Raw genomic sequence first — 57,671 nt, 5'->3', positions numbered from 1 at the left:
AACGTTACGGCGCCTTCATTCACATCATAAAAGCGATTCATTAAATTCATAATCGTTGTTTTTCCTGAGCCTGTCGGTCCGACTAAAGCGACCATTTCACCTTTGTCCACATGAATAGAAACATCTTTCAACACAGGCGTTTCTGGATTATAGCCAAAAACAACATGATTTAAAGCCACAGCTTTGTTAATCTCTTCTAATTTTTCGCCATTTTCGGGACGAATTTCATCTGGTTCATCAAACATCTCATTTAAACGACGAGCGCCTGTAACAGCTAATTGAATCATGCTATAACCTGAAGAAATTTGCATCAATGGTTGATAATATTGTTGGGAATATTGGACAAACATAACGACCAAACCTAGCGCAGCGGCACGATCAACAGAACCATTGATTGCTAACCAACCACCAAAGAAAATAACAATTGCCGTATTGACTAATGACATTCCTTGCATCATTGGGAAAAGTAATCCTGAATACACTTGACCTTTATACGTAGCTGCACGAACTTTTTCATTTTGCTCTAAAAAGCCGTCAATGGTTTCTTCTTGTAAGCCATTAGTAATAATCACACGTTGCCCACTAATTTTTTCATCCATATAGCCATTTAATTTACCCACTTCATCTTGCTGTAAATCGACATATTTGCGCGCCTTGCTAATCACAAAGACCGCAATTAAAATCGCAATCGGCGTAGAAGCAATTGTAGCCCATGCCAGTTCCACATTTTGACGGAACATCATGATTAAGACACCAACCAATAAGGCAATATTGGTTAATACTTGTAGCAACGCTTGGTTTAAACTGTTTTGGATGTTGTCTAAATCACTAGTAAAACGACTTAAAATTTCACCATCTTGATGAGAATCAAAGAAACGAATCGTCAATTTTTCTAATTTATTAAACAAACCAATCCGCATGCGGTTTGTTGATTTCCCCACGACTTGTGTAAAGAGAATACTATAAATGAAACTAGCGGCACTAGTTAAGACATAAAAAATGAGTAGTTTCCAAATGACAGAAACGAACGCACTTTTATCGTCTTTTCCTTGCATCACATTAACCGCATATTTCGCTAATTCCTGAATAGCTTCCCCAACGAATTGCGGCGCTTTGACTTGTAAATAAGTCGCTGCGAAAATTGCTAAGAAAATAAAGAGGAAAGAAACTTTGTAACGTTTTAAATAATGATAGAAAAATTTACTAGCTTTTATTAAATCAGTCATTAAGCTTCCTCCTTTCCTTTTTGAGTTTCGTAAATTTCTTGATACACGGGGTTCGTAGCTGCTAATTCTTCATGCGTGCCTTCCCCGACTAAACGTCCATTATCCAATACTAAAATACGATCTGCATGGACAACAGAAGAAATTTTTTGGGCAATAACGATCGTGGTAGTCTCTTTTAACTCTTTATCCAACGCTTCTCGGACTAACCGCTCCGAACGAGCATCCAACGCGCTGGTGCTATCATCTAAAATCAAAATTTTAGGCTCACCAATCACACCTCTAGTAATTGATAACCGTTGTTTTTGTCCACCAGAAAAGTTATTACTTCGTTCTTCGACGGGTGCATCATAACCTTCTGCCAATTTTTCAATAAATTCCTTGGCTTGGGCGATGCCTGAAGCCCGTTCCATGTCCGCTTCAGAAGCGTCACGTTTACCATGGCGTAGATTTTGCGCAATCGTTCCAGAGAACAGGATTGCTTTTTGCAACACAAAGGAAACTGTTTTTCGTAAACTGTGTTCGTTCACTTCTCGTAAATCGACACCACCAACTTCAATCTTTCCTTCTGTCGGATCAAACAAACGTGGAATTAATTGTGCCAACGTAGATTTACCAGCACCAGTTGCGCCCACAATCCCAATCATTTCACCTGGCTGAATAGAGAAAGAGATGTCTTTCAAGGTATCTTCTTCATCCCCAGGATAACGGAAAGATACGTGGTCAAACTCAACACTACCAATTAACTCTTGTTCTGGGACTTTTTTGTAGGTAACATCTGGTTCTGTTTCCATCACTTCTTTAATCCGCTTAATGGAAACAGCGGCACGAGAAGTCATCATCATCATCATTCCGCCGATAATAATCGCCATCATGATTTGCATTAAATAGTTCATAAAGGAAGCGACACCACCGATTAAAGTTGGATCGTCCTTGACTAAGTTACTCACAAAGAAAATTGAGCCTACAACGGCTAAGTTCGCCACCAACATAAACGCTGGAATCATCACAGCAAATAAGCTACCTACGATTAAGTTATGGGTGGTTAATTCTTCACTCACTTTTGTAAAACGTGACAATTGATTTTTTTCTTGAACAAATGATTTGACGACACGAATGCCTAACAAATTTTCTTTTGCGATACCATTAATCTTATCAATCAAGTTTTGAATAATCATGAAATGCTTGCCCATTTGCGAAAAGGACAGCATAGAAATCAAAATAACTGCGATGACAAGTGCAACAATCACCCACCATAGTTGTGGCAAGGTTAGCATCGCTAAAATAAAACTCCCGATAAATAAAAAAGGAATTCTAAAAAGTGTCTGCAACGCAATCATAATGACATTTTGAATTTGAGTAACGTCATTTGTTAAACGAACAACTAAGTTACCTGCTGAAAATTTTTCGATATTGCCAAATGAAAAGGTTTGGATTTTGCGGAAAGTTGCTTCACGAATGTCAGCACTGACACCTTGGGCAACTTTGGCAGAAAAAATTGTATTAATAACCCCAGCAACGAGTCCTAATCCTGCAATGGCAATTAATTGAATCCCTAAGTTTTTCATTTTGTCGCTATCGTCATTCATAATTGCTTCCAACACTTGTTGTAACAATTTTGGTTGCCAAAGTGCTGAGACAACCATTACGATCACCGCCAACAAGGCAATAACTACCGAGCCTTTGTATTTTTTGGCGTGTTGAATAATAAGGTCCATCTTATCCCTACTTTCTTAAAATAGTTCCCTGCTTCTTCAGTGTTGGTCTGCGAATTCTTCCCCATTACAAAAAAATCAATTTGCTCATTGACTTCACCAATTTAACACTGTAAAATAAGGCCGATTCATAATTTACCATTTTTAGTGGTAAAATACAAGCGAACAAGTTAATTTTTCACAAGTTTTTCCTATCATAAAGTGTACCTTCTTTTTGATAAACTTACGAAGATAACGTTTAATAGGAGCTAAAATCATGGAACCGAAATTATCAAAAGACACGATTATTGCAGCCGCATTTTCTTTGTTAGAAAAAAGTCCCACTTTAGAACAACTTTCTATGCGTAAAGTCGCCAAACAGCTTGGTGTACAGGCGCCCGCAATTTATTGGTATTTTAAAAATAAGCAAGCCTTACTTCAAAGTATGGCTGAAGCGATTGAAGAGCACTTTCAAGAACCTGTATTATGTGGTGAATGGTATTCTGACTTACTGGCCTTCATGGAAAACTATTATGATCTCTATCAACAATTTCCCTGTGCCGTAGCCATCGAAATCCAAACCGTCCCTGCCTATCCCCAACGATTACGCCATTTGAATCAAATGATGGGCATTTTAAGAGAAGCAGGTTTTTCACTAGAAATGACTCATTTAGCAGTAACGTCTTTACAACATCTTTTGTTTGGGATGATTATGGACGCAACGGAGGAAAAACAGCTCGTTTCGCAAGTGTTGAACGGAGATGACTATTTAAAAGAACAAGTGCTGCACATGAAACAATATGTCTCCGACAATGGGTTAACATACATGGAGGAAAGCATTCAATTTCGGCGCTCCATTCACCAAAAATCCGCCTTTATTCAAGCTGTTAAAACCTACTTAGATGGGTTGCAAGCAGACAACGCATCTTCATCTAAATAAAAAAAGCCCTTGGTCCGTCAGTCATTTCGACTGACGGACCAAGGGTTAACTTTTAAAATAAATATTGAAAACTACTTTCTCTATTTTGGTATTGGTAGCCAAGCCAAGGCTTTTTGAATCCATTCATCCCAGAACACCCAGTCATGTTCTCCTGGTCCAGTTTCAAAAGTGTAACTTGCCTGTGCCTGTTCCAACGCTTGAGCCATCTGTTGATTAGCAGAAAGTAACATATCTTGCTCCCCACAACAAAGGTAAAATTGGGGCATTTCTGTTTGGCTTTCTACTAATTGTTGTAATAAATACAGCGGATCGTGAATGGAACCTTCAATTTGATCTAACGGGCCAAAAATACCTTCCCAATAGCTTCGCTTACGGACTTTTAATAATTCCCCAAAACTAGTGGATGATAAACTGACTGCCCCAGACAAAGAAGCAACGGCTGCAAAAGATTCTGGTTTCGCTAATCCTAATTTCAAGGCGCCATAACCACCCATTGACAAACCAGCGGCAAAGGTTTTTTCTCGTTTTGTACTTAACTGCGGAAAGAGTTGATGACAAATTCTCGGTAATTCTTCTGAAATAAACGTCCAATAGTTCATATCGTATTGCGTGTCCGTATACCAAGCTAAATCCGTGGACGGCATAATGACAGCAATCCCCAAATCAGCGACATACCGCTCAATAGAGGTTCTGCGAGCCCAGACACTGTGATTCCCTCCCATCCCATGTAATAAATACAACACGGGAATATCTGTTAATGCTGCTTGGGTACTTGTGCCCACTTTTTTTACCGTTTCTTGTGGTAAAATTACGTTCACATTTACTTCCATTTCCAATACATTTGAATAAATATTTGCTTGTAAAAAGGCCATCTACTTTTCCCTCCAATACTCTTTCTATTAGTGTACCACTAAACCTTCGCTCGTTGCGCTTTTGCGAAAATATTTAACAAAAGAGCGACAACAACTAAGCCCGCACCGACTAAGTAAACATTATGCAGACCTGCATAGAGGATACCGCGTAATGGTTTTAACAACGCAGCTGGAATTAAATTTGCAGTATGTGGATTCACTAATTGATTCATGACATCTGCATCGACGTTTAACGCGCTCGCTTCCAATTTCGCAAACATTCCTGCATTTAAAATCACACCAAAAATTGACACCATCACAGTCTGCCCAATTGTACGCACCAACGTATTAAACGATGTTGCAACCCCCATTTTTTCAGGCTCCACTGTACTTTGTGCTGTCACCGTAGTCGTTGTGATAGTAATCCCAAAACCAACTCCTAAGACAGAAGACACTACAAAGAAAAGCCAAAACGGAACGGCCATTGGCATTACCACTAAAAAGATGGCCCCGACTAATAGAATCGATAACCCAATCGTTAAGACTTTTTTCATAGCATATTTTTCCATAAAGCTACTTGCTATAAATGATCCAGCCATCCAAAGTAACGACATAGGCGCTAAAACTAAGCCACCAATTCCTGCACTTTTTCCTAAGACACCTTGCATCCACATCGGAATGTAGACATCAATCCCCATTAAGAAACCGCTAATAAGCGCTGCAATAAGATTTACTAAAACAAACGTTGGTTGATTAAATAAATGCAAATCAATCACTGGGTCTTGCGCGCGTTTTTCTATCATCACAAACGCTACAAAAAAGAGCACACTCAAACTCAAACAACCAAATGTTACTAATGTAAAACCATTATCGCTAATCATTTGAAAACCTAGCAATAACGTTAGCAGCACTGCCATCAAAGTAACGCTGCCCAAAATATCCATTGGCATCTTGGTCCGTTCCCGCTTTGGTTCAACTAAGAAAATACTAATCAAGCCCAATAAAACAAGTCCAATAGGAACATTAATGAAGAAAATCCAATGCCAACCGACTGTATCTACAATAAAACCACCTGCTAACGGACCAAAAATACTAGCAATTCCCCAAGCGGCACTGTTTAAACCTAAAATTTTCGCTCGCTTGTCCAATGTATACATATCGGCAATAATCGTTAATGCAACTGGTAAAATTGCGCCTGCCCCCACACCTTGAATTGCGCGGGCAATAATTAAGGTCAACATATCTTGAGCAAAGCCACACAACGAGGAGCCCAAAATAAAAATGATAATGCCAATCATGAAGACAGGTTTACGACCAATTTTATCCGCAAGTTTCCCATAAATCGGTGTTAACATCGCATTCGTTAATAAATAAATTGAAAATACCCAGTTCATAATTTCCATGCCATGTAACGAGCCGACAATCGTTGGCATCGCAGTAGACACAATGGTCCCTTCAATGGCTGTCATAAATGTTGCCACAAAAACACTCACCGTGACTAACTTCACATTTGTTTCTTTTGCCATTTATTCACATCCTTTTCTATTCAATTGTCAATTTTCTAAATTGCTCCATAGCTATTCTATACAAAAAAGAACAAAATGTCTTAAAAAAATGCTTTTTCATAAAAAAATTATTGCAAAAAAAAACAAGAAGTCAGCCAAGTATTGGCTGACTTCTTGTTTTTTTTATTTAATTATTCAGCTAAACTAGCTTTTAACGCTTCAACTTTATCTGTTTGTTCCCAAGGTAAATCAATATCTGTTCGACCAAAATGACCATAAGCCGCAGTTTGTTTATAAATTGGGCGACGTAAATCTAGCATTTCAATAATACCTGCTGGACGTAAATCAAAGTTTTTACGAACTGCTTCGATTAATTTACTTTCTGGAAGATCACTCGTACCAAACGTATTAATAGAAATAGACACTGGTTGCGCCACACCAATTGCATAAGCTAATTGGACTTCTACTTTTTTCGCCAAACCAGCAGCAACAATGTTTTTCGCAATATAACGCGCAGCATAACTAGCAGAGCGGTCAACTTTGGTTGCATCTTTTCCAGAAAAAGCACCGCCGCCATGACGAGCATAACCGCCATAAGTATCAACGATAATTTTACGACCAGTTAAGCCGGCATCTCCTTGAGGGCCACCGATTACAAAGCGACCAGTTGGGTTGATAAAGTATTTTGTTTCATCATCTAAAAGTTCATGAGGAATCACCTCATTGATTACTTGTTCTTTAATATCTTTTTCGATTTGTTCTAAGGTTGTTTCATCATCATGTTGTGTACTGATGACGATCGTATCCACACGTTGTGGTTGACCTTGATCATCATATTCCACTGTTACTTGAGATTTTGCATCAGGACGTAAGTAAGGTAAGACTTTTTCCTTCCGCAATTCTGCTAAACGGCGAACCAAACGATGACTTAACGCGATCGGTAATGGCATTAATTCTGGTGTTTCGTCAACGGCAAAACCAAACATTAAGCCTTGGTCACCAGCGCCAATATCGTCTTTTTCATCTTGATCACGCACTTCTAAGGCTGCGTCAACCCCTTGAGCGATATCAGGTGATTGCTCATCGATTGCTACAAGAACTGCGACAGTCTCTCCATCAAATCCATATTTTGCTCGTGTATAACCAATATCTTTCACAGTTTGACGAACAATTTTTTGGATATCTACATAAGCTGTTGTAGAAATTTCTCCAAATACTAGGACTAAACCAGTTGTTACGGATGTTTCACATGCCACGCGGGCCATCGGATCTTTCTCCAAAATCGCATCTAAAATTGCATCACTGACTTGGTCAGCTACCTTATCTGGATGTCCTTCTGAAACGGATTCTGATGTAAATAAATGTCTTTCTGTCATAATGTTATTCCCCCTAAATAGTTTCGGTTACAAGGCATCTTTAGTAAGTAACGACAATTACTTGCTAAATCCTTTCGGGAACTTGTAACAAAAACAGTATACCAGATATCTAAAAAAAAAGCTTAGGTTTTCAAGAAAATCATTAAATTACCTATATTTGCTTTTCCTATAACAAAAAACTTCCAGCCCCTTTCATCTGAGCTGGAAGTTTCTTGCTACTGTAAAATTTTCTCCGCGATAAAGTGTGTATATTGCTCGCCACCTGCCACATTTGGATGAACTCGGTCATCATAAAACCAATCATCATGGGCGTTACTATAATTAAACCAGTCAATGACCGTTAAGTTATCGTATTTTTTGTCCATTTGACTAAGTAAACTATTCACTTGATTTTGCCATCTTCTAGTTGGAACGCGAACATTAATCCAATAAACTTTTCGATTACCTAACGCTTTCATAAATTCATCAAATTGTGCCTCTGTAAAAGGACCATTCGTACCTAAACTCACTAAAACAGTATCTTTGAGCATTTTCTTTTTGTCTAGTTCACCAATTAGTGAAATGCTACTATACAATTGACGGCCCACTTCCCCATCGATAATCATTTTAGGAAAAATATCTTGTAACCCGCTAGCACCATCTAGAATAACAGAATCACCAATAGTTGTGATTTCTAAATTCTGCGCTTTTTTTACTTGCTCTGGTGTGAGTTGTGCGGGTAGAACGTCTTGGCTTTCACTCGGTTTTGTACTACTTTCTGTGGACGTGCTACTATTTTTAGTGCCACTTTCTTGGACTTCTTTTTTACGTTCTTCAATTTTTTGCTGATTTTTCGCTATATTTTTTTCTAGTTGCTCTTGTTGCGCACTTTTAGCGTTTGCTGGGGCCACAATTAAACCGAATACTGCAATCACGCTAATCACTGTCATAAAGGCCATTGTCCCTTTTTCACGAAGGTCCCACGGTTTCCGTAAGAACTCAGTGAATTGAGTCCAGACATCCTTATAAGACAATCGTGTCAGTGGATGTTCGATAAAACGATAAGACAATTCGCTCACTACTAAAATTAATGCTATTTCAACCAATGAATGTAGAAAAACATGGTCCGATAAGGTCTTAATTTTGGCCTCATAAAAAATCATGATTGGGAATTGATACAAGTAAATGCCATAACTCCGTTTACCTATCCACGTAAAGACTGGATTCGTTAACCAACGATTCATATCTGCCCCTGGATGTGCAGTGACGGCCACTAAGACAGTGGCTGCCAAACTGATTAAAAACATGCCGCCATAATAAACAAAATTTGTATGATCTGATAATGTTAAAAAGGCTAATACTAAAAGAACTAAGGCACTTAAACCAGCGCCATTTAAGATTTTTTTAGAGGCTTCTGGAATTTCTTCTTTCAAACGTGTGCTTGGCCAAACATACGCCAATGCACTACCTAGTAAAATAGAAAAAACACGTGTGTCTGTTCCATAATAGACACGTGTAGGATCTGCGCCAGGAACATATAAAACGGCCATCAGCGTCACCGAAATTAAGGCGCCGATTAAAACTAAACTGAAAATTCGACCGCGCTTACGAACAAAGCGTTCCAGAAGAATAAAAAGTAATGGCCAAATTAAATAATTTTGCGCTTCAACTGCCAATGACCAAATATGTACAAATGGCGATTGTGTCGCAAATCCATCAAAATAAGAAAACCCTTTAAAAATTTGCCACCAGTTGTTGTAATAAAAAATACTACTAGCGACAACGCTGCGAATATTGTTTAATAAATCCTGCTGAAAGAGTGTAATATAACTAACTGCACTTAAAAGCATCACAATTAATGCTGGATACAGCCGTTTCATCCTTCGCACATAAAATCCTTTTAAATCAATGGTCTGATTTTCTGCCCATTCTTGCCGCAACAAGTCGTTAATAAGATAACCTGAAACAACAAAGAAAATCGGAACACCTAAGTAGCCACCTCGCATGACTTGGGGAAAAAGGTGATACAAAATCACGCCAATTACAGCGATCGTCCGAATGCCATCAAAACCTGTAATATAGCGTTTTTTCTTGCTATTTGCTGTCTGATTCATTTGTGCTTTCCAACTTTTCTATAAAATTATTCTTTTCCTTTATTTAAAGAAGCAAGTAACTTTAATATACGTTTTTTCCTAGGAAATGGCAAGCAAACTTTGTCTCCTTTAGGCTTTTTTTACAATTCAAAAAACCAACATTTTTTAAATTGTAAAAAAACAACCAAAGCTTATGAAAATCACTCATAAGCTTTGGTTGTTTACTCATATCGTTTTCGTTTAGATGAAGATGGAATCCCTAGGGCTTCACGATACTTTGCCACCGTTCGCCGGGATATTTCCATGCCTGAATCTTTTAATCGCTCGACTAATTTTTGATCAGATAACGGTTTACTTTTTACTTCTTCATCAATTAATTTTTGTAGTTGCTTTTTAACCATCGTTGTTGAGACATCCTCGCCATCTTCTTCTGATGAAAGAATACTTGTGGAGAAGAATGAGCGCAATTCAAAGACGCCAAACGTGGTTTCTAGATATTTTCCATTAACCGCACGACTAACTGTCGATTCATGAATAGACAAAGCATCCGCAATTTCTTTTAAAGTCATTGGTTTTAATGGCCGATCTGCTTCTAAAAAGAAGGCTTCTTGACGACGCACAATTTCTTGCCCTACACGTAAAATTGTATCCCCCCGCTGATTCACTGCGCGCTCTAACCATTCAAATTCGTTTTTCTTATCCTTAATATATTCTTGGACTTCTTTGTCGTCAGTCTCTTGCATTCGTTTGAAATAATTTTCTTGAAAATTTAATGTCGGTCGACCAGCTTTGTTGGAAATCACCACTATTCGATCTTCCTTGATTCGGACAGTTAAATCTGGTCGAATATACAATTCCTCGGTCGCATCAAAAATATTCCCTGGCGCTGGCGATAACGTTTGTATATAATCAAAAATCAATTGAATTTCTGCTAATTCAATCCCAAATTTTTTAGCTAACGGGCCCCATTTACGACTCACTAAGGCATCAAACTCTTCCTCCAATAAAATATACGCTAAATTAGGCGCGGTATCGTCTCGTTCTGTTTGTAGCATCAAACATTCTTGTAAATTGCGTGCCCCCACACCTGCTGGATCTAGCTGTTGTAACAAAGTTAATGCATCTAGCATTTGAATGGCGCTTGCTTCGGTTTTCTCTGCCGCTTCTTCTAACGAAATCGTTAAATAACCATTCACGTCTATATATTCTACTAAAAACAATACCAATGTTCGCAAGTATGTATCGCGGTAATTCAAATGAATTTGATCAATTAAAGACTCAAATAATGATAAATGATAGTCTGGAATTTGATTCATATAATTATTTTCTTCGTCTTGGTTGGTGTAAGAACGACTAGTTATCGGAAAATCTGTGGTGTACTGCGTGTCTACTTGTAAATCAATTAATGGATTCTCTAGTGCTTTCGCTTCAACAAAGGCAGCGAGTTCTTCCGTATTAAATTGTAAAATTTGAATGGATTGTTGAAGCTGTTGAGTCATGGCCAACTTCTGGACTTGTTTTTGTTGTTGGGACATTCGTTGCTCAAATTTCATTATTTTCGTCCTCCCTCTTGTAATTTTTGTCAATATCAGCTAAACTAGTATTCGTGCCGCGCCCTTAGTGTAGTGGATATCACGTAAGATTCCGGTTCTTGAGACGGGGGTTCGATTCCCTCAGGGCGCGTTATTTAAATATGTTGATTTATCAACGTTTCTGGACACTCTTTATTCATCTAAAGAGTGTTTTTTTCATGTTTAGGAATGATTTTTCTATCCGTATTTTTTTCAAATGTTGCTTGTGGCAAGCTCAATCGCACTTAACGCAACAATATTTGTTCTACTTCAGCTACAAATCCAATAAGGTTAAAATTCCTCCGTTCCTATTGTAACGCATAACGTTTCCTTTTTCTATCTGCTAAACAAAGTATTACGACAAGCAAACACCTGCTTCTCTCTTAAAGATCCCTTTCTGATTATATAGTAAATTGCTTTTAATTTGTTAATTATTTTACCTAAAACTTGATACCCTAATTAAATAAAGAACCTGGGGCAAAAATCACTTTGGATTTTTGTCCCAGGCTTAAAACCTGATAATTGGCGGGAACAGAACCGTTCAGCTCCGACCTCTAAAATACTTAATTAGAAATATGCTACCCGCAATCACACCGATTATGATTACTAGCCAAAATAATCCACTTACAAGTAACAGCTCAGTTAAGGTCGTCTTCATATTCTCCTCCTTTAAATGGCATCTGCTTTGTTTTGCTATGTAATTAATGGCGAGATCAGACAACAGCTATCAAAAAAACGGACCAACACGTGGTCCGTTTTCATTCATTATTAAGCTTTTACGATGTTCGTTGCTTGTAAGCCGCGTGGACCTTCTTCAGTATCAAAAGTTACTGCTTGGCCTTCGTCTAAAGTTTTAAATCCATCTGATTGAATAGCTGAAAAATGTGCAAATACATCATTGCCATCTTCACCTGTAATAAATCCAAAACCTTTGTCTGCGTTAAACCATTTTACTGTACCGTTGTTCATATATATTTCCTCCTAGTGCATAAAAATATGCAAGTTATTGCAAAAAATGTTGAGTGGCAAAAGGAGAAGTATAGTTTTTAAATATATAACTCAAATTACTTATCAAAATTGATTACTTAATTACTATAACATATTTATTAGGAATAAACAATGCCCACGACTTTTCCTTGGACTTTCTAAAATAATCAAAGATGCGCTTGACAAAGCCCTAGCAAAAGACACTCCTACTCTTTCTATTTCCAGTTAGTTTTGTTTAACTTTAAATAATCGCTACGCGCCAAATAATCAAATAGCGGAGCTAATCCTGGTGAAAAATTTACTTCCTCAAACCGCTTAATAAATTGTACGCCTTTAATTTTATTTGGTTCGTTCAGGGTAACTTTTCCTTGGGCTTGTTTAGCAAAATAAAAATGTCCTTGCCAAACGATTGAATCAAAAACGAGTGGTCCAGTAAAAATTTCTTCAAGTTCAGTAATTTCCACTGCTAACTCTTCTTTAATTTCACGAATCGCACATTCCAGCGCTGATTCACCAAGTTCTTGTTTTCCGCCAGGGAAATTCCAAGTGTCTGGCCGATCTTTTAAAATAAGAATTTCATCTGATTGATTTTTAAGAAGTACTCGCGAAAATTCTTTTTTCATTTCGTTTAACCCTCTTCTTCATTTTTTATTGAGAAGCCACACTTGGCAGCATAAAAATATAATGCAAAATACGATGGATTTTTTTCAAAGTCATTGACTTCTTCATTGACTAACTCCAAATCATCGGTAATCACTCCAGCGACATCCATAAAGAGCATTTTACTTAATACCTCTGAGTCATTAACTGTCCAAGCATAAACTGCTTTTTTCTGTTGGTCAGCTTTTAAAATGAAGGTATCGTTCAACGTGGTAGCTTCCATTGTATACAAATCAGCTTGTGTTTCTGGAAAAGTGAAATTATAGGGCAAAATAAAACTTACTTTTACTTTTGATTTGGCTTTTTTAAACGCTTTGATCACATTGTAGTCGAGAGATTGAACCTGATGGTTATTCTTTATCAAAGGACGTTCATATTTTTCAATAAAGTTAGATAGCGCACCTTGACTATCTTGTTTAGACGTTTTAATTTCTACTAGTAATTTTTGTTTGGCTTGGTTTGCTTTCGCTAAATAATCATCAAAACTGGCAATTGGTGCTTCTTGGCCATTTTCTTTAACGGTCATTTTTGTTAATTCAGCCAACGTAAATTCTTGTGGCGTGCCATCAACGCCGGCGAGTTCTTGAAGGTTTGCATCATGCATCACAACAAATTGATGGTCTTTGGTTTCTTGAACATCAATTTCAATATAATCTGGTTTAAATTTAATGGTTCTTTCCATAGCAGGAATGGTATTTTGTACGCCATTACTATTGGTGACCCCTCGATGCGAAATAATCAAAGGTTTTGATTCTAATAGCCCTGTTAAGTAAACAGCGTTGAAAATTATATAGCCTCCAAAAATGGTGAATAGTCCTAGGCCCATTCCGATAGTCACTAATTTATTACGTTTCGTTTCTTTGTCAAAGGCAACTTTTGTCGTCGTTTCTGCTTGAACATTTAATTGTGTATATAAGAAATTAATCAGTAATACTGAAAGCCAAGCATTAGAGACAAACTGTAAAAATTGGACAACGGTTAAATTTAAAATACCACCTAGTAAGCTAATGGTATCGCTCAAGGTATCTAACTTCAACTGTAGAAGATAAAGTAACACATAAATAACATACGTTGAAACAAATACCGCGATCGTCACAAATGCAATATTACGAATAATGAACCATAATCGTTTGTTTGTCATTGACCAACTAGCCTTAACTGCCTCGCCCGCTTTTTTTCTCTCCAGAATCATTAATGGAAGCGTGTAAATGAAACGAATAGCTAAATACCAGACTAATAACCCAAAGGCCAGTAACCCAATCAAGTAAGGAATTCGTTGGGACAAAAATTCAACAATAAAATCTGGAATCACAAATTTCGTCAATAGATTACTTTGGAAAATCAGGTTACCAAAAGGGACAATGACAACAAAATAACCGAAAAAGAATAACCACGAACGGGCACCTTGCTTTTTAAGAACCTTAAAAGATGCCTTGGTAACTCCTTTAAAATGAAAACGATGGTCTTGCCGTATTTGAAAAATCCCTAATAATAAAAAGGTAAACTGATAAAAAACTGCACCTAAAAAAAGTAACAACAAGAGAATTAATAACACCAGAGCAAGCGGCTTTTCTAACAATAAATTCAGGTTATTAAACGAAAGATAAGGAATACCTTGAGTTTTTAGTGCGTTGGAAGTAGCCCAACTAAAAGCCCCACCCACCAATAATAATAAAACATTTAAAGTAAAAAATAACCATAAGTACTGCAAGATGTCTTTAAAAAATTGCCTTGTTCCATTTTTAAATGTTTGCCAAGCAGACATACAAACTCCTCCATTCTAAAAGTATCTGATTAAAGTTCTTCCATACGAAGCCTAAATAAAACAACGGCAATCCAAATTGAAATAAATGATGGCAAAATAACAATAATGATTGCGACTGGCTCATCAATAGTCCCTTGTAACGTATTTTTTACTTCTGAAGAAACAATAAACTGATCAAAAATCACTTGATAAATAGTAACATAAATCAATACCCATTGAATATAATATTCAATTATTTTCATTAAAGCGATGGGTAAAACAATTTTTTTCGTCGTTAAATTCAATAAAAAATATAACAAAAGACTCGTACTGATGATAACGACTATCCCTAAAAGAAATAACGACTCTAACCGCTGCCCTATTACGTTTGCAACGCCCATTGTTAATAATAAATACATAGCTACCGAAATTAAGATGCTCACACTTAGCATAACAGAAAACAAAAGTAATGCCTTAAGAAAAAGCCACTTATCAACTCTTTTATTTCCAATCAATAAACCTAAAAGAATCACCGACAAAAGTAAAATCAATTCAATCATTCGTTCCTCCTTTCAAAACAAATGAAAATAAATTCATATGTTCGCGTTTATTTTATCAAACTAAAATGTATTTGTAAAACATTTCACATGTTATTTAATAAACGACTATTACTAGAAAAAAGACAAGCCAAGTTTCCTTTATTTAGGAAACTTGGCTTGTCTTTTTATTCTTTTTACTTCGTTATTTTTTGATAGTTTGCGAATAATTGATTCGCATCTCCTTCTCCATCAATTTTCTTGAGATGGCCGTTATCTATTTTAAACATAGATGGCACATGTAAAACTTTATTTTCTCGGATAAATGTTGACCATTCCTTCATGGTCTCTTTGTTGGTTAATTCTACATAGTAAACCTGTTTAGGTGCTTGTAATAGTTTCTCGAAATCCTGACAATCTGAACAGTTTTTCTTTTTTAAAACAACATAAAATGTTTCGCCCGAGTGTTTTTTTTCTTGATACTCATTGAAACTTAATTCCTTTTTATGCGGAATAAATGTAAAACCTACCAACAAACTAAGTAACAAAATTAACAGACTGAACGAAATTTTTTTATTCATGTTTTTTCTTCCTTTTTAGTTTGTCTAATTTTTTCTTTTTTTATTTTTTGTTATGCCAAAGCTAATAACCACTATAAGGACAATTAAACCTGCAATCATGTAAAGTGGATTTACTGTTGTATTAGTCATTGGTAAATGAATTCCTTTACTTGCTGATTTTCCAAAATTGACTGGGTTCGTTGGTGCTTGATGATTTGTAGGCGTCAACGGTTTTTTCGGTTTTAGCGGTTGTTTAGGTTCAGGTTTTTTTGGATCTTCTGGCGTTGGTGCAGGCGGTGTTACAGTTGGCTTGTTGGAATGCAACACGTCCCCTTCGTTGCCAAAGTTTAAGTCCGCTTGGTTGGGAATCCCGCCTTGTTCAATATAAGGTGCTAATTCTTCATCGGTTGCGCCGTCTTTAATTTTAGTGGTAATAGTCATTGTGTACGTATGTCCAGCTAAGTATGAGTAGCTGTCTGCTTGTTTGTTCATTTCAAAAGTTACTTTGTTATTTTCTTGTGTTACTGTGCCGTTAGCTGTAACATCTTTACCATTTTCATCAGTAACTTTCACGTCTGTGATGTCTAACACTTTATTAATGTCATCCACCATGCTGGCTTGGGTCCATGTGCTTGTTTCGTTACCGAAAGCTGTTTTGACGTTCCATTTAAATTCTTGGTCACGGTTGGTTAAATCTAAATGTTCTTGACCTTCGATATCTTTTGTAATCGTTGGATCTTCTGGCGTTGGTGCAGGCGGTGTTACGGTTGGCTTGTTGGAATGCAACACGTCCCCTTCGTTGCCAAAGTTCAAGTCCGCTTGGTTGGGAATCCCGCCTTGTTCAATATAAGGCACTAATTCTTCGTCCGTTACGTCAGTTTTAATTTTAGTTGTAATAGTCATTGTGTATGTATGACCACTCAAATAGTCATAGCTGTCTGCTTGTTTGTTCATTTCAAAAGTTACTTTGTTATTTTCTTGTGTTACTTTGCCATTAGCTGTAACATCTTTACCATTTTCATCAGTGACAACGACTTTTTGGATATCTAATAATTGGTTAATATCATCCACTAAACTGGCTTGTTGCCAAGTACTTGTTTCGTTACCAAAGGCTGTTTTGACATGCCAATCGAAACTATCTTCACGATTAGTTAAGTCTAAATGTTCTTGATTTTCGATATCTTTTGTAATCGTTGGATCTTCTGGCGTCACGTCACACGCATGCGCATTGTCATTTTTAGGAATCGTCGCTTCTGGAAATTCCTTAGCAATTGTTCCTTGATTCATTGTCCCACTACTTACAAGGGTTGCTGCATCGATCGCTGTATTTTCTTTGACTTCGTAGTGAATCGTGATGTTTCCTACGTAACCTTCTGTACTAGTTGCTGAAATGGTTTGTCCGTTAATTTGAACAGGCACATCATTTCCAGCATCGTCCGTAGCGGTCGCCGATTGAATATCAAATTGATTGGCAATCGTTAATGAAGCTGTTGCTGGTGTCGATTGCGCCAGACGATCTTTGACAATTTGTTTTAATTGGGTTGTAAAATCATCAATAGATTGGCTTGTAATAAAATCTTCTGGTGTGCTAGACCCTTGTTGCAACTCTTGTTTTACAAAAGGACCCACTTCTGTTTTATATTTATCAAAGTATGAATTCACTGAACTTAAAGATTCAACACTTTCCCAATACGCATTAATCATTTCATAGCCTTGGTTAGTAATTTCTTGGTTTAACGCTAAAACTTCTGCTGCTGCACCTTGATAGTCATTACTATACTCAACCGAAACTTGAAAAGGATGTCTTGGATCTGGATATTCATTGATTGAATCATTGGTGTTGGTTTTATGCAAGTAACCATCTAAACGTGTATTAGCGACCCCATCTGTCACTAATAAGAAATATGTTTTTCGATTCGTTAAATCTCCGTGTGTTTGATTGTACGTATCTAAAGCAAGTTTCAATCCTGAGGCAGTTGGTGTACCACCATACGTCCGAACATCTCCAAATCCAGAGACAAATTGGCTTTTATCATGGGTTAATTGAGTATCAACACGCACATTCATATCATAATCAGCTGAATTAATTTTTACTTTTCCATCAGGAAACATAAATTGTTTTCCGCCGCGATATGAAGCCAGCATCACGCGGTCTTGATCAGATAATCCTTGAACCACTTCATCAATCGCTTGTCTTACATGTGGAAAATTATCTGAAAAACTACCACTGGCATCTTCAACAACCACTAAATCAACCGGTTCCGTTTCACCCGCTTGAACTGGGAAAGCAGCTTGTCCCTCCAATATCCGTTTACAATCAGCTAGACTGTCGTCTTTCACTTTCACCTTATTGGTCATTCCTTCTCTATCTCCTGCTTTAACCACTCCTTCGGCTAAAGCCAATGTGGGACTGAAATTTCCCACAACTGTTCCAGCGACAATCACCATTGTCGATAATAATTTCGTTGCTTTCTTAAACATTTTAATCCTCCCTATTTTCTTTCGCTAGTGTTTGGGACACTTGCTTCTCTTTACTTCAACTACAGCTCCTTAAATCTTTCATCAAGTCGATGTGTCTCCTTGCTTTTGTGACACATCTCTTACTCAATTTCTGATTCTATCACCTTTAAAGGCTAAAACTTGGCAGTATTCGGCTCTTGAAAACGTAAAATTTGTCTTTTAAAAATTAATGAAAAGACTATCCACTGACAAAGTTGGTTTTCACTTACTTTTTGCTACTTGATTCCTTTTAAGACTCTTTTTTTACACAAAAAAAGTAAAAGAACCTTTACAGTCCTTTTACTTAATTGTTAGATGCTATTCATAATTTTCTTAGTTTTGTTCTATAAGCTGAATAGTTTAGCCCGTTTATTTCAACAATATTTGACGTTAGTCAGCCGTTTCGTTATAGTTAAAGAAAAGGCTTTTTGGTAGGAGTGAATACGATGAATGAGTGGCCCCATCAGTTAATGACGCTTTTAACCCCACTTTTTGAGCTATGTATTTTAGGACTGAATGTTTTTTCGATTATTGTTTTAGTTTGGGGTGTTTGTTTAGCAGGAAAAGATTTCATTAAAAGTGAACGACAAAATCAAAGCCGCTTTACCTTAACCAAAATGAATACGTTCATCAAAAACTTCCTTGGTAGCTACATTCTGTTAAGTTTAGAAATTTTAATTGCTGCTGATATTATTGAATCCATTGTCAAACCAACTTTTCAAGATATTTTGAAATTGGCAACCTTGGTGATCATCCGTACAGTTATTTCTTATTTCTTACATAAAGAAATTGAAGATACTATGACCGATATGGAACAACAAGAAAAAGAACCAGATACCCCAAAAAATTAGCGGATACGCTGGTTCTTTTTTTATTTAATCGCTTTAAAATAATGAAGTGGTTCGTTAGACAAACGCTGCATTTTACGTTTTTTATCTTCAATAATTGCTAAAATCTCGTCTGAAAAATTTTCCAAAATAACACGGCCGCCTTTATAGGTGTGACCACCCATTTCAGCAACTTCGCTGGCCGTCAAAATGACTTTACGATGCGCAATTTTTTTGAAAAATTCTTCAATTAAGTACGTCGGTAAGTAAAAATTATTTTGAGCAGAAAATGATTCCAAATAAATAAAATCATCGATGCTGATGAAACAATCATCCATCGATAAGTATTCAATTGATCTGTCTATATATAATTCACGCTTTTGTAAAATTTCTTTGACTTTTTTATTTAATAAATTCAATGATTCAATTTCTTTAACCAAATGTTCTAGTTCACGATAACGTACTTCTTTTCGCTCTTTGTAAGATGAATGTAAGGCGGCACTTGCTGTGACTATTAGCGCACCGACGATTACACCGACCATTCCGGCGATAAAAACAAACATATTTTTCCCCTCGCTCTTTTCTAATTTTCCATTTTAGTATAACATAATCCAAAAGTTTCGGATAAAAAATGACACAAAATTTTTCAAGCGACTTCGTTGACCTTTATTGACCAAAGAGGTATACTTTTCATAGGCATTCAAAGTGCTTTGTGATAGAATGACTTTAAAAGTTTCTTTATATAGGAGGATTTACTTATGAATTTAATTCCAACAGTTATTGAACAATCATCTCGCGGTGAACGTGCTTATGACATTTACTCTCGTTTATTAAAAGACCGCATCATTATGCTAAGCGGCCCTATCGATGATAATGTGGCAAACTCAGTGATTGCACAGTTATTATTCTTAGATGCCCAAGATTCAGAAAAAGACATTTACTTGTACATTAACTCTCCTGGTGGTAGCGTTTCTGCAGGCTTAGCGATTTTCGATACCATGAATTTCGTTAAAGCGGATGTCCAAACGATCGTATTAGGAATGGCGGCTTCAATGGGTAGCTTCTTATTAACAGCTGGTCAAAAAGGCAAACGTTTCGCTTTACCAAATGCGGAAATCATGATTCACCAACCACTTGGTGGCGCTCAAGGGCAAGCAACAGAAATTGAAATTGCTGCTCGTCACATTTTAGACACTCGTCAACGTTTAAATTCAATTTTAGCTGAACGAACTGGCCAACCAATTGAAGTGATTGAACGTGATACCGATCGTGATAACTATATGACTGCCGAACAAGCAAAAGAATATGGGTTAATCGATGAAGTAATGGAAAATAGTAGCGCCTTAAATTAAAAATAAAAAAATGGAAACAGCGACAGTCGCTGTTTCCATTTTTTTTATTTTTCAATGTATCCACGTAATTCTTCTTCAGTGACACTTTCGTCAAAGATATGCTCACCAATGATGATCGTTGGTACAAATTGAATGTGCGCCGCATTGGCTTCAGCAATCACTGCGGAAACAAGCGTTGCATCTTTTTGTTCTTTTAAGCCCAGATTTTTTTCAGCATACGTCGCTACTTCTTCTAAGGTTAAGTTTCCCCATTCATCTTGCGTAGCAAACATTTTATGCAATGCTGACAGTGCTTGTTCAGGCGCTGAATAGTCAATGTAGTGATGCATCACATTGCCACGTTGTAAACTTTCTTTTTCTTTATCAAACAACTTAATGATACGTTCAACTTTACCACTTTTGACAAATTGTGCTAACAGTTCCTCAGACTCTTCAAACCATTTTCTGCAATAAGGACAGCGAACATTGATAAATTCTATCATTTTGACAGGGGCATTGCTCTCACCAATGTGAAGCCCTGTTTCTGTGTTAACTTTTGTTGCATCAATTACTGAAATATCCATAAAAAAACCTCATCCTTTCAAACCTTTATTTCTCTTTTAGTATACCGTTTTTCAATAAAAAAATCATAAGACACGAATTCAAATTTTCTGAATTCGTGCCTCTGTTCACTTTTTTAACGATTAATCGAACGAGCCATTCTAGCAACAGTATGTCTTTTCCCACGTATCGCATCAGAAAGCTCTTTAATATTTTCAATACCAACTAAGCCCATATTGGCATCGCCAATATGTTGAATATCTACGCCTAAAATTTTATTTCTAATGCCGATTGCTTGGATAACTTCAGGTTGAGCACTTTCTTGTGAAGTTCCAATGGCACTCATAACTAATTTTCCTTTTGAATGTGCAAAATCCACAACTTCTTTGACTTGTTGATCATCGATGCCCCAAACCGTGCCGACTGCTGGGACTAAGACAATATCAGCGCCCGCTTCAATAAATTGTTCAGCTGATTTTAAACTGACCACTGGTTCATCTACGCCTGAACTGTGCATTTTTCCGGCAATAATGATGCCATCAAAATGTTTTTTGGCTAAGGCCACGTTCTTAGCAATCAAGTCGTTGGTCACGCCAGTTCCTGGATTACCTGTCAATAAGATAAAATCCAAACCCAGTTCATTGGCTTTTTTGAAAGTAGCTGCTGATGCTTTTCTACCTGGTTCAATCGAAACTCTCGTTGAAGCTAAGTCTAAATTTTCATCAACAGGTTCGACATTCATGCCAATCGGTAAACCGACTAGTTCTTTCAAACGATGAACAACCTCATCATTAGGGACACATGTTTCCGCAGTATATTGCCCTTCAGGCTACTACAATCGGTTGATTAACATCGAAAACATTCAATAAAATCATGTCTGCGCCATATGCTTTTGACATTTCCGCACAAGTGATATCACCTGCTACGGATGGATGAACTACCACATTTTCCGATAAAATTACGCGCCCTTCGCTCGCTTTAATACTCTGAAACAGCTCTTCTTTTGACATCCGTTTGATTTCTGATGCATTTGCACTAATTAATCGTTGAACCATTTTGACCCCTCCAATAGTTTTTAATGTTTTAGTTAAAAACAGCAATAAGTAATCGCTTGCATTTTATTACATGCAACATTCGTGCCAACGTCGTTTCTTTAAACCACAGGTCAACACTACATTTCAGTGCTACACACTTTTTACACACTTTAATTTTTTTTACACGCTTAAAGAAAAAGTGAAGGATAGCACTTCAAACGGAAATGTTATTCTTCACTTCTGGAGCAGAAAAGTTACGCACTTTTTTCTCGTAATTTTTCTGCAAATTCATTAATTTTTCGAATACGATGATTAATACCTGACTTAGAAATAGCTCCTGAAGGAATCATTTCCCCTAGTTCTTTGAGACTAACTTCCGGATACTCTAACCGTAATTCTGCGATTTCCTGAAGTTTCTCCGGTAATGACGTCAGCCCTACTGTACTTTCAATAAATTGAATATTTTCAATTTGTTTTGAAGCCGCATCAATGGTTTTATTTAAATTCGCTGTTTCGCAATTCACTAAACGATTTACTGAATTCCGCATATCACGGACAATCCGGACATCTTCAAATTTCAACATAGAGTTCGTGGCACCAATTAATGTTAAAAAGTCGGCAATTTTTTCAGCACCTTTTAAATAACAAATATACCCGTTTCGGCGTCCCAATGTTCGAGCGTTTAAGTCATAGTAATTCAACATCTTACAAATATCATTATTGTGTTCTTCATAAATTGAAAAAATTTCTAAATGATAGCGACTTGTTTCCGGATTATTAACTGAGCCAGAAGCCATAAAGGCCCCGCGTAAATAGGAACGCATTTTTTGCGCGTTACCCATGATTTCATTTGACACATTGCCATTAAAAACGACCCCATCCATAATATCCAAATCAGCTAGAATTTTTTGTGTATCTTGTTTTAGACGCACAATGTAAACATTATTTTTCTTTAGTTTCATTTTTTTACGAACTAATAATTCTGCTTGTGCATGGTAATGATCTTTCAGCAATGAATACATTCGACGAGCAATTGCAGCATTTTCCGTTTGTACATTCAAGACAAACTGTTGATTAACTAAGCTAAGTGAGCCGTTCATCCGAATTAATGCTGCTAATTCTGCTTTCGCGTGTTCTCGATGGACTTCTAAACCAGTTAACTCTTTTTTGACATCCGAGGCAAAAGACATCTAAGCTCCTCCTCTCTTGATTCTTTTGATTAATTAATATTTCGTTCCAAATACGATACGGAAAAGTTCTTCAACAACTTTTTCCCCATCATGAAAAACTCCGCCATCTCTTAATTCTAAAAAGTCTGTCGAAATGACTCGGCATCCTTCTTCACGTAATCCTTGAAAATCATGCTTTACTTGAACTAAATATTCATCATAAATTTCAGGATCCATGTAATTTTCTGGTACTTTTTCTGTGTTAACCAGTACTGTATCAACAAACTGCGCTTGTAGATGCTCGTTTAAGACACGAACATGATCGGCATCCGTAAAATGTTCCGTTTCCCCTTTTTGGGTCATGATGTTACAAATATAGACTACTTCGGCTGCCGTTTGTTTGATGGCTTCACCAATTTCTGTAATAACTAAATTAGGTAAAATACTTGTAAAAAGACTCCCCGGTCCTAACACGACCATGTCTGCTTCTTCAATTGCTTTGACGACTTTACGCGCAGCTCTTGGCTGTTCTTCTCCGTGTGTATTTGTTACAAACACATGGTCAATCGTCTTGCGATCCAGTGCAATTTTTGATTCTCCCACCGCCACTGAGCCATCTTTAAATACGGCATGTAACGTTAATGGCCGTTCTGATGATGGATAAATCCGTCCATCAACATGCATCATTTTTGAAAGCAATTGAATCGCTTCATACGTACTTCCTCTCATTTCTGAGACAGCAGCAATGATTAAATTACCGATTGCATGATTGGCAAAATGACTATCTGATTTATCAAAACGATATTGAAAAATATCTTCATATAATTGTGGCATATCTGACAATGCCACTAAAACATTTCTTAAATCTCCCGGAGGTGTCATGTTATTAATAGAGGAACGAAGCTCGCCACTACTACCGCCGTCATCAGCGACCGTTACGACGGCAGTAATATCAACACTTTGATTTCTTAAACTTTTTAAAATTACTGGCAAGCCTGTTCCACCACCAACAACCACGATCTTCGGTTTACGAATTCGATAGGTTTTCATTAAGAGCGATTAACCGTTTCTTTTCTTTTTAAGCGGTCGCGGTGGGTAATATTTACATGGTAATCTTCCTCTTTTAATTCAGCGCCAACACGTTCTGTCAATGCAACAGAGCGATGTTGTCCGCCAGTACAGCCAATTGCAATGGTGACGCTACTTTTACCTTCTTTTTTATATCCAGGTAAGACTGTTCGCAGTAAATCGATAAATTTGGTATAAAATTCATCTGTTTCTGGGAAGCCCATCACATAATCATAAACAGGTTGATCCATTCCAGTTAACGGCCGTAGTTCATCAATATAATGGGGATTAGGTAAAAAGCGAACATCCATAACGATATCTGCATCAATCGGCAACCCATATTTAAAGCCGAAGGACACCATTTCCACTCGAAATTCGTGTGTCTCTCTCGTTGCTAGTTCTTTATTCAAACGTTCCCGCAATTGACGAGGGGACAAGTCCGTAGTGTCAATGACCAACTGAGCATCCGCCTTGATTTCTTCCAGCATTGCACGTTCTTTACGAATACCTTCTGTCACTAAACCATCCATCGCCATTGGATGCGCACGCCGTGTCTCTTTATAACGAGAAACCAACTCTTCATCGGTGGCATCTAAAAATAAAATCGTTGTATCAATAAAATTAGTATTTTCAAGTTCGACTAACATATCCTGAATTTCTCTAAAGAAGGTCCGTGAACGTAAATCAATCACTAACGCAATCTTGGTAACTTTTCCAGATTCTTTAATTAATTCCCAAAATTTTGGGATTAAGCTTGGTGGTAAATTGTCGATACAGAAATAGCCCATGTCTTCAAAGCTTTGAACAGCGACTGTTTTTCCAGCGCCACTCATTCCTGTAATAATAACCAGTTGTAAATTTTCTGGCATATTCAACACTCCCTTCACTTGCATCACTATATTATAACACCCCGGGCGTATCAAAGAAAGCTTTTCAATCATTCTTATAAAGATTTCTATTCTTTCATAGAAAAACAGCATTGACATTTTTGTCAACGCTGTTTTAATTGCTGAATTATGCTATATAACTGTGTGTTATTTTAATACAAACTCAATTTCTGTTTTATCAGTAAAATTAGCTTCAAACTCAAATTGTTTTACTTGTTCATTCACGGCTAACTTTTTCGTAATGTGTTCTTTAATTTGTTCATTTGTAGCTGTTTTGATTGACAATCCATCTAAAAGAGTCATGATTTTGTCTTGTGCTGCCTTACCTTCTAATTCTAAATCAGCAGATTCATCTTCATACGTTGCTTCAATTGTTCCGTTCGATTTTATTTCATAGGTGAACTCAATTTCATTTTCGTCGTATTCGATTTCTACGTCAATCTCTTGAAGACTGGCAACAGTCGGTGTCGGTGTGGTTAGTTCATTGTCTGCTGTTTCATGGTCTCCACCAACTTCAGGAGTTACGGTTTCCCACTTAAAGGTGCCAATTTTAGCTGTTGCTAGATATGGATTATTAATGGTAATGACTTTCAATTGAAGGTCTGAATGGTTGGCGATATCTGTTAAAATCCCCAGAGCCTGATATGTATTTTGTGTAAAACGTGTCGCAATATTTTGCGCATCAATTGTGGAATAGCCTAATGTTTCCCAGGTGATTTGTTGCTTTAATTCCTGATGAACGGCTTGTACTGTCGCCGGCTCCAATTGAATGCCCGTTGCTTCTTTTAAGTCTTTCTTGGTAAAGCTCATTACTTTTTCATGGTCTGATTGTGAAATTAAAGTAGCTGCTTCCATTGTGTTACTATGTACAAAAGGTGTGATTCCGATAGCTAAGACCATTCCTGCTGTTAATAAACCTGTTGTTATTTTTTTGTTTTTCATTTAAGACTTCCCTTCGTGTTCATTGTTATTTTGTTAACAAACATAGTATATCTTTTAATTACACATTAAGTCAACATTTATTTTTAATTTTTATTAAAAAATATTTGTTATTTTATAATAAAAGAACCTTGTTTCCCATAAAAACAAGGTTCTTTATCTAATCATTAATGTTTATTTCAGAACACGTTTTAAATAATATCCTGTGTAACTGTCTTTGACTTTAGCAACTTCTTCTGGTGTTCCTGTCGCCACGATCGTCCCACCACCGTCGCCACCTTCTGGCCCTAGATCAATCACATGATCCGCAGATTTGATGACATCCAAGTTATGTTCAATCACTAAAACGGTATTGCCCGCTTCCACTAAACGCTCTAATACTAGAAGCAATCGCGCAATATCATCGGTATGCAAGCCTGTTGTTGGTTCATCCAGAATATAAAAGTTTTTCCCATTAGAATTTTTATGAAGTTCACTCGCTAGCTTCATCCGCTGTGCTTCTCCACCAGATAAAGTAGTTGCTGGCTGCCCCAATGTCACATAGCCTAAGCCTACATCCACAATTGTTTGCAATTTACGATGAATTTTAGGGATATGTTTGAAAAATTCTACGGCATCTTCCACCGTCATATCTAAAATATCAGAAATATTTTTGCCTTTATAATGAACTTCTAACGTCTCAGAATTATAACGTTTGCCATGACAAACTTCGCAAGGCACATAGACATCAGGTAAAAAGTGCATTTCAATTTTGATGATACCATCCCCGCGACAAGCTTCACAACGGCCACCTTTGACGTTAAAACTAAAGCGACCTTTTTTATAGCCACGAACCTTGGCTTCATTTGTTTGGGCAAACAAATCGCGAATGTCATCAAAAACACTAGTATAAGTCGCTGGATTACTTCTTGGTGTTCGACCAATTGGACTTTGATCAATGTCAACAATCTTTTCAATGGCTTCATAGCCAGTGATACTTTTGTGTTTCCCAGGTTTATTGGAATTACGATTTAATTTTTGGGCCAGCGCTTTTTTCAAAATTTGATTGACTAAAGTACTTTTCCCTGAACCTGAAACACCTGTGACAGCAACAAATTCACCTAGCGGAAATTCAACACTGACATTTTTCAAATTATTTTCACTGGCACCAGTGACTTTGATCGCTTTGCCATTACCTTTGCGACGTTCTTTTGGTACAGGAATCACTTTTTTCCCAGAAAGATATTGTCCAGTCAATGAATGCGGATTTTTAGCAACCTCTTCCGGCGTACCAGCGGCTACAATTTCACCGCCCAGATGTCCAGCGCCAGGTCCCACATCAATCAAGTAATCCGAAGCCATCATTGTATCTTCATCGTGTTCCACCACAATTAATGTATTGCCTAAGTCCCGCATTTTTTTCAATGAGTCAATCAAGCGGTCGTTATCTCGTTGATGCAAACCAATTGATGGTTCATCTAAAATGTAAAGGACGCCTGATAAGTTTGATCCAATTTGTGTTGCTAAGCGAATTCTTTGTGCTTCTCCGCCAGAAAGTGTACCAGCAGCTCGACTTAAGGTTAAGTAATCTAACCCGACATTTTTTAAGAAGGTTAACCGATCTTCGACTTCTTTTAAAATTGGCCGAGCAATCGTTGTTTCTTGTTCAGATAAAGACACACCTTCAAAAAATTGGACCGCATTTTTTATTGCTAATTCACTGACTTCACCAATGTGCGTGCCATTGATTTTTACAGCTAAAGCTTGCGGATTCAAACGATACCCTTGACAGCTTCGACAAGTCAATTCTGTCATGTATAACCGCATTTGATCTCGTGTAAAATCGCTATTTGTTTCATGATAACGTCGTTTAATATTTTTTAAAATCCCTTCAAATGGCACTTCCACATCACGAACACCACCAAAGTCATTTTCATAATGAAAATGAAAGTTTTTCTCGCCAGAACCATTTAAAATAATTTCTTGTTGATCTGCAGGTAATTCTTCAAACGGCGTATCCATATCAATCCCAAAACTGGTGGCTGCTTGCTCCAACATTTGTGGATAATATTGGGAACTAATAGGGTTCCACGGAACAATGGCTCCTTCTCTCAAGGTTTTAGTGGGATCTGGAATCACTAAGTCTTTGTCCACTTCTAATTTAACACCTAAACCATCACAATCGGGACAAGCGCCAAATGGTGCATTAAATGAAAACAAGCGCGGTTCCAATTCACCGACTGTGAACCCACAATAAGGACAAGCATAATGTTCACTAAACAACATTTCTTCTTGACCAATCACATCAACAATTGCGTAACCTTCAGCTAAACGCAAAGCCGCTTCAAACGAATCAAACAACCGAGAGCGAATGCCTTCTTTCACAACGATACGGTCAATCACAATCGCAATATCATGTTTTTTATTTTTTTCAAGTTCTGGTGCCTCACTAACATCATAGGTTTCACCATCCACCCGCATTCTGACATACCCTTCACGTTGGATCATTTCAAACACTTTTTTATGTTGGCCTTTTTTCTTGACCACAACAGGCGCCAAAATTTGAATTTTTGTTCGCTCTGGTAGCTCTAAGACTTTATCAACCATCTGTTCAACAGACTGACTGGTAATTTCAATATGATCGTTAGGACAAATTGGATGACCTACCCGAGCAAATAACAATCGTAAATAATCATTGATTTCCGTGACCGTCCCCACCGTTGAACGCGGGTTTTTACTTGTCGTCTTTTGATCAATTGAAATAGCTGGACTTAAGCCATCGATGCTGTCAACATCTGGTTTATCCATCTGCCCCAAAAATTGTCGCGCATAAGCAGAGAGACTCTCTACATAACGTCGTTGCCCTTCTGCGTAAAGCGTATCAAATGCTAATGAACTTTTACCAGAACCAGATAGTCCAGTTACAACAACCATTTTGTCACGAGGAATCGTAACATCAATATTTTTTAAATTATGGGCGCGTGCACCATGAATCACAATTTTATCATTTGCCATATATGTTCTCCTTTTACTAAATCTCTTACGTCAAATCATTTCAAGTCATTCTATAGAGAAAAGATTAGTAAAAGATACGATGGTTCATCGTATCTTTTACTTAATCCGTTGGTTGACTTATTTGGCAGCTTTCAATTCAAGAATGGTATCTCGTAATGTGGCTGCAGTTTCGAAGTCTAATGCTTTGGCTGCATCTTTCATTTCTCTTTCAAGTTTCATTAATAAATCAGCTTTTTCTTGTCTTGATAAATCTTCATATGATTTATCCAATTGAACCACTGTTTCATCTTTATCAGCTGTTTTGGAAATAGAAATCAAATCACGAATTTCTTTAATAATTGTTTTTGGTTCAATACCATGTTCTTCATTATATGCTTCTTGGATTGCCCGACGTCGCGCTGTTTCATCCATCGCTCGTTGCATCGAATCGGTGATTTTATCTGCATACATAATGACTTTTCCTTCAGCGTTCCGGGCAGCCCGTCCCATCGTTTGCACTAACGAGCGTTCACTACGTAAGAAGCCTTCTTTATCCGCATCTAGAATCGCAATTAAGGAAACTTCTGGCACATCGATTCCTTCACGTAATAAGTTAATACCTATTAGAATATCAAATTCGCCTAATCGTAAATCGCGAATAATCTCCGTTCTTTCCAGTGTTTTTATATCACTATGCAAATATTTAACTTTTAAGCCTAATTCTTTGAAATAGTCGGTTAAATCTTCGGCCATTTTCTTCGTTAAGGTTGTGACAAACACCCGCTGATCTTTTTCGATCCGTTCATGAATTTCGCCCACCAAGTCATCAATTTGACCCATAATTGGGCGGATTTCTACTTCTGGATCTAGTAAACCTGTTGGTCGAATGATTTGTTGAACAACAGTCTCTGTTTGTTCCATTTCATAAGGGCCTGGTGTTGCCGATACATAAACAATTTGGTTTACATGTTGTTCAAATTCTTCTAAACGAAGCGGTCGGTTATCAAGTGCACTTGGTAAACGGAAACCATAGTCCACTAACATTTGTTTCCGTGCTCGGTCGCCATTATACATTCCTCTAATTTGCGGCATTGTTACATGAGACTCATCGATTACAAGTAAGAAGTCATCTGGGAAAAAGTCCAACAGCGTATATGGCGGCTCTCCTTCTTGGCGACCATCCATATGTCGAGAGTAATTCTCAATCCCTGACGTATAGCCCATCTCTCTCATCATCTCAATATCATAGTTGGTTCGCTGTTCCAAACGTTGGGCTTCCAATAATTTGTTTTCACTGCGAAGCACTTTCAAACGTGCCTCTAATTCTTCTTGGATCTGCGAAATGGCGTGTTCCATATGTTCTTCGTTCGTCACAAAGTGTGTTGCTGGAAAAATAGCGACATGCTCTGTTTCGCCGACAATTTCACCAGTTAACGCATCTACTTCACGAATTCGATCAATTTCGTCTCCGAAAAATTCAACACGTAGCGCATGCTCATCCCGTGAAGCTGGGAATATCTCAACCACATCACCGCGGACACGAAAACGCCCCCGTTGAAAATCAATATCATTTCGTTCGAATTGAATATCGACTAAGCTTTTTAGTAACTCATTACGATCCATTTCCATTCCCACACGTAATGAAACAACTTGTTGACTGTATTCCCGCGGATCCCCTAAACCAAAAATACAAGAAACTGATGCTACCACGATGACATCGTTTCGTTCCAATAAAGAACTTGTCGCTGAATGGCGTAGTTTATCAATTTCATCATTAATACTGGAATCTTTTTCAATATATGTATCACTTGAGGGTACATATGCTTCTGGTTGATAATAATCATAGTAACTGACAAAATACTCGACCGCATTATCTGGGAAAAATTCTTTAAATTCCCCGTATAATTGTCCAGCTAGTGTTTTATTATGTGCAATCACTAATGTTGGTTTGTTCACTTCTTGAATCACATTAGAGATTGTAAATGTTTTACCTGTTCCGGTCGCTCCAAGTAAAATTTGAGCTTTTTCTCCACCTTTGACACCGTCAACTAGTTCAGCAATAGCGGCTGGCTGATCTCCGGCAGGCTCATATTTAGAAGCCAAATGAAAGGTATTGGAAGTTTCTCTTTCGATCATTTATAACTCCCCCTCAAAGTGTCTAATTTCTCTTAAATTATCGGCCCATTCTGGCAGAATGTCCACTTATTAGTTTAACATACCGAACATATTTTCGCCACTTTTGCTGTTTCGGACTTCAACTGATTTTAATCTTTTGTTCTTAATTTCTATGTCACATTTTATAACATGCAATGTAAGGAAATTAGAGTTTTTTTCTCTTTTTAGCGTTCAAATACTTGTCAGCTTCCTATTTCTTACTATATAATTGTTCAATATGCAAAACTAGGAGGTATTTTATGAAAAGGAAACACTTTTTACTTTCTTTCTTTGTGATGATGGTAACTCTGCTAACATTCATTAGTGGCACTTCAGCACATGCAGAAGGAAAGAAATATACAATCGGAACGGATTTAACATTCGCCCCTTTTGAATTCCAAGACTCAAAAGGAAAATACATTGGTATTGACGTTGATTTATTAGATGCGATTGCCAAAGATCAAGGTTTTGAAGTGGATTTAAAACCATTAGGCTTCGATAGTGCAGTCCAAGCGATTCAATCTAAACAAATTGATGGCATGATTGCTGGAATGAGTATTACGGATGAGCGAAAAAAATCCTTTGATTTTTCAGATCCATACTTCGATAGCGGTTTACAATTAGCGGTTAAAAAAGGAAACGACAAAATTAAATCATATGATGATTTAAAAGGCAAAACGGTTGCGGCTAAAGTTGGAACTGAAAGTGCCAATTTCCTTGAAAAAAATAAAGAGAAATATGACTATACCATCAAAAATTTTGACGATGCAACGGGTCTTTATAAAGCCTTAGAAAACGGCGAAGCGGATGCAATCGTTGATGATTATCCTGTATTGGGCTACGCAGTGAAAAATGGCCAAAAATTGCAATTAGTTGGCGATAAAGAAACAGGCAGTTCTTATGGTTTCGCAGTGAAAAAAGGTCAAAACCCTGAATTAATCAAAAAGTTCAACGCTGGTTTGAAAAATCTTAAAGACAATGGTACTTATGATAAAATTTTAAACAACTACTTAGCGACAGGCGATGAAACAAACACACAAGACGCTGGCGAACAGATGAAAAAAATCACTCCTAAAAAAGAGAAATATGTGATTGCTAGTGATTCTACATTTGCTCCGTTTGAGTTTCAAAATGCCCAAGGCGATTATGTCGGAATTGATGTAGATTTAGTCAAACGTGCAGCTGAATTGCAAGGTTTTACTGTTGAATTTAAATTTATTGGTTTTAGTTCTGCTGTCCAAGCTGTTGAATCTGGTCAAGCAGATGGGATGGTTGCAGGCATGACGATTACGGATGATCGTAAAAAAGCCTTCGACTTCTCTGTTCCTTACTTTGATAGCGGTATTCAAATTGCGGTCAAAAAAGGCAATGACAAAATTAAATCGTATGATGATTTAAAAGGCAAAAAAGTCGGCGTAAAAATTGGTACTGAAAGTGCTGATTTCTTAGAAAAAAATAAAAAGAAATATGATTACTCAATTAAGTATTTAGACACAACTGATGCATTATACAGTGCGTTAGAAATTGGCGAAGTTGATGCCATGATGGATGATTATCCTGTCATTGGCTATGGGGTTGCACAAAATCAACCACTAGCGACACCAATTCCTCGTGAAAAAGGTGGTTCTTACGGTTTTGCTGTCAAAAAAGGGCAAAATCCTGAACTACTTGAAATGTTTAACGAAGGCTTAAAAGAAATGAAACGTACAGGTGAATACGATAAAATTATCGGCACTTACGTGAAAGATGGCAACGAAGCCAAAGAAGAAACAGCTGACGAATCTACGTTTGTTGGCTTCATGCAAAACAACTGGAAACAATTGTTACACGGTTTATGGATGACGATTCTATTAACGTTGATTTCCTTCGTACTTGCTTTAATTGTCGGCGTTATTTTTGGGCTATTCAGCGTTTCACCAATCAAAGCATTACGTGTACTTTCAACCATTTATGTTGATTTAATTCGCGGAATTCCTTTAATGGTCTTAGCGTTCTTCATCTATTTCGGATTACCTGGTGTGCTGGGCTTTAATATCCCGGTCTTCATTGCTGGGATTATCACATTAACTTTAAATGCCAGTGCCTATATTTCTGAAATTGTGCGCGGCGGAATCAAAGCTGTTCCAGTTGGCCAAATGGAAGCTTCAAGAAGTTTAGGTCTTTCCTATAATCGGACAATGCAAAAAATTATTTTACCACAAGCGATTCGCATTATGATTCCTTCATTCATTAACCAATTTGTTATTTCATTGAAAGATACAACTATCCTTTCAGCAATTGGCTTAATCGAACTACTACAAACAGGAAAAATTATTGTTGCTCGGACATTACAAAGTACAATGGTTTACTTCGTTATTGCGTTAATCTACTTAATTTTAATTACTAGCTTAACTAAATTAGCGAAAAACCTTGAAAAGAAGGTGAACTAATATGACTGAAAAAATCTTAGTTGAACATTTAGTAAAAAAATATGGTGACAACACGGTCTTAAACGACATTAATGTTTCTATTAACGAAGGCGACGTAGTCTGCGTCATCGGTCCTTCTGGTTCTGGTAAAAGTACTTTTTTACGTTGCTTGAATCAATTAGAAGAAGCTTCTAGCGGAGACATTATTATTGATGGTGCGAACTTGACAGATAAAAATACGGACATCAACCAAGTCCGTCAACATATCGGCATGGTTTTCCAACATTTCAATTTGTTTCCACATTTATCTATTTTAGAAAATATTGTTTTAGCACCAACCGATTTAGGTCGCTTATCAAAAGACGAAGCGGAGAAAAAAGCGTTAGAACTTTTAGAACGTGTTGGGTTGGCAGATAAAAAAGATGCCTATCCAGATTCTTTATCTGGTGGTCAAAAACAACGTGTCGCAATTGCACGTGCGTTAGCGATGAATCCTGATATCATGCTTTTCGATGAGCCAACATCAGCCCTTGATCCAGAAATGGTTGGCGATGTTCTTGGTGTAATGAAAGATTTAGCAAAACAAGGAATGACAATGGTCATCGTTACTCACGAAATGGGCTTTGCAAAAGAAGTGGCTAATCGAGTAATGTTCATTGATGGCGGTAACTTCCTAGAAGATGGTTCGCCAGAGCAAGTCTTTGAAAATCCTCAAAACCCTCGAACAAAAGATTTCTTAGATAAAGTATTAAATATTTAAACAAAAGCACTTGGCGCGCGCTAGCGCCCAAGTGCTTTATTTTATGGTTAAATTGTTTCCGTAACAGAGACAGATTGAACGTGCCCTTTTTCTTTCAAGAGATGGTGCAAGTTGGAATGCCAGAAATCTTCTTTGCCTACATAAGAAATCTTTGCTGTCACTGCCTCTTGTTCGGATTCCAAAGTCAATTCTACTAAGCGCTCCCCTTTTTCTAAAGAAGCTTGAAGTTGTTCATGCAGTCGGCTTTCTTTAATCATAGGTTCCTTCATTTTTACGATAAGCTGCAATCTTTTTAAAGGAGTTTTTCGTTTAAAATGGGCCAGAGCTAATACTAGCAAAGTCGCCACGAGATTGATAAACGCAATGGTTAAAAAGCCCATCCCAATGACTAAACCAATAATAGTAACATTCCACATCATTACTGCTGTCGTTAACCCAGAGACTTTCCTTTCTCTAAAAACGATAATCCCCGCACCGAGAAAGCCTACCCCACTAATCACTTGGGCGCCATATCGTGTAATATCCATAGAAATAATGGACGCCAAGGCGCTATTTTGTTTCACCACATCGACTAAAATATCCACCGATTGAATCTGTAAAATGGAAATCGTACAGGAGGCCAAACATAAAATGGCATTACTACTGATACCGAAGCCTTTTCTTTTAATACTTCTTTCTAACCCAATCAAAGCTCCAAAAACCACGGCTAGAGCCATCCGAATGACAACGTCGGTGAGAGAAAGTTCAATCATTTTTAAAGAATTCATCGCTTTCTCTCCTTTCTTGCAAGTGACTATTTGACTTATTTTGTATTAACTAATAAACGCAAGCCATTAAAAATGACCACTAAGGTACTTCCTTCATGAATAAGTACGCTAAATGCGATATTCGCAATACCTAAAAAGTTCAAGATAATTAACGTTGCTACCACTAACATTGAAAAAATAATATTTTGCTGCACAATTTTATTCAAGCGTTTTGAGACACGGTGAGCATAGCCTAATTTAGAAAGATCATTTTTCATCACTACCACGTCTGCAACATCGATAGCAATGTCTGTACCATCCCCCATCGCCACTCCGATGTCAGCATTCACTAAAGCGGGCGCATCGTTAATGCCATCACCAACCATCCCTGTCATTCCTACTTCGCGTTTTAATTGATCAACAATCGCTGATTTTTCCTCAGGTAAAATATTAGCAAAAACTTGGTCCACGCCTACTAAGCGACCAACTGCTTCACCCGTAAGTTTTGCATCTCCTGTAATCATTGTTGTTTCAATATTTTGTGACTTGAAATAGTGAATGGCGTTCATTGCTTCTTCATTAGGAACATCCATCAATGCCACCAAACCAATCACTTGTTCATTTTCGGCAAAGTACACTACCGTTTTGCCTTCACTTGCTAATTTCGTTGTTTGTTTCTCAATGATTGTTGGCACTTGTTCGAAACTAGATGGTTTACCAATTCTAAAAGTTGTGTCTGCAATGGTCGATACTAATCCCACCCCGACAATATTTTCTACTTCTAAATTTAAAGCCGTTGTTTCTGCTTCAAAGCGATTAACAATCGCCGTCGCCAATGGATGATTGGATTTTTTCTCCATATTTGTTAAAACAGCTACTAATTCTTCTTGGCGATCTTCTAAGCCATCAACAAAAAGATAATCTGTGACCTCAGGTTTGCCTTTTGTTAGCGTTCCTGTTTTATCAAAAGCGAGTGCTTTCACTTCAGCTAAATTTGATAAGAATGAGCCACCTTTAAACAACACGCCTTGTTTCGCTAAATTGGAAATTCCCGATAAAGTTGCCGGAACGGCACTCGCTGCTAAAGCACAAGGTGAGGCAGCAATTAAGAAGACCAAGCCTCTGTAAAAACTTTCAGCCCAAGTCAATTGGAAAAGTAATGCGCCACCTAAAACAATTAGTGGAAAAACTGCTAAAACTAGTGTGACATATTTTGGTTCAAATCGTTTAATTTTGCTTGCAATTTCTGATTGATTTTCTTGTGATTGGTTCACGAGCTGTACGATTTTTGCAAAAACTGTTTCTGAACTATCTTTCGTTACTTCAACAACAATTGTGCCTGAACCGTTCATGGTACTACCAAAAACTGGGTCCCCGCTATTTTTTTCTTTGGGAATACTTTCCCCATTAATAGATGATTCATCCACAGCGGTACTTCCTTCAATCACGACGCCATCTGTCGGGATTTGCGCACCATTGAGGACTTGCACGCGGTCGCCAATCTTCAATTGTTCAACTGACACAGTTTGAATTGAGCCGTCATCTGTTATCAGGCGAGCTTCTGTTGGATTTAAATTTAATAGTTTTGTAATTTCACGTTGGCTTTTGCCTTGGGCATAATCTTCAAGGAAATGCGCCGCCGCAAAAATCAAAATCAACAATGCTGATTCTTCAAAACTTCCCATTAATGCTGAACCAACTGCAGCTAAGGTCATTAACAAATGAATATTAGGCGAAAACTTTCGATTGTTTTTCGTATCCCGATACGTATCTCCAAAGCCTTCCCCAATAATATGATAACCAGCTAAAATAGCAGCTAACGAGAAAAGAATATTTTTCACTAAGAGCATGTTCCCTAAAAATAAACCGATAAAGAAAAGAGCCAATCCTGTAAAAAAGAGAATAACTGGAACGTTTTTACCTTTTTCTTCATGTGTGTGTACACCTGTTTGTTTTGACATTGTTATGCGCCTCCTCATTAATGTTTTTCTATTCATATGAATGTATATTCATATTATAAAACACTTGGGTGGTTTTGTAAAGACGTAAACACAAAGACAAGCGATGATTCTATTCGATAGGATCACCGCTTGTCTTTGTCGATTCTTTTTGATGTTGATATTTTTCTTCTTGAATAGTCAATAATGATTGCGTTAAATTGACCCAATCAATCGAACGAGGTGGATCCAGCCAAACCATAACTTTACTCTTTTCTTCTTGATACAAGTTATTTAAATTGGTAATCACCACATCTGGTAAGGTATCTGATAACGGGTCAATAATTTCTACATTTAAATTCACATAGACGGATAAATTTTTTTTGATGAATTGGTTATACTCTTTTCCATAAGAAAAATCAATTAGGACCTTGGCTGGCTCTGCAATTAAATGAACCGGAACATGATTAATTAGCAACAATAGATAGTTAAAAAACAAACAGTGATTGGCTTTCGCAATTTTTTTATGTTTTGCTGTTAACCAACGAATATATTCAATTAAATAAAAATAAAATTCCGGATATGTTTGCTTAAAAAACTGTAAATCCATTTCAAAATCGTCAAACATATTAATCGGAAAGTAAATAACATTGAAATGAATAATTGCTAACCCTTCTTCTAGAGTATTCCTTGTTGACTCCTCTAAACAATTAAATGCTTTTTCAAAACTTCCAATGAAAACACGAGTTAGGCTTTCAATCGTAGGATCTTCGTGAATGACATATTTTTTCTCTAGTTTGCCATGCAAATACAAGAAAAAAACAATCGTATACGTTAATGATTTTGAAGCCAATGCCCATGCCACTTGCGATTTTTTTATTAGTTCCTCTGAAAATGTATTCAGTGCACGCGTATCGATCCCTTCCACCGCACGTCCTTCGTTGTTAATCATAATAGCTAAATAATGGAAAAAATTGCGTCGCTCATAGGTGGTGAAAGTATAGTTTAACTCAACAGACTGTAATACACGTTTCGCTTCATTATAGACTTTTACCGAATATAGTTCGGAAATTGGTTGATTGGAAAGCGTGAACAATTTATACAAAAAAAATGAAATTGCTTTTTGATTGCCGACAATTTCCCGCTTACTAAAATAGATCTGATACTCCTTTAAGGCTTTTTTTAGCCGCTGTAAGGTACTATACGCCACAGAGGTGCTGACATGATTACATTCAGCAAACTTTGTCAAACTATAATTTCCTCTAAAGTAAGACAACACTAATTTAAAAGAGAGCGATTCTGTTAAGTATTTCGTGAGCAAAAGTTTACTTGAATAGTTTCCATCAATTTCAAGTGTAACATCTACATCAGAAACGACTAAAGTTAAGCTGTCGCTTAACTTTAGATTGTCAATATCTGCTTTTAATTTTTCTAATGTTTTTTTGACTAAAAAATTCGACATTGATAATTCTTCGCGAAGTGCAATAAAAGTACCTGATAGCGTGGGACTTTCTTCTAAATGCCTTAGCAAGGAATAACTTCGTTGATCTTCTTTATTTAAAAAAATTTCATAATTCATCATTTATCAGTTCTTTCTCCCATAAATAGCCGTTCCTACTAATTCCCGTATGAAATTCAAGTAAAAAGTGTTTTGCCCCTCCGTTCCAGCACCGCCTGTGCTATTTGGTACAATGGTGATATGGCTAGCATCAAATAATTCATCCGTGAAAAATACTTGATGCTGACTTTTCTTGGAAGAAGGCCTTTCTTCATTTGTTTTTGGATTATTGGTTGTCACTTCTTTTTTACTAACGTCTTCGCTACTTTCTTCCGCTTGCGTTTCGCTAGTAATAGTACTTTCATTTGTTTCTTCCATTTTTTCTGGTGTGCCAGTATTCTCAATCGGATAAATTTCTTCTGTTGGATTGGTCGGATTATAAATTGGATTCCGTTCTTCTGCTGCTTGCACATTGGTTACTTGAAAAAACGAGAGTAACAATGTACTCCATAATAGTAAATGTTTGTATTTATCCATTTTTCTCACATATATTGCCAAATACTTTAGCTACATAACAAAACAAAAAATATAACTAGTAAAGTGGTATCAGACGATATTTAACAATACTCCTTCTTATTATTTCTTTTTTTGAGTTAGGTTTGTTGAATAAACTGCATATTTGATAAGTAAAAACAAACAAAAACGTTGCCGATAATCAAATCAAAAATTAACTACTCTTTATATTTCTCTTTCGTTTTTTTCCTGTTTCTTTTTTCGCCAAATCAACCAGGCAATGATTAAAATCACTATCAATAAAAGTAGTAAGCCAATCATCAAATATAAATTCGAATGATTTTCTTTTAAGGTGACATCTTTTTCATTTAATTCTTTGGCAACTTCACCATTAATTGTAAAGTCTTTTTCAAATTGCCATTGATTTCTAAAAGATATCGATTCATTGTTTATTGATTTTTTAAATGAGCCTGCAGCATCTTTATTCCCAACAACGGTCATAGACAAATGGTAATCTCCTGGCTTAAGCGGTTGCCCTTTTAGCGCAATGGGAACAGAAAAATTGGTATTTGGTGCAATTTGCATGTTTGCTTTTTCCTCTTTATATAAAACTTCTTCATGTCCCTTTTTGGTAATCTCTGCCGAAAAGGCAACTTGGTTAATATATGTTTTTTGATCATTTTGTAGATTGACTAAAATCACATTTCTAGCATTAATCTGTCCTGGTGAGACTTTTTTCAAAAGTAAATTCGGCTCAACCTTTTTTTTATTTTGTTGCATCAATAATGCAACGACATACGAATATTCATTTTTAATGGATAACCCCTGACTCTTATCGTCTTGGCGTTTGCCTTCATCCGACGTTTCTTCTTTAAAAGTGATACCACTAGCTAACACTCCATCAAAGGGTGTATTAGGCATTTTAACGTTAATAGAAACCGTTTGTTCACTTTTCGGTTTTAAACGAACTGAGCTAGGGTATTGAACGTAGTCTTTTATATCAAACGCTAAACTTTGATCTTTTTTCCCCTTATTTTCACCATACTCCACGATTACATTTGAATTGGTAATGGCACTATTGATGGAAATACTTACCTTTACTTCTTTATCTGTATCATTGCGCAAGCTCACTTTCAACTCAGTTTCTTCATTTGGTGCTAGTAATAAATCAAAGTAAGTTTTTTCTTTATCTACTTGTTTTTCTGATGGAATAGGCGTAACCGAAAAATTAAATTCACTGGCAAAACCATTGCTAGGTACTAACGCTAAAAGAATTAGTAGTATCGGAAAAAAAAGAAATCGTTGTTTTTTTCTGTTCAAATTATTTACTCCTTTTCTATATGTAGTGAATAGCAGGTAACCATGTTCCCCGCTATTCTTCTTTTTAAAATTCGTCTAATTTCCTGGAGCGTCTGTCAACGTCCATGTTAATTTTGTGGCGTATTTTTCAGCGTATTTGGTTGTAGAACCTGGAACAGTTAACTCAATACTTTTAGCAGCTGTAGTTGCGTCTGTTCCCCAATCAAATAAATAAGTTCCTGCACCGTTTCCTTTCGCTGCACTCATTACATCTGATTGACTACCATCTGAATTCAACGTAATTGTGGCTGGACCTGTTGGTTTACCTGAATCTGAAGCAGTCACTACATTTCCGTTTTTAAACGTGATAGCTGCCCCAGTCAATTCTTTACCAGAAGTTGATTTAAATTGTCCTTCTTGTTTCACTTTTAATGACCAGCCAGCTTCGGTTCCACGGTTATCTGTTACTTGGACATAGTTAGGCCCTTCTTTGACTTCATCGGTTGCGCCTACCGTCTTGTATTTTTGGGTAGCAGCAAAATAAGTCTGATCCTTCGACGTGATTTTTTGAACACCGAAGTCTAGACTTGACGCATAATCAATTGACAACGGACCGTTTGTTCCTGGATTAGGACCTTCAGGATTTGTTGGGTCAATAGGATCAACTGGATTAGTTGGATCCGTTGGGTCAACCGGATTAGTTGGCTCTTCACTTGGTGTAAATTCTACGATACCATTAGATGTATAACTACCGCCATCTTCTGCAAAGGCTTGAGAAGTCATGCCTAAGCTCCCTAAAATAAATGTGGATAAACATACTGTTGTTACTTTTTTCATTTTCTTTTCTCCATTCTTTTCTTTAATTTCCTGGTACGTCTTCTAACGCCCAAGATAAACGAGCTTTAAATGTTCCAACTCTTTGATAAGCTACAGGAACATTGATTTGAATTCCTTGTTGTTTTGATTCATCAAGTAATGCTGTTAAATCTGTTTCACCTTTCTGATTACTTTCTAAAAGCGTAATTGCCTCATTTGTAATCTGAGAGCTTCCAGCAGTTGAAACGAAAGAAAAAACATCTGGCATTACAATTGAATCATTTGTTAACGGTTGCGTTTGCTTTAGTTGCAAGCGCCAATTATTTGCGTTACGTTCATCCACGACTTTGAGTCCTTCGGTGGGATGCCCAAGTTTAATTAGTGGTTGATTACGTATCTTTTCCGTACCAAAAGTAATCTGTTTTGGTGCCTCTTTAAAATATAGTTCCCCTAAACGATAGTAAAAATAAATATCTTTTGTTTCCTCTGTCATTGTTCCTTCCGCATTTCCTGAGTCTTTTGTAAAAACATAGCCAGAAATATCTAGGGGTTTTTCTTGATAGGGTGCACCAATTTTCCCTGTTACACTTTTAGGTGGAGCAATATCTTTACCTTCCGCGTCTTTATAAAAAACGGTTACTGTTTTTTCTGTTGGTTTAGGAATAGTAATCGTTACATTATTTGACTTTTGCAGTAAGGTTCCTTCTTCATAATAGTCAAAGTTCATAGTTAAAACTTTTTCGGGCGTATTATCTTGAAGGGTTGTTTTTAATTCAATCATCATGTCCTTCTTTAAAACTAGGTAGTCATTTAAAGCAATTGTTAAGTGATTCCCTGTTTGTGTCAGATCTTTGGCTGCTACCTTTTTACCATCAATCGTTAATGAATTTTCTTCATATGCTAATTCATCAGGTAAGTCAATGCTTACTTGCGGTTGACGATCTTCGATAAAGTCATTGTCAATATTCAACGTATTCCGTAGTATCACCTGATCATTTTTCACTGCTTCAACAGCTGAGCTAAACTCCTGACCGTTCACGCTAAGGGCTGCTTGTGACGTAACGTTGGTAGGAATTTGTGTCATTGCTAAAGCATTCTCTTGGTATTTACCACCTGTGGATGATGTAAAGCCCCAATAAACCGTTGTTGCGCCAAATTGTGCATTTAAATCTGAAACTACATACGTATTCGTGCCCACACCTTCTAAATCATATGTTAATGCTTTGGTTGCGGCATTCCAATGAACAGTCAACATGCGCCAGGTTCCATTAGATAGATAGGTTGGCGCAACGGTGACGCCTGAATGCTCCCCTGTATAGCTGTTGTTATTAGCTTTCGGAGTGACAAAAGCTAAATGTCCATTTCCCTTATCTTGTGAAATTTCTCGGTCCATTCGGTTGGAACTACCAGTATTTTTATAGGTATCAAACTCAATCGATAAGGCATTTCTAACATAAGGTTGACCAGCTTTCGTGGAGTATGCACCGATTCCCATCCCAGGTGAACCAATGACTTCTTGAGGCGTTGTGGACATTCTAGGATCATTCGTTAAGGTAAAGGTCATACCATCACCAGCATTTGCATACTCGTTTCCTAAATACAAATAACTTTTAAAGGTAAAATCCGACAATAAGCTGATTGGTTTTTTTGACCAAATAGCGCCTTTTTGTGATTTAACAGCTGGGTTTAGTTGTAATAACTTCCCACCTTCTAAAATACTTGTTGCATTTCCAATTGGCTCTTGAAACACCTTGTCGATTGGAATGATATTAGGATCATCCGGCAATGAAGTAGCGTATGGCGCAGCCAACATGCGCGGCTGTGGTTCAACTATCGCCGATTCTGTTGCACTGGTACCGTCATCCTTTTGTTGTTCGCTAGGGTCTAAAGTAGCCGTTGATTGGTCTGTTTCTGCTGGATGATTATCGGTTGTTGTTGTCGTTTCTAGGGAAGGTTCTTGCTCTAATGTTTCCGAGTGAGAAGGAGCGCTAGTTGCCTGATCATTGGCCGATTCCTCCACTATTTCCTGATTGACTTCGTTGATATTTGTCGAAGGATTACTAATCGCTTCGCTAGTAATAGGCGCAAGGAGTAGTAAGAATAAACTACTTGCCAAAAAGACTAGGCTTTGTTTGTTTCGCATCTCTCTTCACCTCTACTTTTTAAATTTCTGGTACATCCGTCAACGTCCACAATAATTTTGTTTGATATTTCACGGCATCTTTAGGGGTTGACCCTGGTACTGATAGCGCGACATCTTTTGTAACATTAACATTGTGTACCGTATTGGTTTCATCGCGTTCTGCAACCACTTCTACTTTGCCCCAATAAGTAGCCCAAGTTCCCGCACCAGTTCCTTGCTTCGCAGCTGCCACTAGCGATGCGGTTCCTGGAACAAGGGCAATCTTATTTGTTGCCTCTGGTTTCACAACATTTTGCGCATTACTATTAACAGTCGGGTTAGCTAAAGAAATTTGCGCGCCTGTCAACTGACTATTTAAAGTCGCCTTTGTTGCTTTAAATTGCTCCTTTTGCGTAACCGTTAAAGACCAACCACTATTGGTTCCTCTATTATCAGAAATTTGCACAAAATTTGGTGTTTCTTTTTGATTTTCTTGATATTGCTGTGCTCTTGCAAAATATACTTGGTCTTTATTCGAAATACGATTTTTCCCAAAGTCAAAACTTGAAGCATAATCAATAGACAGCGGTCCTTGGGTACCAGGATTGGGACCTTCTGGGTCTGTTGGATCAATTGGTTTGACTGGCTTTTCGGGATCGGGATTTTCTGGATCAACCGGCTCTGTCGGATCTACGTTCGGAATAAATTCTACTAAACCATTCGAACGATACTCTTTTGGCTCCTCTGCCTTCGCTTGCAAGGACCAACCAGCAACTGCAAATGTACTGCATAGAACGATTCCTGTGAATTGTTTTTTCATTGCTTTTCTCCTTTATTTAATTATTAGCGGGAGTATCTTCTAATGCCCAAACTAACTTCGTTGAATATTGTTGTGCAAGCTTTACAGATTTTCCAGGAACGAATAGTTGGACAGCTTCTTTATTTGTTGCTTCATTTGAACCAAAGCGATAAACCCAAGTCCCAACACCTGTTTCTTTTTTAGCGTTCATCGCTAGATTATTATTTACACCAGGTGTTAAGGAAATAGTACTACTGACTTCAGTAGGTTTATATTTTTCATCCACCATTGAGGCAGCTTCTGCCTTTGTAAACGTTAATTGAGCGCCGACTAGTTCCTCTCCAGTAGCTGTTTTAAATTGTTCAGGTTGGGAAAGCGTTAGTTTCCATCCTGCTAACGTTCCTCTTTTATCAGTTACTTGTACATAGGTTGGTTTTTTTGAACCATCTTTCATTTCATCTGGCGCAGCATAATACGTTTGATCTGCCGTAGAAATCTTTTGTGTACCAAATTTAAATTTTGACCCATAATCAATTGATAAGGCACCACCCGTTCCTGGCCCTGGAGGATCAATTGGGTCTACTGGATCAGTAGGATCGGGATTTTCTGGATCAACTGGCGGTGTGATTTCGTTATCGCCTGCTTCAAAAGTAATTGTGCCTTCCGTATTGTATTCTTTCGGAAAAGTTTCTGCTGCTGATGCGTTTATTGCTTGAAACCCTACGCCTAAAAGTATGGTTGCCGATGTAAGTAAAACAGTTTTTTTCATTAAATAAACTCCTTCTCTCGTTTCATTTTATTAATTAAATAAATGACTACCCCCAACAAACTAACTCCTATCAAGGAATACAGCGGATTTTCAGACTCGCCTGTTTTAGGTAAAACTGCTTGTCCAGAAGCAGCTAAATTGTTTCTTCCCTGTTCTTCTGATTGTTGGGTATACGCTACGTCATTTGACTCTTTTTCATTCTCATAAACGTAGGTACCATAGAAGCTCGCTTGACCATTTGATTCATAATTATTTTCTTCAGCCATAACGCTTTTTGTTTGCAACCCAATGATCAATATCCCTAAACATACCAAACTAAACCTTTTTATGATTTTCATCTGAATTCCTCCTTCCCCATTTTCAACATTGACTGGCCCAGCCAATAAACATTATATAAAAGAAATATTTATTAGATTTTTTTATTTTTTTCAGACGCTTTTAAAAAATAAAATGGTTTTAGCTAAGAAAGCTTTAAAATCAACACTTTTAAAGACAAAAAAATAAACAAAAAAACTTCGAAAAATAATTTTCGAAGTTTTTTTGTTTATTTTTTTATTATTTTTATACTTCAACCGCTTCTAACAAAGCTAAACGTTCAGCAACTTCTGCTTCTGTTAAATTATGTTTTTTTACATAACGGTTGGCAGGATGCTGGCTACATTCTAATGAGCAGCCACCTAAATGTTTATGTTCATTTTCTTCTGAAGTTAAGATTTGACGATTACATTCTGGGTTTGCACAGTTAATGTAGCGTTCGCAAGGTGTCCCATCAAACCAGTCTTTCCCAATAACTTTTTTATCAACGTGATTAATTTCGACACTGATTCGGTCATCAAAGACATACATTTTGCCGTCCCAAAGTTCGCCACGTGTTTCTGGATTTTTTCCATAGTTGGCGATACCGCCATGCAATTGAGCAACATCTTCAAATCCTTCTTTTAATAACCAGCCAGAAAATTTTTCACAGCGAATCCCGCCAGTACAATAGGTAACAATTTTTTTATCCATAAATTGTTCTTTGTTCTCGCGAATCCATTGTGGTAACTCACGGAAGCTACGGATATCTGGGCGCACGGCACCACGGAAATGGCCTAAATCATATTCATAATCGTTACGAGCATCGATTACAACAGTGTCTTCGTCTAACAAGGCTTCTTTAAATTCTGCAGGTTCCAAATATTTCCCTGTCGTTTCTAATGGATCAACGTCTTCTTCTAAATTCAACGCCACTAATTCAGAACGTGGGCGAACAAACATTTTGCGGAACGCCATTTCTTCTGCTGGATCAATTTTAAAGAATGTATCCTTAAAGCGCTCATCTGCTTGCATTGCTTCCATGTACTTTTCTGTTTCTTCGACAGTACCAGATAACGTTCCGTTAATCCCTTCTGTCGCTACTAAAATACGGCCTTTTAAGTTTAATGATTTGCAAAAAGCTAGATGCTCTTTCGCAAAAACTTCTGGATCTTCAATTGTTGTATATTTGTAATAAAGTAATACTTGGTATTTCATCTTGTTTTCCCCTTTTGTATAAAGTCATTCTATCCCATTATACGGTGAATAAAAAAGGGAAAGCGATTATTTTGCTTGTGTATTTACACACAATAAAAAAAGCCTGATAAACGGCGGGAACAGAACCAACACTACGCGTTGCTCCGATCTCAACAACTTCTAAGGTGTTTTCTCGACATGCGTCTCGTCACAGTACAGCCTTCAAAAGAGCTACAGCTCTAAGAGTTGCGATGTTTCACTGTGAAGCATGAACAGATGAAATCATCGTACCTACCTTCGGAAATAAGCCGAAATTGACTTTCTCACACAAGTGTTCGGCGTATCTTAATCCTTCCAAGTGTTGAGAATCACGAAGAACGTAGTGATTCGATGATGAACAATACCTACTTGGTCTCCAAAAATTAAAGAGCACCGGGTAGGTATCATGCAACATCAACTCGTACCTCGTTGTGTTTTATGACAATTTTCGGAAATTCCTTCTTATTGCTGAGAAACACTATTTGCAATGCAAATAGATGTTGAACAGTACCTACGTGGTTCTCGGAGCTAAACGGTTCTGTCCCGACCTCTTCTATATACTACTCCTTTTCAGAAGTCGCGGCGAGTTGTTCTTGCAACTCACCTAAAAGTTCAATTTGAATATTTTGGATTTTTACCAAATTTTCTAGTTGATTATTGATAATATAATCCATTTTCTCATGTAATAAATTAATTTCTACTTCTGCTTTTAAGTTAATTTTATAATCATTATTCGCTTGTTCTCTGTCACGGGCTTCTTGTCTGTTTTGACTCATCATAATAATCGGTGCTTGGATAGCTGCTAAACAAGATAAGGCGAGATTTAGCAAAATATAAGGATATTTGTCAAATGGTTGTCCCAATAAAGTGGTAGAGTTAATCACGATCCAAGCAATCAACACGAAGCAAAAGAAGCCAATAAACACCCAGCTACCGCCAAATTTAGCAATGGTATCCGCTGCTCGTTGGCCAAAGGTTAATTTCTTTTCCATCTTTTCATTCATATTATTGGAAATCAGCTTATCTTCTTTGATATGTTGAACCACCAATTCATTCAGTTGTTGGATTTTTTCAGAATCATTTGCGACCAATTGTTTCATGTAATCCAAACGATAATTAAGTAACTCCGCCAATGTAATCATCGATTCAGCTGTCAATTGTGGATTGTTTTGGAGAATAAAAGCTTGCGTTTCCTGTTCTATATCTTGAAGATAAATGTTTTTTTTCGTTGATTCACCAATAACAACTTGTTTATTTTTTGATTGCTTCATCTTCGTCACTCCCTTTGATCGTTCTTCCCTTTATTTTAATATAAAGTCTCTCAGAAGAAACCTAAAAAGGCTTTGGAGTGATCGTTGTTGCTTCTGCTTTAAAATTTAACAGTTAAATTGGTTACATCATGGAACAACGAACCAATTAATTCTTTGTATTTCGCTGGATTCACACAATTAGTTAGCAATATGACCCCGGTTTTCATATCTTTTGAAAATAAAACCAGGGCTTGTTGACCCGCTTCAACGCCGTGTAAGCGTAAATAATTATCATGAACATAGATGCCGCCATGATAAGAACTTTGCTGTGAAGACGTCCATAATTTTTGCAAAAGTGCGGTGGAAACTAAGTGTCCACTCATTAATTGATGTAAGTACCAATACAAATCACCTGTCGTCATATCCACATTCCCAGTCCCAAATTCATGGGCAAAACTAGCTGCGGGAATTGAGAGCACTTGATTATACGAATTGTCTTCTGTCCATTTATAACTTGTTGAATTATTGGGTTGTTCCAATAAGGTTTCATAGAAGCCAAAATTCTTTAAACCAGCCGTTTTGTGATAAAGATTATTAAATAATTCTTGATAGGTACGTTGATACATTTTCTCTAACATTCCTGCTAAAAGGACAAAATTTACTGGGGAATAATTGTATTTTCCTTTATTGACTTGAATGGTATTTTGTTTAACAAATTGAATAATTTCTTCATCGGTAACGATATTATTAGGCATTGCTGATAACTTTAAACCGCTTGTCATATTCAACATATCGCTAATCGTAATATCCTCAGCACCTTGAATTTGCGGATAAAACGTAGCGAGTTTTGTATCTAATGTAAGTTTACCTTCTTCAATCGCTTTTAAGATCAAGGTTGTGGTAAAAGATTTTTGAATTGAGCCAATCTGAAACCTTGTGTTTGGCGTATTGGCTTGTTGCTTTTCAAAATTGGCAAAGCCATATCCTTTATTTACTAAAACCTGATCATCTTTAATGATCAAAGCCGAACCAATATAATTTGTTTCTTGAATTTTTTGATCAAGTTCGCCACTATCTGGTGCAACTATTTCTTTCGTTAAATTCGCATAATTATCACTTCGGCGATCTTCTTCCAAGACCACTTTAGATTCTTGACTAACTTGTGAATCTCTAGTGAAAAAGAACGTTTTTATTAAATAACCACTACCACCAATCACCACCAACAAACATACTATAAAAAGCCAATTCACTCCTCCATGTCTTTTCTTTGCATGTCGTTTACGCATACCGCTTACCTCCGCCTATTCTATTAACAGCATTATCATACGCTATATTTTCATGAAAATTACAGATTTTAGTAAAATTTATAAAACTTTCAACTTTTATAAAAAACAGCTTGGCACCAGAATCAATCTAGATTCTGGTGCCAAGCTGTTTTTTATTTACTTTCTTGCCCCATCACAGCAAAGTAATTATCATCGTTATCTGCAAAATTAAAAACTAAGCCTGTTGGCAATTGAACCATTTCACCGACAGTAACCCCAGCCTCTTGCATTTTTTTATAGAGACCAATGATATCATCGCTAGCAAACATTAAAGAAGAGGTATTCCCCGCCACTTCTGGTGAATGTTTTTTAATAAAGGCCAAATCATATAAAACAATAATCGTTTCTGCTGATTCACTTGGTGCAATTTCTACCACCAATGTACCGTCAACTTCCTCTCTTTCCTTTTCAACAAAGCCAAACGTTTGCCAAAATTGACTAGATTCCTCAACATTATTCACATATAACATAATCTTTACTTGGTTTGAAAACATTCCTTCACGTCCTTTTGAATTTAGTTAACAACTTATTATATACGTTCTTTTAAATAATTACTGCACTTTCGCTTAAAATAAATATGCAATAAATTACAAATAATCCTCAAAGACATCAAATAAATTTTTCTTCATCAAAAAGTGGAAGTCCTAATGCTAAAATTTTAGCTTTTTCTTTTGAATTTAAAAACCAAAAAGATTGTTCTTCATGTCCAATAAACCCTAACCAAGGTTTATCCTCTTGGAAAATCACCAAATCTTCTGGCAAATTTGGACCACACCAGCTATTCATAGCATTGGAGTACTTTAATAAAATTCTTAAAGATTCTTGATTAAGGTGGTATCGGTAAACATGCGCTTCTTTATCTCGAGCAATAATATGTCCAGTAACCCAACTGTTTGTTTGGCTTTCTAGAACAAGAAAAGATGCCAATTCTTCCATTAAATATTCTACATTTTTACTATAACTATATGTGCCGTCTCCTAAAAAATCAATATCATGTCGGAGACAAAATTCAAAATAGTTACAACCAACTTCTATCGAAAATTCCAAAACCTTATTATATATTTCATTAGCAAAATTCCCATGAAATATCATCATTTGATTATTTGGATGCTGTTCCATAAAAAGAATGACCTCCCGCTCTATTCCACGTATGATAATGCCAAAAATTTCCAGATCCATGGCGCTCTACTTTGGTAGGTTGTTGCAACCTACCACCTTTAGGTTTTCCCGCATAATAAGCAATTTTCCATGCTAAAGGCTGTGATGTAGACCATACATCTCCACCAGCTTTCATGTAATTTGTTGCTGTATTTAAATTCATCCCGTTTAATACAGTTAAACCTACCTTTCCAGCCCTAACAACGCGATAATGATCATAATATTTTCTGTATCTAGGATTAACTGAAATTATTGTCAAAGCGAATCCTATTAATCCTCCTACAATAACAGCAAAACCAATTAGTAACAACTGTGAAGCAACATGCTGAGTTATATAGATCCCTACAGGAATTGCCCAAGCAGCCGAAGCCACTCCATCACTAGGATGAATTTCTTTTTCCTCATTGGTAACAAGATTAGTAATCACTATAGGTACATTTTTAAGTTCTTCTACAGAATTTATATGATACTTCTCATTATTATATATTTTTTCTGTAGGTAGTTCTATATTTTTCAATTCTTCTTCAGTAAATACCCCTTTTTCAATATCCTTTAATAGTAATTCTTCTTCTTCCATAGCATCATCTAATTGTTGTTTTTGTTCAATAGTTCCAAAATAAATTGAATATTCAGTCTTTTCATCTTCTAAAATTTCTTTGACTACTAAGGAATCCGAATTGCTTTTTTGTTCATCAGAAAATTCACTAACGATTTGAACACTACGAATTTCAGTATCTTCTTGAACTTCTGCTTCTATCTTAATTTTTTCTTTTTGAAAATCAATTTCTACATCCTCAAAAGAAACATTCTGATCTGATTTTTTTTCGAGCTCTCGCTGAATTTTATTCTCTAATTCCGTTTTTGTGTCTAAATTACTGGCATATGAAACATTACTGATTGTTCCCGTTAACAAAACCATCAACAAAGCTGTAACTATCTTTTTCATTTTTCATTCTCCTTCTATTCAGTTATACTTTCCGAAAAAATAAATTGTTTCAAAAGTTGGACTTGATTATCTTTTTTATTTTTAAAAGATTGTAATTTTCTACTAACTAGACCTGTTATGACCGCTGTTGAATAAGTTGTACCTTTCATTTTTGAAAAACTATTTTTTTCTGTCGTTGTTAATATGTTCACCCCTTGAGTATAAATATCAGCTTTGGAGGTAGAATTTATAGTTGACTTTTCTCCAAAATTGTCTAGTGCCCCTACAAAAATTACATTATTCATTGCGGGTAAAATTCTTTTTTTCGTTTCAAAATTACCATTAGAAAAAATAAATAAAATTTTTCTTGCTTCTCTATTTGACATAAGTTTTACTAATTCTTCAGAAAACACAGTGAAACTTAAGCTAATATTAACTACTTCTACTTTTTCTTTTATGCACCAAATAATTGCATTTTTCAATTGTTCTGACGAAGTTGTTCCATTTGATAAAACGGAAGCACTAATTATCTCAAGAAATTTAGGATTTGCTATACCCACACCATAACCTGCTCCTATCACTCCTAATACAGAAGTACCATGAATTATATCTTCGTCATAAATTATATCTGAAAATTGCTTTTCTTTTATTGAATATATTTCTTGAAAAGCTTTATGATTATTATCGATTTTACCATCTATTATTCCTACCTTCACTACTCTTTTTTCAGTTGTAAAATCTATGTTCCGATAATCTTTTATCATATTTGTTTTATTATTTATATTAAAAAACAAAAAAAGTAAAATAAATAAAACGAAATTTAAAAAAATTAACCATATTTTTCTATCATAGAACAACCTGTTATACAACATTTATTTCGTCAAGAAAAAATAATTAAAATAATCTATTTTTGAAAATATAAATCATTTTAACAGTTAGGTATTTACTAATAAAATCCACCATGCGAACGGGTAATTCGTTCTTTCACCGTAAGCCATTATTACGAGCTTAAACCTAAAACGTTTACTGGAAAAGTTTCCTTCCGCACCACATTTAATCACAGCTCCTTAAAGGAGCTATTTCATTTTTATAATTTTTTTGTCCCATGAACTTTCAATACATATAAAAAAATGGGACAATAATCAGATTTTTTCTGACTATTGTCCCACTCTCTTTTCGTTTTATTGATTTAGATATTTGCATCTAAGACAACGTCGCGATCATTTAAGACATCACGATCTAATTCATGAATACGAGCACTTGTTAACACACCTGCAACCATACTATCGTTAACGTTAACAGCTGTCCGCGCCATGTCAATAAGTGGTTCAACTGAAATTACTAAACCAACAATTGCAACTGGCAAGTTCATTGCGCCTAAAACGATTAGAGAAGCAAAGGTTGCTCCGCCGCCGACACCGGCTACGCCAAATGAACTGATTGTGACAACTGCTACTAACATTAAAATAAATTGTAAACTAAAGACATCAATTCCAACAGTTGGTGCAACGATGGTTGCTAACATAGCTGGATAAACGCCGGCACAACCATTTTGTCCAATAGATAAACCGAAACTACCAGCAAAGTTTGCTGTGGCATCATCAACACCTAGTGCTTTGGTTTGTGTTTCAATATTTAATGGTAAAGCTCCTGCACTTGAACGAGAAGTAAAAGCAAAGCTCAAGACTGGAAAAACTTTTTTTAGATACGTAACTGGGTTGACTTTTAAAGTAATTAAAATCAACATGTGAATGGCAAAAACAATGATTAAGGCCACATACGATGCCAACACAAATTTACCTAAGTTAATAATCGCAACAAAATCACTTGTTGCTACAACATTAATCATTAACGCTAACACGCCATAAGGGGTCAAGCGTAAAACTAAGGTAACAATTCGCATGGTAATTTTATATAAACTATCAATTAAATTTGCAAAAAATTCAGCTTCTTTTGGCGCTTTACGACGAACGCCTAAATAAGCGACACCAACAAACGCAGCAAAGATTACCACCCCAATGGTACTCATTGGTCGTGTTCCCGCAAAGTCAGCAAAGACATTTTTAGGAATAAATGAAACGATTTGTTGGGGAATTGTCAAATCTTGAATCGCATCTTGACGCGTCGCTAACTCGGCAATTCTTGACGTTTCTGCAGCACCTTGCGTGAATTTTGCCCCTTGAAGACCAAACGCTAAGGTTGTTCCAATCCCCACCAAGGCAGCTACTGCTGTTGTTCCTAGTAAGGTAGCTAACACATTAAAGCTAATTTTTCCTAATTTATTGGATTCTTTCATTTTTGTAAATGCACCTACAATAGATACAAATACTAACGGAATTACGAGCATTTGTAGAAACGCTACATAACCATTACCTACAATCCCGATCCATTCCATTGATTGCGTAGTAATTTTACTGTCTGTACCAAAAGCAAATTGAATAATTGCACCTAAAACAATCCCCACGCCCAATGCTGAAAAGACACGTGTTGAGAATTTTAAATGTTTCTTTTGCATTTGGTAGAAACCGAATAACACAGCAATAAATGCAAGGATCACTAATACAGTGATGAATGTTGTCATTTTAGTTCCTCCCTATGTTTTTAATGACAAGTACATCAAAGGAAGTAAAGGTTCCCGGTACTCACTCTCCAGTAAATACCCTGAAAACAGCAAACTGTTTCCAGTGATAGTTCTATTGTACCTTATTTTATAGCAAATAGTGGGATAATTTGCTTACTTTTTGATAGAAAATAACCGTTGCGATAGTTTAAAACTATCACCAAGCGTTGTTTTACTAGTCACTGTAAAAATAATTTGTTTTTTGTCCTCTTTCTTTTAAGCTGACGTGGTATACTTAGTTCTAGGAGGTGTAAGCGTATGCAAAAAATTTGTTGGATCCTTTCTGTCAACCGTGATGGAGCGACGTTATTCGTGGGAAGCCCTGCAAATGCGGGTCCTTGGCTCTTTTCAAATAAAGAGCAGCAAAACATCAAAGCCTTTTTTCAACCAACCTATGAAATTGACTTTATCAGTTATGATGTTCTTTCAGAGGAAGTACCAGAAGCTGCGTTCATTTTGTACAATGAAATGCTCGCTCCCTATCTTCCCGAAAAAATAACCAAAGTTGGTCAGCCGATTGCTTATGTAGATATCGCTACAAAAAATTATGAACAGTTTAAAAAAGCTTTGGTTGCTAAATCTTCACAAGAATAAAAACAGCGTTTGTAACGGAATCCGTTACAAACGCTGTTTTTAAAGGTTAAGCTTCTTCTGATTGTTGAAAATTCAATTGAACACCTGGACGATCCAGAGCAATTTCAGTTACTTCATAAGATAAACGTTCGACGATGCTAAATAAAGGACGCACAAGTTCATCGACTTCTTCTTGCGAAATATCTTCTTGTTTTTCAATTTTACGATCAATAATGTGATTAATTTGACTAATCGCCCCTGATAAAACAAATTCGTCAAAGACAATTCGAAATTCTAAGCGAGCAACAAGTGCTGAGCTATTTTCTGGATAATTTTCTTCTTCTACTTCAATTGGTGAAAAACTGACACGTAAATCTGTCTCTACTTCTGAATCAGGTACTCGCATATCATAGTGATACGCTTCAACAATTTCTTGTTGGCGTTTAATTTCCATTGTTTTTTCTCTCCTTTTTTAACAAGATATTCCCCTTTTAGAATATCCAATGGTTTCTTTTCTCAAGTATACCACAAGTCCAAAAGTTGCCTAGACCAAAAAACACAGAAGGTCAGACTTTTTTGATAAATTGATTTTGGCATTTTGAACAAGTGACTTTGATTGTTCCTCGTCCTTTCGGCGCACGTAATGACTGCTGACATTTTGGACATTTAAAATAACGATACTCTTTCTGAGTCAGGTGTCGCTTGCGAAAAGCATGAACCTTTTGCATTAGGCGTTGTTTTCGAAGAATAAACCGTTGATTTTCATTCAATCGCGGGTGAATATGTTTTGAAAAAAAGCGATAATACACGTAGGCGACTGTGATTAAAATCAATAACCGAACCCAAAGATAGCCAGTAAAAATATTGATGAGCGCCAGCACAACACTTGTTAGCAACAGCGTTCGATTCAATTCATCAAACCGGGCATAACGTCCTTGTAAAAATCGTTGCGCTTTTTTGCGCCAACGTAGAATGCGTTCAAACCAAATTTGGCCCATTTATCTTCCTTCTTTCGAGCATTATTTTTTGAATAAATGATTGATTTACAGAAACTTTCAATCAAAATTTACACTTACTAAGTCCAAATTTTGAACAACTGTCGGTTATTTTCGATGGTATACTTCTAGAGAAGTCAGGTCAACCGATGAATGACTTCGTTGATAATAGCTACCGCTATTTTATACAAACTTAAACTGTCGATGGATAGATTATCCGATTTTAACTTAGGGGAAGGTTAAAATCCGATTCTATAATTTAGCACTACACTCCTTTATTTAGTAGCAACTTTAGCCTATCTATCCACATTTTAAGTCAAAAAGAAGCAAGTCCGGACTTGCTTCTTTTTATTTATCTTTCTAATTCTTCAATTTTCTTCTCAATTAACGCCAAGACATATTGACACGCTTCAGGATCTTCGACAAAATCATATTTATCGCCATCAATTTGAATTTTAGGACTTTCATCATAGTCTTCGTACCATTGATCATAACGCTCGTTCAACATTTGATAGTAATCATACAACGTTGGATCTGTCTCAATTTGTTCATAAGGACGGCCACGTTTTTTGATGCGTTCCAACATTTTGGGAAATGAAATACGAATGTGAACTAACAAATCAGGTCTTTTTTTATGCGCAGCATACGGCAATTCTTGGAGCATGTTTTGTAATAAGTCATCGTACACTTTGACCTCTGTTTCGTTGGCACGACCTAAATCTGCATTTAAATGAAAAAGTAATGAATCTTCATAAATCGAGCGATCCAATACATTATTTTCATGCGTTAATGCTTGTTTAATACTATCAAAACGTTTATTTAAAAAATAAATTTGTAATAAAAATGCGTACTTTTCCGGTTCCGCATAAAATAAAGGTAATACCTCATTATCATCAACTGATTCGTAAAAGGCTTCTGAACCTAAACGGTTTGCAATTAAAGCTGTTAAACTAGATTTACCAGCGCCAATCGTACCTGCTAAAACAATCACTGCCATCGAACTCCCTACCTATTTTTTTCCATTTTATTTTTTATCTTCAACCAATTAAACATACCAAAAATTGAGTTAAAAGTATACATACAATACATAACAAATATCGCATAATCACCACCAGCGTGCGTCCCTGCTCGGAACCATAACAAAATTGAAAAAATATTTCCTAGTAGCCAAAACACGAATTGCGATTGATAACGTTTAATCATCAATAACATCCCTGTCGCTGAAACACTGAACGTGATTGCATCTAATGTTTGTTGCGCATCATTTACAAAACCTAACAAAATATATGCAGCTACGCCAATGAGCAGCCACGTGAAAAAGGCATACAACCACTGAATACCTTTTAAAACTTTTACTTCGGTTACTTGACCCGAGCCATCCTCGCTAGCCCGAAGCCAAGCATAAAGCCCTGTAATGTCCATAATAATATAGAAGCTTTGTAAAAGAACTTCCGCATATACCCGTGTCACTAACCCAAAATAGCCAATAATCACTGCACTGATTAACCCAAAAATGTAATTGCTGACTTTTCCTTGGGCAATTAAATTCACACAAATGATGCCGGCTAAACCACCTACTAACGTAATCCAATTCGATGGATTGATAGCAAATGCAATCAACTGTACCCCCACCATCAAAGCTAAAAACAAGTAACTTCTCGTTTCCCAACCTTTAAAATCATTCACCAAAAAATTCTTATTCACAACAAATTTCCGACCTTCCTAAAACCAAACTTTTCTCTGTTGACGTCTCAATAAGAGTACTCCGTTTTAAAAAACAAGTCAATCAGATTTCGGAATAAAAAGAAGATTTTAATACTATATATTGATTCGGAAAATATCGAAACACTACATATAGTTATTGCGCAAGCTTTCTGATATCCTTTATTGCCACAATATTTTCTTCATCTTGTTTTAATCTTCTATGTATTCATGGATTTGTTTCCATCTAATAATTCCTGCAGCAGAACCCTTTACGACGGTAGCGCTCCAAATTAATGTTGTGAAAGCGGAAGCAACCACACATATTCATGCTTCAAACACAGCCATCGTTCACTCTTTTTATTGATATGCTTAAAAATTGACGGCCTTATTTCTCGAATCTGGCCACTTATTAACTTATTACATGAAAACATTCGCCTAAAAAAGCAAAAAAAAAACGACTCACCTAAATAATCGACCTACAAACAATTCCTTTCATTTGTAGGTCGATTATCTTTATTAGGTTTGATACAGATGTTTCGCCATTCCTAGTTTCCCTTTACTGCTCATCTCTATTTATTTTTTACTGTTTGCCAACAGCTCGTTGTCTGAAAGTACTATCCGTCCTTTTGTACTTTGTTCAAAGCTGTAAGCTTGCTCAAATAACGTTTGCTCTTTATTGGCAGTTTGTGTAAAAGTCAGCCCATAAGGTTGTCCTTCACTGTTTTTCGCCAAAGGAACAGTCAATTCAGGATATCCTGCCACA

The 57,671-nt window shown here is 36.6% G+C and carries 48 protein-coding genes, 1 tRNA gene, 3 pseudogenes and 1 riboswitch (2 of these 53 running past the window's edge); of the genes and pseudogenes, 7 read left to right on the top strand and 45 right to left on the bottom strand.

The window, feature by feature from the left end:
- Positions 1 to 1,226, bottom strand: the 5' portion of a protein-coding gene (gene erfD / locus IGJ90_RS02785; RefSeq protein ID WP_002358756.1) for a multidrug ABC transporter ATP-binding protein/permease ErfD. Its footprint begins 544 nt before the window's first position; 1,226 of the gene's 1,770 nt are visible here — the first part of the coding sequence; its start codon is at positions 1,224 to 1,226; its stop codon lies off the left edge, out of view.
- Complete coding sequence (gene erfC, locus IGJ90_RS02780) at positions 1,226 to 2,941, bottom strand: multidrug ABC transporter ATP-binding protein/permease ErfC (protein ID WP_002355662.1); 1,716 nt, start codon at positions 2,939 to 2,941, stop codon at positions 1,226 to 1,228. The genes erfD and erfC overlap by 1 nt, the downstream gene beginning before the upstream one ends.
- 253 nt (positions 2,942 to 3,194) lie before the next feature.
- Between erfC and IGJ90_RS02775 the strand changes: the two genes are divergently transcribed.
- Complete coding sequence (locus tag IGJ90_RS02775) at positions 3,195 to 3,857, top strand: TetR family transcriptional regulator (protein ID WP_438767533.1); 663 nt, start codon at positions 3,195 to 3,197, stop codon at positions 3,855 to 3,857.
- An 80-nt stretch (positions 3,858 to 3,937) separates the two neighbouring features.
- Here the strand turns inward: IGJ90_RS02775 and IGJ90_RS02770 are convergent, their stop codons facing one another.
- The 5 genes from IGJ90_RS02770 to rpoN form a co-directional block, all read right to left on the bottom strand.
- A complete protein-coding gene (locus tag IGJ90_RS02770) occupies positions 3,938 to 4,729 on the bottom strand; it encodes an alpha/beta hydrolase (RefSeq protein ID WP_002366213.1) in 792 nt (263 codons plus the stop codon).
- A 38-nt stretch (positions 4,730 to 4,767) separates the two neighbouring features.
- Positions 4,768 to 6,234 carry an MDR family MFS transporter gene (locus IGJ90_RS02765; RefSeq protein WP_002355658.1) on the bottom strand — a complete coding sequence of 489 codons (1,467 nt, stop codon included), beginning with the start codon at positions 6,232 to 6,234 and terminating at the stop codon, positions 4,768 to 4,770.
- A gap of 170 nt (positions 6,235 to 6,404) precedes the next feature.
- Positions 6,405 to 7,589 (bottom strand): methionine adenosyltransferase, encoded by a 1,185-nt coding sequence (gene metK, locus IGJ90_RS02760; protein WP_002355656.1) that lies wholly within the window; start codon positions 7,587 to 7,589, stop codon positions 6,405 to 6,407.
- Positions 7,587 to 7,682, bottom strand: a riboswitch (SMK box riboswitch). (Overlaps the previous gene by 3 nt.)
- 122 nt (positions 7,683 to 7,804) lie before the next feature.
- Positions 7,805 to 9,682 (bottom strand): acyltransferase family protein, encoded by a 1,878-nt coding sequence (locus IGJ90_RS02755; RefSeq protein WP_002366211.1) that lies wholly within the window; start codon positions 9,680 to 9,682, stop codon positions 7,805 to 7,807.
- A 200-nt stretch (positions 9,683 to 9,882) separates the two neighbouring features.
- Positions 9,883 to 11,214 (bottom strand): RNA polymerase factor sigma-54, encoded by a 1,332-nt coding sequence (gene rpoN, locus IGJ90_RS02750; protein WP_002366210.1) that lies wholly within the window; start codon positions 11,212 to 11,214, stop codon positions 9,883 to 9,885.
- Between the two features lie 58 nt (positions 11,215 to 11,272).
- Between rpoN and IGJ90_RS02745 the strand changes: the two genes are divergently transcribed.
- Positions 11,273 to 11,344 (top strand) — tRNA-Arg (locus tag IGJ90_RS02745).
- Between the two features lie 656 nt (positions 11,345 to 12,000).
- On the opposite strand, the gene IGJ90_RS02740 is transcribed toward IGJ90_RS02745, so the two are convergent.
- From IGJ90_RS02740 to IGJ90_RS02715, 6 genes and pseudogenes are all read right to left on the bottom strand, one after another.
- The gene (locus IGJ90_RS02740) at positions 12,001 to 12,201 is read right to left on the bottom strand and encodes a cold-shock protein (RefSeq protein WP_002355647.1); all 201 of its coding nucleotides are present in this window, start codon (positions 12,199 to 12,201) and stop codon (positions 12,001 to 12,003) included.
- A gap of 233 nt (positions 12,202 to 12,434) precedes the next feature.
- The gene (locus tag IGJ90_RS02735; protein ID WP_002363212.1) at positions 12,435 to 12,842 is read right to left on the bottom strand and encodes an NUDIX hydrolase; all 408 of its coding nucleotides are present in this window, start codon (positions 12,840 to 12,842) and stop codon (positions 12,435 to 12,437) included.
- A 25-nt stretch (positions 12,843 to 12,867) separates the two neighbouring features.
- Positions 12,868 to 14,644, bottom strand: a pseudogene (locus IGJ90_RS02730) (glycerophosphoryl diester phosphodiesterase membrane domain-containing protein).
- A 29-nt stretch (positions 14,645 to 14,673) separates the two neighbouring features.
- Entirely contained in the window at positions 14,674 to 15,183 is a 510-nt protein-coding gene (locus tag IGJ90_RS02725) for an SA1002 family membrane protein (RefSeq protein WP_002366205.1), read from the bottom strand.
- A 173-nt stretch (positions 15,184 to 15,356) separates the two neighbouring features.
- Entirely contained in the window at positions 15,357 to 15,740 is a 384-nt protein-coding gene (locus tag IGJ90_RS02720) for a bacteriocin (RefSeq protein ID WP_002358745.1), read from the bottom strand.
- Between the two features lie 24 nt (positions 15,741 to 15,764).
- A complete protein-coding gene (locus IGJ90_RS02715; protein ID WP_438767531.1) occupies positions 15,765 to 18,200 on the bottom strand; it encodes an isopeptide-forming domain-containing fimbrial protein in 2,436 nt (811 codons plus the stop codon).
- 464 nt (positions 18,201 to 18,664) lie between these two features.
- Between IGJ90_RS02715 and IGJ90_RS02710 the strand changes: the two genes are divergently transcribed.
- Positions 18,665 to 19,069 (top strand): DUF1622 domain-containing protein, encoded by a 405-nt coding sequence (locus tag IGJ90_RS02710; RefSeq protein ID WP_002383026.1) that lies wholly within the window; start codon positions 18,665 to 18,667, stop codon positions 19,067 to 19,069.
- Positions 19,070 to 19,089: 20 nt separating this feature from the next.
- On the opposite strand, the gene IGJ90_RS02705 is transcribed toward IGJ90_RS02710, so the two are convergent.
- A complete protein-coding gene (locus tag IGJ90_RS02705) occupies positions 19,090 to 19,608 on the bottom strand; it encodes a hypothetical protein (RefSeq protein ID WP_002355635.1) in 519 nt (172 codons plus the stop codon).
- A 195-nt stretch (positions 19,609 to 19,803) separates the two neighbouring features.
- Here IGJ90_RS02705 and clpP point away from each other — a divergent pair, with 195 nt between their 5' ends.
- Positions 19,804 to 20,397, top strand: a complete 594-nt coding sequence (clpP, locus tag IGJ90_RS02700; RefSeq protein ID WP_002355633.1) for an ATP-dependent Clp endopeptidase proteolytic subunit ClpP — start codon at positions 19,804 to 19,806, stop codon at positions 20,395 to 20,397.
- A gap of 44 nt (positions 20,398 to 20,441) precedes the next feature.
- Here clpP and IGJ90_RS02695 read toward each other — a convergent pair whose 3' ends face one another.
- The 8 genes and pseudogenes from IGJ90_RS02695 to uvrB all read right to left on the bottom strand — a co-directional run bounded on the left by IGJ90_RS02695 (position 20,442) and on the right by uvrB (position 31,143).
- The gene (locus IGJ90_RS02695) at positions 20,442 to 20,960 is read right to left on the bottom strand and encodes a DsbA family protein (protein ID WP_002373440.1); all 519 of its coding nucleotides are present in this window, start codon (positions 20,958 to 20,960) and stop codon (positions 20,442 to 20,444) included.
- Positions 20,961 to 21,073: 113 nt separating this feature from the next.
- Positions 21,074 to 21,992: pseudogene (locus IGJ90_RS02690) on the bottom strand (DUF7916 family protein).
- 233 nt (positions 21,993 to 22,225) lie between these two features.
- Positions 22,226 to 23,161 carry a DNA-binding protein WhiA gene (whiA, locus tag IGJ90_RS02685; RefSeq protein WP_002358736.1) on the bottom strand — a complete coding sequence of 312 codons (936 nt, stop codon included), beginning with the start codon at positions 23,159 to 23,161 and terminating at the stop codon, positions 22,226 to 22,228.
- 33 nt (positions 23,162 to 23,194) lie between these two features.
- Complete coding sequence (locus IGJ90_RS02680; RefSeq protein ID WP_002355627.1) at positions 23,195 to 24,190, bottom strand: gluconeogenesis factor YvcK family protein; 996 nt, start codon at positions 24,188 to 24,190, stop codon at positions 23,195 to 23,197.
- Positions 24,190 to 25,077: an RNase adapter RapZ gene (rapZ, locus tag IGJ90_RS02675; RefSeq protein ID WP_002355625.1), complete on the bottom strand. Its 888-nt coding sequence runs from the start codon at positions 25,075 to 25,077 to the stop codon at positions 24,190 to 24,192. The genes IGJ90_RS02680 and rapZ overlap by 1 nt, the downstream gene beginning before the upstream one ends.
- Before the next feature lie 165 nt (positions 25,078 to 25,242).
- Entirely contained in the window at positions 25,243 to 26,037 is a 795-nt protein-coding gene (locus IGJ90_RS02670) for a YusW family protein (protein ID WP_002361281.1), read from the bottom strand.
- 171 nt (positions 26,038 to 26,208) lie between these two features.
- Entirely contained in the window at positions 26,209 to 29,028 is a 2,820-nt protein-coding gene (gene uvrA / locus IGJ90_RS02665) for an excinuclease ABC subunit UvrA (RefSeq protein ID WP_002361280.1), read from the bottom strand.
- Between the two features lie 117 nt (positions 29,029 to 29,145).
- Entirely contained in the window at positions 29,146 to 31,143 is a 1,998-nt protein-coding gene (gene uvrB, locus IGJ90_RS02660) for an excinuclease ABC subunit UvrB (RefSeq protein ID WP_002355618.1), read from the bottom strand.
- A 278-nt stretch (positions 31,144 to 31,421) separates the two neighbouring features.
- On the opposite strand from uvrB, the gene IGJ90_RS02655 reads away from it, so the two are divergent.
- Positions 31,422 to 33,590 (top strand): amino acid ABC transporter substrate-binding protein/permease, encoded by a 2,169-nt coding sequence (locus tag IGJ90_RS02655; RefSeq protein WP_002355617.1) that lies wholly within the window; start codon positions 31,422 to 31,424, stop codon positions 33,588 to 33,590.
- A 1-nt stretch (position 33,591) separates the two neighbouring features.
- The gene (locus IGJ90_RS02650; protein ID WP_002355616.1) at positions 33,592 to 34,329 is read left to right on the top strand and encodes an amino acid ABC transporter ATP-binding protein; all 738 of its coding nucleotides are present in this window, start codon (positions 33,592 to 33,594) and stop codon (positions 34,327 to 34,329) included.
- A 47-nt stretch (positions 34,330 to 34,376) separates the two neighbouring features.
- Here the strand turns inward: IGJ90_RS02650 and IGJ90_RS02645 are convergent, their stop codons facing one another.
- From IGJ90_RS02645 to IGJ90_RS02560, 18 genes are all read right to left on the bottom strand, one after another.
- Complete coding sequence (locus IGJ90_RS02645) at positions 34,377 to 35,096, bottom strand: MgtC/SapB family protein (protein WP_002361276.1); 720 nt, start codon at positions 35,094 to 35,096, stop codon at positions 34,377 to 34,379.
- A gap of 35 nt (positions 35,097 to 35,131) precedes the next feature.
- Positions 35,132 to 37,036, bottom strand: a complete 1,905-nt coding sequence (locus IGJ90_RS02640) for a heavy metal translocating P-type ATPase (RefSeq protein ID WP_025186549.1) — start codon at positions 37,034 to 37,036, stop codon at positions 35,132 to 35,134.
- Positions 37,037 to 37,145: 109 nt separating this feature from the next.
- On the bottom strand, positions 37,146 to 38,594 hold the full coding sequence (locus IGJ90_RS02635) for a helix-turn-helix domain-containing protein (RefSeq protein WP_002407356.1): 1,449 nt from the start codon (positions 38,592 to 38,594) through the stop codon (positions 37,146 to 37,148).
- Positions 38,595 to 38,597: 3 nt separating this feature from the next.
- Positions 38,598 to 39,047 carry a hypothetical protein gene (locus IGJ90_RS02630; RefSeq protein ID WP_002381257.1) on the bottom strand — a complete coding sequence of 150 codons (450 nt, stop codon included), beginning with the start codon at positions 39,045 to 39,047 and terminating at the stop codon, positions 38,598 to 38,600.
- Between the two features lie 201 nt (positions 39,048 to 39,248).
- Positions 39,249 to 40,343 carry a DUF916 and DUF3324 domain-containing protein gene (locus IGJ90_RS02625; protein WP_002366195.1) on the bottom strand — a complete coding sequence of 365 codons (1,095 nt, stop codon included), beginning with the start codon at positions 40,341 to 40,343 and terminating at the stop codon, positions 39,249 to 39,251.
- Between the two features lie 75 nt (positions 40,344 to 40,418).
- A complete protein-coding gene (locus tag IGJ90_RS02620; protein WP_002373425.1) occupies positions 40,419 to 41,159 on the bottom strand; it encodes a WxL domain-containing protein in 741 nt (246 codons plus the stop codon).
- A 22-nt stretch (positions 41,160 to 41,181) separates the two neighbouring features.
- Positions 41,182 to 43,281, bottom strand: coding sequence for a lectin-like domain-containing protein (locus IGJ90_RS02615; protein ID WP_438767527.1), 2,100 nt, complete (start codon positions 43,279 to 43,281; stop codon positions 41,182 to 41,184).
- A gap of 19 nt (positions 43,282 to 43,300) precedes the next feature.
- The gene (locus IGJ90_RS02610) at positions 43,301 to 44,080 is read right to left on the bottom strand and encodes a WxL domain-containing protein (protein WP_174120889.1); all 780 of its coding nucleotides are present in this window, start codon (positions 44,078 to 44,080) and stop codon (positions 43,301 to 43,303) included.
- Positions 44,081 to 44,096: 16 nt separating this feature from the next.
- A complete protein-coding gene (locus IGJ90_RS02605) occupies positions 44,097 to 44,828 on the bottom strand; it encodes a WxL domain-containing protein (protein ID WP_002361269.1) in 732 nt (243 codons plus the stop codon).
- On the bottom strand, positions 44,828 to 45,211 hold the full coding sequence (locus IGJ90_RS02600) for an LPXTG cell wall anchor domain-containing protein (protein WP_002366191.1): 384 nt from the start codon (positions 45,209 to 45,211) through the stop codon (positions 44,828 to 44,830). The genes IGJ90_RS02605 and IGJ90_RS02600 overlap by 1 nt, the downstream gene beginning before the upstream one ends.
- A gap of 178 nt (positions 45,212 to 45,389) precedes the next feature.
- Complete coding sequence (trhO, locus tag IGJ90_RS02595; protein WP_002366190.1) at positions 45,390 to 46,340, bottom strand: oxygen-dependent tRNA uridine(34) hydroxylase TrhO; 951 nt, start codon at positions 46,338 to 46,340, stop codon at positions 45,390 to 45,392.
- 578 nt (positions 46,341 to 46,918) lie between these two features.
- Positions 46,919 to 47,629 carry a DUF1003 domain-containing protein gene (locus IGJ90_RS02590; protein WP_002355601.1) on the bottom strand — a complete coding sequence of 237 codons (711 nt, stop codon included), beginning with the start codon at positions 47,627 to 47,629 and terminating at the stop codon, positions 46,919 to 46,921.
- Positions 47,630 to 47,727: 98 nt separating this feature from the next.
- The gene (locus IGJ90_RS02585; RefSeq protein WP_002355600.1) at positions 47,728 to 48,894 is read right to left on the bottom strand and encodes a serine hydrolase domain-containing protein; all 1,167 of its coding nucleotides are present in this window, start codon (positions 48,892 to 48,894) and stop codon (positions 47,728 to 47,730) included.
- Positions 48,895 to 49,046: 152 nt separating this feature from the next.
- Positions 49,047 to 49,427, bottom strand: a complete 381-nt coding sequence (locus IGJ90_RS02580; RefSeq protein ID WP_438767522.1) for a VOC family protein — start codon at positions 49,425 to 49,427, stop codon at positions 49,047 to 49,049.
- A gap of 115 nt (positions 49,428 to 49,542) precedes the next feature.
- Complete coding sequence (locus IGJ90_RS02575) at positions 49,543 to 50,052, bottom strand: hypothetical protein (protein ID WP_438767519.1); 510 nt, start codon at positions 50,050 to 50,052, stop codon at positions 49,543 to 49,545.
- Positions 50,033 to 51,037, bottom strand: a complete 1,005-nt coding sequence (locus IGJ90_RS02570; RefSeq protein WP_002363192.1) for a hypothetical protein — start codon at positions 51,035 to 51,037, stop codon at positions 50,033 to 50,035. Before IGJ90_RS02570 ends, IGJ90_RS02575 begins: the two co-directional genes overlap by 20 nt.
- Before the next feature lie 14 nt (positions 51,038 to 51,051).
- A complete protein-coding gene (locus tag IGJ90_RS02565; RefSeq protein WP_229233457.1) occupies positions 51,052 to 51,732 on the bottom strand; it encodes a S8 family peptidase in 681 nt (226 codons plus the stop codon).
- A 473-nt stretch (positions 51,733 to 52,205) separates the two neighbouring features.
- Complete coding sequence (locus tag IGJ90_RS02560) at positions 52,206 to 53,597, bottom strand: L-cystine transporter (RefSeq protein ID WP_002355598.1); 1,392 nt, start codon at positions 53,595 to 53,597, stop codon at positions 52,206 to 52,208.
- Positions 53,598 to 53,894: 297 nt separating this feature from the next.
- Here IGJ90_RS02560 and IGJ90_RS02555 point away from each other — a divergent pair, with 297 nt between their 5' ends.
- Positions 53,895 to 54,230 (top strand): hypothetical protein, encoded by a 336-nt coding sequence (locus tag IGJ90_RS02555; RefSeq protein ID WP_002366186.1) that lies wholly within the window; start codon positions 53,895 to 53,897, stop codon positions 54,228 to 54,230.
- Positions 54,231 to 54,276: 46 nt separating this feature from the next.
- On the opposite strand, the gene IGJ90_RS02550 is transcribed toward IGJ90_RS02555, so the two are convergent.
- From IGJ90_RS02550 to IGJ90_RS02530, 5 genes and pseudogenes are all read right to left on the bottom strand, one after another.
- Positions 54,277 to 54,663 (bottom strand): DUF1149 family protein, encoded by a 387-nt coding sequence (locus IGJ90_RS02550; RefSeq protein ID WP_002358717.1) that lies wholly within the window; start codon positions 54,661 to 54,663, stop codon positions 54,277 to 54,279.
- 112 nt (positions 54,664 to 54,775) lie between these two features.
- Positions 54,776 to 55,207 (bottom strand): hypothetical protein, encoded by a 432-nt coding sequence (locus tag IGJ90_RS02545; protein WP_002366185.1) that lies wholly within the window; start codon positions 55,205 to 55,207, stop codon positions 54,776 to 54,778.
- Between the two features lie 349 nt (positions 55,208 to 55,556).
- Positions 55,557 to 56,201: a deoxynucleoside kinase gene (locus IGJ90_RS02540; protein ID WP_002355594.1), complete on the bottom strand. Its 645-nt coding sequence runs from the start codon at positions 56,199 to 56,201 to the stop codon at positions 55,557 to 55,559.
- Positions 56,202 to 56,209: 8 nt separating this feature from the next.
- A complete protein-coding gene (gene pnuC / locus IGJ90_RS02535; RefSeq protein ID WP_002355593.1) occupies positions 56,210 to 56,908 on the bottom strand; it encodes a nicotinamide riboside transporter PnuC in 699 nt (232 codons plus the stop codon).
- A 556-nt stretch (positions 56,909 to 57,464) separates the two neighbouring features.
- Positions 57,465 to 57,671 (bottom strand): annotated as a pseudogene (locus tag IGJ90_RS02530) (amidase family protein); it runs 1,379 nt beyond the window's last position.

The organism is Enterococcus sp. AZ129 (assembly GCF_051714505.1).
GTDB lineage: Bacteria > Bacillota > Bacilli > Lactobacillales > Enterococcaceae > Enterococcus > Enterococcus faecalis.
Note: the sequence above shows the minus strand (reverse complement) of the source record. Positions and strands in the feature narration are given on the sequence as shown.

What these genes read in the sequence shown, in the direction of transcription:
- rapZ (WP_002355625.1), bottom strand. Translation starts at nt 25,077, where the DNA reads ATGCCAGAAAATTTACAACTGGTTATTATTACAGGAATGAGTGGCGCT.
- IGJ90_RS02605 (WP_002361269.1), bottom strand. Translation starts at nt 44,828, where the DNA reads ATGAAAAAAACTGTTTTACTTACATCGGCAACCATACTTTTAGGCGTA.
- IGJ90_RS02585 (WP_002355600.1), bottom strand. Translation starts at nt 48,894, where the DNA reads ATGCGTAAACGACATGCAAAGAAAAGACATGGAGGAGTGAATTGGCTT.
- IGJ90_RS02645 (WP_002361276.1), bottom strand. Translation starts at nt 35,096, where the DNA reads ATGAATTCTTTAAAAATGATTGAACTTTCTCTCACCGACGTTGTCATT.
- IGJ90_RS02655 (WP_002355617.1), top strand. Translation starts at nt 31,422, where the DNA reads ATGAAAAGGAAACACTTTTTACTTTCTTTCTTTGTGATGATGGTAACT.
- clpP (WP_002355633.1), top strand. Translation starts at nt 19,804, where the DNA reads ATGAATTTAATTCCAACAGTTATTGAACAATCATCTCGCGGTGAACGT.
- IGJ90_RS02570 (WP_002363192.1), bottom strand. Translation starts at nt 51,037, where the DNA reads ATGAAAAAGATAGTTACAGCTTTGTTGATGGTTTTGTTAACGGGAACA.
- IGJ90_RS02735 (WP_002363212.1), bottom strand. Translation starts at nt 12,842, where the DNA reads ATGAAAAAAGAATTTTCGCGAGTACTTCTTAAAAATCAATCAGATGAA.
- IGJ90_RS02775 (WP_438767533.1), top strand. Translation starts at nt 3,195, where the DNA reads ATGGAACCGAAATTATCAAAAGACACGATTATTGCAGCCGCATTTTCT.
- IGJ90_RS02555 (WP_002366186.1), top strand. Translation starts at nt 53,895, where the DNA reads ATGCAAAAAATTTGTTGGATCCTTTCTGTCAACCGTGATGGAGCGACG.
- IGJ90_RS02650 (WP_002355616.1), top strand. Translation starts at nt 33,592, where the DNA reads ATGACTGAAAAAATCTTAGTTGAACATTTAGTAAAAAAATATGGTGAC.
- erfC (WP_002355662.1), bottom strand. Translation starts at nt 2,941, where the DNA reads ATGGACCTTATTATTCAACACGCCAAAAAATACAAAGGCTCGGTAGTT.
- IGJ90_RS02710 (WP_002383026.1), top strand. Translation starts at nt 18,665, where the DNA reads ATGAATGAGTGGCCCCATCAGTTAATGACGCTTTTAACCCCACTTTTT.
- IGJ90_RS02545 (WP_002366185.1), bottom strand. Translation starts at nt 55,207, where the DNA reads ATGGGCCAAATTTGGTTTGAACGCATTCTACGTTGGCGCAAAAAAGCG.
- IGJ90_RS02540 (WP_002355594.1), bottom strand. Translation starts at nt 56,201, where the DNA reads ATGGCAGTGATTGTTTTAGCAGGTACGATTGGCGCTGGTAAATCTAGT.
- IGJ90_RS02740 (WP_002355647.1), bottom strand. Translation starts at nt 12,201, where the DNA reads ATGAACAACGGTACAGTAAAATGGTTTAACGCAGACAAAGGTTTTGGA.
- IGJ90_RS02770 (WP_002366213.1), bottom strand. Translation starts at nt 4,729, where the DNA reads ATGGCCTTTTTACAAGCAAATATTTATTCAAATGTATTGGAAATGGAA.
- whiA (WP_002358736.1), bottom strand. Translation starts at nt 23,161, where the DNA reads ATGTCTTTTGCCTCGGATGTCAAAAAAGAGTTAACTGGTTTAGAAGTC.
- IGJ90_RS02550 (WP_002358717.1), bottom strand. Translation starts at nt 54,663, where the DNA reads ATGGAAATTAAACGCCAACAAGAAATTGTTGAAGCGTATCACTATGAT.
- IGJ90_RS02575 (WP_438767519.1), bottom strand. Translation starts at nt 50,052, where the DNA reads ATGGAACAGCATCCAAATAATCAAATGATGATATTTCATGGGAATTTT.
- IGJ90_RS02635 (WP_002407356.1), bottom strand. Translation starts at nt 38,594, where the DNA reads ATGATGAATTATGAAATTTTTTTAAATAAAGAAGATCAACGAAGTTAT.
- IGJ90_RS02670 (WP_002361281.1), bottom strand. Translation starts at nt 26,037, where the DNA reads ATGAAAAACAAAAAAATAACAACAGGTTTATTAACAGCAGGAATGGTC.
- IGJ90_RS02630 (WP_002381257.1), bottom strand. Translation starts at nt 39,047, where the DNA reads ATGGATAAATACAAACATTTACTATTATGGAGTACATTGTTACTCTCG.
- IGJ90_RS02640 (WP_025186549.1), bottom strand. Translation starts at nt 37,036, where the DNA reads ATGTCAAAACAAACAGGTGTACACACACATGAAGAAAAAGGTAAAAAC.
- IGJ90_RS02705 (WP_002355635.1), bottom strand. Translation starts at nt 19,608, where the DNA reads ATGTTTGTTTTTATCGCCGGAATGGTCGGTGTAATCGTCGGTGCGCTA.
- IGJ90_RS02560 (WP_002355598.1), bottom strand. Translation starts at nt 53,597, where the DNA reads ATGACAACATTCATCACTGTATTAGTGATCCTTGCATTTATTGCTGTG.
- uvrB (WP_002355618.1), bottom strand. Translation starts at nt 31,143, where the DNA reads ATGATCGAAAGAGAAACTTCCAATACCTTTCATTTGGCTTCTAAATAT.
- IGJ90_RS02725 (WP_002366205.1), bottom strand. Translation starts at nt 15,183, where the DNA reads ATGATTGAATTGATTTTACTTTTGTCGGTGATTCTTTTAGGTTTATTG.
- IGJ90_RS02720 (WP_002358745.1), bottom strand. Translation starts at nt 15,740, where the DNA reads ATGAATAAAAAAATTTCGTTCAGTCTGTTAATTTTGTTACTTAGTTTG.
- uvrA (WP_002361280.1), bottom strand. Translation starts at nt 29,028, where the DNA reads ATGGCAAATGATAAAATTGTGATTCATGGTGCACGCGCCCATAATTTA.
- IGJ90_RS02610 (WP_174120889.1), bottom strand. Translation starts at nt 44,080, where the DNA reads ATGAAAAAACAATTCACAGGAATCGTTCTATGCAGTACATTTGCAGTT.
- IGJ90_RS02755 (WP_002366211.1), bottom strand. Translation starts at nt 9,682, where the DNA reads ATGAATCAGACAGCAAATAGCAAGAAAAAACGCTATATTACAGGTTTT.
- IGJ90_RS02765 (WP_002355658.1), bottom strand. Translation starts at nt 6,234, where the DNA reads ATGGCAAAAGAAACAAATGTGAAGTTAGTCACGGTGAGTGTTTTTGTG.
- IGJ90_RS02695 (WP_002373440.1), bottom strand. Translation starts at nt 20,960, where the DNA reads ATGGATATTTCAGTAATTGATGCAACAAAAGTTAACACAGAAACAGGG.
- IGJ90_RS02590 (WP_002355601.1), bottom strand. Translation starts at nt 47,629, where the DNA reads ATGAAGCAATCAAAAAATAAACAAGTTGTTATTGGTGAATCAACGAAA.
- trhO (WP_002366190.1), bottom strand. Translation starts at nt 46,340, where the DNA reads ATGAAATACCAAGTATTACTTTATTACAAATATACAACAATTGAAGAT.
- IGJ90_RS02715 (WP_438767531.1), bottom strand. Translation starts at nt 18,200, where the DNA reads ATGTTTAAGAAAGCAACGAAATTATTATCGACAATGGTGATTGTCGCT.
- IGJ90_RS02615 (WP_438767527.1), bottom strand. Translation starts at nt 43,281, where the DNA reads ATGCGAAACAAACAAAGCCTAGTCTTTTTGGCAAGTAGTTTATTCTTA.
- IGJ90_RS02680 (WP_002355627.1), bottom strand. Translation starts at nt 24,190, where the DNA reads ATGAAAACCTATCGAATTCGTAAACCGAAGATCGTGGTTGTTGGTGGT.
- IGJ90_RS02580 (WP_438767522.1), bottom strand. Translation starts at nt 49,427, where the DNA reads ATGTTTTCAAACCAAGTAAAGATTATGTTATATGTGAATAATGTTGAG.
- rpoN (WP_002366210.1), bottom strand. Translation starts at nt 11,214, where the DNA reads ATGAAATTTGAGCAACGAATGTCCCAACAACAAAAACAAGTCCAGAAG.
- IGJ90_RS02620 (WP_002373425.1), bottom strand. Translation starts at nt 41,159, where the DNA reads ATGAAAAAAGTAACAACAGTATGTTTATCCACATTTATTTTAGGGAGC.
- metK (WP_002355656.1), bottom strand. Translation starts at nt 7,589, where the DNA reads ATGACAGAAAGACATTTATTTACATCAGAATCCGTTTCAGAAGGACAT.